Raw genomic sequence first — 57,671 nt, 5'->3', positions numbered from 1 at the left:
GCGCCTATCCCCCGCCCGGATCGCAGGGACCGCAACCCAATTGCGTCGCATGGGCGACCACCTATGCCGCGCGCACATTCCTCAATTTCCGCGACAAGGATGTGCAGCCCGACGAACCGGCCGACCAGATGAGCCCGGCCTATGTCTATAACCGGCTGCGCCCGGCGGGGTCGCCCTGCACCGGCACGATCAGCATCGTCGCGGCGCTGACCCTGCTGAAGAATGAAGGCGCGGTAACGCTGGCCGATTTTCCCGACGACATGCGCAATTGCGCGATTCCGGCCCCGGATGCGCTGAAGGCGAAGGCGAGCGCCTATCGCCTGCTCGACTGGCGGGCGGTCGACCGGGAGGTGAAGGACGACTGGCGCACGCCCATCGTGCTGGACGATGTGAAGGGTGCGCTGGCGCGCGGCGCGCCGGTGATCTTCGCCATGCCCGCCCCCACCGATTTCAAGGCGTTTCGCGGCGACGGCATCTATCGGCGCGCCGAAAAGCCCGGCAAGGCGGGTTATCATGCGCTGGCCATCGTGGGATATGACGAGGACCGGCAGGCGCTGCGCATCATGAACAGCTGGGGACCGATCTGGGGCGACAAGGGCTATGCCTGGATCGATTATGCGACGTTCCAGCTGCTGGCGGGCGAAGCCTATTCGCTGGAAGCGCCGGTTGCCCCGCCCGCGCCCGACGCGCCCCCCGCCCCGCAACGCAGCCCCGCGCAGATGCTGGCGCAGCAGGTCGCCGCCATGCCATGCGGCATGGTATCGGTGCAGGGCGGGCGCGTGACCGGCTTTTCAGGCGACCTGAACGCGATCGCCGCGCTGGAGGACGCCACCGGAAAGGCCGATCCCACGCTGAAATTTGCCGTGCGGCATTTGCCATGGCCGCAATGCGAGGCGGCGCTGACGCTGGCGGGGCCACTGGCGCGCGACGGGGCCGGCATCGCGGTGCTGACGCCGGACGGCGAGGCGCGGGGCGGCGACCCGGTGGTGATGGCCGAAAATGACATTTTCGGCGTCAGCGCGACGACGACGGCGGCGCGCCCCTATATCAGCATCATCTACCTGCAGGCCGACGGCAGCGCGGTGGAGCTGCATCGCGGCCATCCCGAACCGGATCGCAAGGGCGTGCGGCGGGTGACCATCGGCCTCAGTGAAACGGCGCAGCGTTATCAGGTCGCGCCGCCATTCGGGCCGGAAATGATCGTCGCGCTGGCGTCGGCAAAGCCGCTGTTCGGCGACGATGAAGTGGTGAACGGGACCGAACGTCAGTTCCTGACCCGGCTGCGCGCGAAGCTGGCAGCGCGGCAGGGCGATGGTCTGGCGGCGGCGTTCGTGCGGTTGCAGACGAGCAATTAGGGCATTTTGAAGTCATCGGGAGCATGATCCGATTGAGGCGGATCATGCTCCAGTCGATCAGGTAGCGCCGAACCCGCCGCCGCCCGGCGTTGCGATGATGAAGGCGTCGCCCACCGCCAGCTGCACGGTGGCGGTGGGGCCGAGCGGTTCGATGCGACCGTCGGCGCGCTCCACATGGTTGCGGCCGGGCGCGCCGGGCGCCCCGCCGTCAAGGCCGAAGGGCGGCACGATGCGGCGGTTGGACAGGATGCCCGCCGTCATATCCTCCAGAAAGCGGATGCGGCGCAGGCCGCCATTGCCGCCATGGTGACGCCCCTGCCCGCCGGACCCGGCGCGCACCGAAAATTCCTCCAGCAACACCGGGAATCGGGTTTCGAGGATTTCGGGATCGGTCAGGCGGCTGTTGGTCATGTGCGTCTGCACCACATCCGCGCCGTCGAAATCGGGACCGGCGCCGGAGCCGCCCGCAATCGTTTCATAATATTGGTGGCGATCATTGCCGAAGGTGAAATTGTTCATCGTCCCCTGCGCGCCCGCCATCGCGCCCAATGCGCCGAACAGGGCGTCGGTCACCACCTGACTGGTTTCGACATTGCCCGCGACCACAGCGGCGGGGAAGCGAGGGCGCAGCATCGATCCGTCGGGGACGATGATGTCGATGGGTTTGAGGCAGCCGTCGTTCATCGGCACGGCTTCGTCGATCAGGGTGCGCACGACATAGAGGACGGCGGCGCGCACGACCGATGCGGGCGCGTTGAAATTATTGGGCAATTGGGCGGCGGTGCCGGTGAAGTCGATGGTCGCCTTGCGCGCGGCACGATCGACATGGACGGCAAGCTGGACCGTATCGCCGCTGTCCATCGCATAGCTGAACCGGCCGTCGGACAGATGATCGATCAGGCGGCGGACGGCGGCTTCGGCCTGATCCTGCACATGGCCCATATAGGCGGAGATGGTGTCGACGCCGTAACTGTCGCTGATGCGGCGCAGTTCGCTGGCCCCCTTGGCGCAGGCGGCGATCTGGGCGGAAAGGTCGGCGATATTCTGGTCGATGTTGCGGGCGGGCCATGGGCCGGACGCCAGCAGATCGCGGATCGCGGCTTCGCGCAAGTCGCCCCGATCGACCAGCAGCAGATTGTCGAGGACGATGCCTTCTTCTTCGACCGATATGCTGCCCGGCGGCATGGAGCCGGGGGTGATGCCGCCAATGTCGGCATGATGGCCGCGCGCGGCGACGTAGAAGGCGGGCGTTGCGCCATCGCCCACGAATACGGGCATGACGACGGTGACGTCGGGCAGGTGCGTGCCGCCATCATAGGGGGCGTTGAGCGCATAGACATCGCCCGACAACATGCCGCGCCCGTCGATCGGCTGACCATCGGGGCCGGTGCCGCGACGGCGCATGATGGTGCGGATGCTGTCGCCCATGCTGCCCAGATGCACCGGCATATGCGGCGCGTTGGCGACCAGATTGCCCGATGCGTCGAACAGGGCGCAGGAAAAATCGAGCCGTTCGCGAATATTGACCGAGGAGGCGCTGTGCTGAAGCGCGGCGCCCATTTCCTCCGCTATCGCCATGAACAGGCCGCCCATCACCTCCAGCCGGACGGGATCGACGGTGGTGGCGTCGTCGCTGTCGGGGCGGGCGCGGGGGATGTGGCGGGTGAGGATGAGGGTGCCGTGCGCGTCGAGCTGCGCCCGCCAGCCCGGTTCGACCGCCGTGGTGGAGACGGGATCGATGATGAGCGCGGGGCCATCCACCGCGCTGTCGGCCGACAGGGTGGCGCGGTCGTGGACCGGGGCGGGTGCGCCTGCATAATCGACATGGGCGATGGGCGGGGCCGCATGGGTAGCGATGGCGACGATGCCGTCCATGGCCTCCTGCGTGGAGGCGATCGCCTCTACCCGCGCCATGTCGATCAGGATCGTGCCCTTGCCCGCAAAGCCGAAGCGGGCCTGATGCTGGGCGAGGAAATCGTCACGCATCGTGCCTGTGTCGGATAGCGGGACGTCGAACACGCTGTCGGTGCCGTCATAGCGCAGGCGCAGCAGGGTTTCGATGCGGTCGGCCTGCGGCAGGTCGGCGCGGGCGTCGTCGGCAAGGGTGGCGAGGGCGGCGTCGAGCGCCGCGTCGCCGAGCGGCAGCGCTAGCGTGCGTTCGCGCACGGCGCGACGATCGGCCAGACCCATGCCATAGGCGGACAGCACGCCGCCCAGCGGGTGGATCATCACCCGGTCCATGCCCAGCGCGTCAGCGACCAGACAGGCATGCTGCCCCCCCGCCCCGCCGAAACTGGCAAGCGTGTAGCGCGACACATCATGGCCGCGCGCGACGGAGATGCGCTTGATCGCATTGGCCATGCTGGCAACGGCGACGGCGATGAAGCCCTGCGCCGCTTCGCGCGGTGTCATGGCGCGGCCGGTTTCCGCCTGCACCTGCGCGCAGATGGCGGCGAAGCGATCCGCCACGGCATCTGTATCGAGCGGCTGGTCGCCATTGGGGCCGAACAGGCTGGGGAAATGGGCGGGCTGAACCTTGCCCAGCATGACGTTGCAGTCGGTGATGGTGAGCGGACCGCCCCGGCGATAGCAGGCGGGGCCGGGGACTGCGCCTGCGCTTTCCGGGCCGACGCGGAAACGGCCGTCCACGAAGGAACAGATGGAGCCGCCGCCCGCCGCGATGGTGTGGATGCGCATCATCGGTGCGCGCAGGCGGACGCCCGCGACACGCGCTTCATTGTCGCGTTCGTAAGCGCCCGCATAATGGGACACGTCGGTGGAGGTGCCGCCCATGTCGAAGCCGATGACTTCGCGGAAGCCCGCCTGCTCCGCCGTGCGGGCGAGGCCAACGATGCCGCCCGCCGGGCCGGACAGGACCGCATCCTTGCCCCGGAACAGCGCGCCTTCGGTCAGGCCGCCGCTCGATTGCATGAACAGCATGTCGCTATCCGTCCCCAGCGCATCGCGCAGGCCGTCGACATAGGCGCGCAGCACGGGGGAGAGATAGGCGTCGGCGAGCGTCGTGTCGCCGCGCCCGATCAGCTTGATGAGCGGGGCGACGTCATGGCTGGCGCTGATCTGGGTAAAGCCGATGTCGGCGGCGATGCAGGCCAGCGCCTGTTCATGCGCGGGGTGGAGATAGCCGTGCATCAGCACGATGGCGACGGCGCGCAGGCCGCGATCATAAGCCGATTGCAGCGCGGCGCGGGCGGCATCTTCATCGAGCGGGGTGCGCACCGTGCCGTCGGCCATCAGCCGTTCGTCGATTTCGATCACATCGGCATGGAGCGGATCGGGCAGGACGATCCGGCGCGCGAACAGGTCGGGCCGTTCCTGCGTGCCGATGCGGATGGCGTCGCGATAGCCGCGCGTGATGGCGAGCAGCACCGGTTCGCCCTTGCGTTCCAACAGGGCGTTGGTGGCGATGGTGGTGCCGATGCGCAGGGTACAGGGCGGGATCGGCCCGTCAGCCGCGCCCGTCAGGCGGCGCACCGCCTCCACCGCCGCGTCGGCATAGCGTTCCGGGTCGCTGGACAGCAGCTTTGCCGTGTGGAGTTGCCCATCGGGCGCGCGGGCCACAACGTCCGTGAAGGTGCCGCCGCGATCAATCCAGAATTGCCATGTCATGGCGGGCGTGATGGCGGGCCGACCGGGGGATGGCAAGGGGGTGGGTGACGCGCCCCTGTCCCTTGGGTCAGGGGTTGATCGAGATTATGGACAGCTTGACCATCTGAACATATCAGGAACGAATGGCGATATTGTCCACCCGTCAGAAGTTAGAGATATTGGCCGATGCCGCCAAATATGATGCGTCCTGCGCATCGTCCGGCACGGCCAAGCGCGACAGCCGTGACGGCAAGGGCATCGGTTCGACCGAAGGGATGGGGATTTGCCATGCCTATGCGCCCGATGGGCGATGCATATCGCTGCTCAAGATATTGCTGACCAACAGCTGCATCTTCGACTGTCATTATTGCATCAATCGCCGGTCGAGCGATGTGCGGCGCGCGCGCTTCACCGCGAAGGAGGTGGTGGACCTGACGCTCAGCTTCTATCGCCGCAATTATATCGAGGGGCTGTTCCTGTCTTCGGGGATCATCGCATCGTCCGACTATACGATGGAGCAGCTGGTCGAGGTTGCCCGGTCGCTGCGCGATGATCATGATTTTCGCGGTTATATCCACCTCAAGACCATTCCCGATGCCGACCCGGAATTGCTGCGGCTGGCGGGCCTGTATGCCGACCGGCTGTCCATCAATGTCGAATTGCCGACCGAAAGCGGATTGCAGCGGCTGGCCCCCGAAAAGGATGGCAAGCGGATCGAAGGGGCGATGGGGCAGCTGAGAAACGGCATAGAGGACGGCCATGACGCCCGCCGCAAATATAAGAGCGCGCCGCGTTTTGCGCCTGCGGGCCAGTCGACGCAGATGATCGTGGGCGCGGATGCGGCGGACGACCGGGCGATCATCGCGCGGGCCAGCAGCCTGTATGACCGGCATAAGCTGCGCCGCGTCTATTATAGCGCCTTTTCCCCCATACCCTCTCCCAGCGCCGTTCTGCCACTGAAACGCCCGCCCTTGATGCGGGAACATCGGCTGTACCAGTCGGACTGGATGATCCGTTTCTATGGCTATGATGCGGGGGAGATTGCGGCGGCGACCGATGCGGCGACGGGGTGCCTGCCGCTCGACATCGATCCCAAGCTCGCCTGGGCGCTCAACCATCGCGCCGCTTTTCCCGTCGATGTAAACCGCGCGCCGCGCGAGGCGCTGCTGCGCGTACCGGGGCTGGGCGTGAAGGCGGTGGACCGCATTGTGATGAGCCGCCGCCATCGCCGGTTGCGGCTGGAGGATGTCGCGCGGCTGACGACATCGATCAAAAAGTTGAGACCGTTCCTGATCGCGGCGGACTGGCGACCGGTGGCGCTGATCGACCGGGACGACCTGCGCGCGCGAGTCGCGCCGCCCGCCAAACAGCTGGATTTGTTCGGTTGATCGCAATTTCGGGTTGATTGCGGGACGAACACATGAAAGATTTGCGTCAGGGTCTAGCACTGAATGAAGTAGGGAGATCGAGGCGTTGGCGACAACACTCGGCAATCGCACATATCGTCGCAAAGCATTTGCCAAGCGCATCAGCAGCCATCTGGCCGCTGCGCTGGTCACTTTCTGTCTGCTTCAGATCGCCATCGTCGCCAAATCGGGCGGATCGCTCATCCTGCATCTGGGCGTCATCATCGCCATTGGCGGCTATGCCGTGGCGGCGCGCGGGCTGGAGAGGCGCTGGCAGATGCTGGAACAGGGCGGGCTGCCCGAAAGCGGGCTGGCGCTGCGGTTCCGGCGCGATCTGGCGCAATTATGGGCGGCCAGCATTTTTGGCGCTCTGCTGTGGATACCGGTCGCCATCATCTACCGCTTCTTCTTCGGCTGACTGCCTGGCGCGGTCGGCGCCGGAGCCAAATGCAGCGCGCATCGTTGTCCCCTCGCAATCGAGGAGGATCATCCATGGCCGACGCCAGCATTTTCAATCGCCTGAAACAGGATCACGACAAGCATCGCGCGCTGTTCGACCAGATGGCACAGGCAGACCGCGACAAGGACGAGGCGCTGCTGGAAAAGCTGTTCGACCAGTTCAAGGTCGAAGTGTCAGCGCATGCTGCGGCGGAAGAGGAATCGCTCTACGCCACGATGCTGGCGCAGCCGGACCTGCGCGAGGATGCGCAGCACAGCGTGTCGGAACACAAGGAAATCGACGATTATCTGGAAGAGCTGGACGACCTGAAGTTCAATGGGGACGCATGGCGCCGGAAATTCGCCGAGATGAAGAAGCGCTACCTCCACCATATCGAGGAGGAGGAAGAGGAAATGTTCCCCAACGCGGCCGACGAACTGTCGAAGGCGGAAGAAGAACGGCTGGGCAAGCTGTTCGCCGAGCGCAAGCCCGCCGAACTGGAGCGGGCGCAGGCCGAGGATTGAGGCCCGCATGTACGGCCGTTCGTTTCAAGCGTGTCGAAATGCGCCCGGCACCGGGCTATCCGTTTTTCGACTGCGTTCGAAACGATCGGGCGGCGACGTAGTTGGGCGCGATGTATCGTGTCGCGCTGACCACGCCCGATGATTTCGATGGCTGGCGCGCGGCGGCGCGGCGGCTGGCCATGCATGGGATCGATCCGGCCGATGTCGTGTGGCAGGTGGAGGATGATGGCGGCGACCTGTTCGGCGGGGGGGAGAATTTGCCCCCCGACCGGAAGGACGCCGCCTTTTCCGTGCCCCGCGCCTTTGTCGATCTGGCGGAAAAGGCGATATTGCATCGCGATCCGGAGCGGTTTGCGCTGCTCTATGCGCTGCTCTGCCGGGTGCGCGCGCGCGCCGGAGCGATGGAGGACAAGGCCGATCCGCTGCTGCGCCGGGTGGATGTGCTGGCCAAGGCGGTGCGGCGCGACATGCACAAGATGCGCGCCTTCGTACGGTTTCGGGAGATGGCGGACGGGGACGGCGAACGCTTTGTGGCGTGGTTCGAGCCGGAACATCATATCGTGCGCGCCAATGCCGGTTTCTTCATGCGCCGCTTTGCATCGATGCGCTGGTCGATCCTGACCCCCGACATCAGCATCCATTGGGATGGCGAAGCACTGACGCAGGGGCCGGGCGCGCAGCGGGGCGATGCGCCCGATGGCGACCCGGTCGAGGATGTTTGGAAGGGCTATTATGCCGCCATTTTCAACCCGGCCCGGCTGAAAACCGGGGCGATGATGTCCGAAATGCCGAAAAAATATTGGCGCAACCTGCCCGAAGCCGCGCTGATCCCCGATCTGATCGCGGGCGCGCAGGCGCGCGAAGCGGCGATGATCGCCACGGCACCCTTGCCGGTGAAAGCGGCGGCGAAGCGGCCCGGCAATGCCGCGGCGGCATGGGCGGCGTTGCGGGACGAGGCGATGCGCTGCACCCGATGCCCGTTGCACCGCGACGCGACGCAGACGGTGTTCGGCGAAGGGCCGATCGACGCGCCATTGGTCTTCATCGGCGAACAGCCGGGCGATCAGGAGGATATGGCGGGACGCCCCTTTGTCGGCCCGGCGGGGCAATTGTTCGACCGGGCGCTGGCGCAGGCAGGCGTGGACCGGTCGCGTGCCTATGTCACCAATGCGGTGAAGCATTTCAAATTCGAACGGCGGGGCAAGCGGCGGTTGCACCAGTCGCCCGATGCGGGCGAGATAGAGGCGTGCCGGTGGTGGCTGGGGCAGGAAATAGACCTGATCCGCCCGCGCATCATCGTGGCGATGGGCGCGAGCGCCGCACGCGGCATGTTGGGCAAAGCGGTGACGATCGGGCGGGTGCGGGGCGCCCCCATCGCGCTGGCCAATGGCGCGGAAGCATGGGTGACGGTGCATCCCAGTTACCTGCTGCGCCTGCCCGACGAGGAACGACGGATCGAGGAACAGGCGCGGTTCGTGGAGGATCTGCGCGTCGTGGGCGAGCGGTTGCGGGCGCTGGCCGGAGGATAGTGGGCGCTGGTTGATCGTGGCTGTCGACGATGCGATAACTTAGTCATGCCGTCGGCCATGATCCTGACCCTGCTTTACGGACCGGTGATCGTCGCTGTGCCCGTGGCCTCCTCACCTGCGGCATGATGATGCTGGGGCGCAGGGTCGCGGGCATCATCGGCATGAGGGCGGCGGTTGGCCTGGTGGCGGTCATTGCAGCGATCCCCATCATGTTATTCCTGATGGTGACGATGTCCTGTCTGACCACGCCGGGGCCGCTTGTCGGGGATCAGCTCAAGGATATCCTGTTACTGGGAACCATTGCGCTGAGCGCCGCAACCGGTGTTGGCGGCGCGGTGTTTTTCCGCTGGCACGACCAGCCGGCGAAATATCCCGCCACCGCCTGAAGGGGCAATGCGGCCGTTTCGCTTCGGGAAATGTGGGACGGCCGCAGTCCAATAGCCGCCCCACATCCCAGCTCCCCACGCGGGGGAGGTAAGCCGCGAAGACGGGGCGGATCGCATCGACCCGTCCCATCCCCATCACATCAGAATTTCGCGACGACGCCCGCCATCGGGCGGATAGAGCGGAAATTGCCCAGCGTATCGGCCTGGAACCGCAGGCGCACATTGCTGCTTTGCGCGGAGCCGCCCATGTCGGCGGTCGACAGTTCGAAGCCCGCACCATAGGTGGTGCCGTGGAAATCAGGGCTGTCCGGGCCGAGCGCGTCGAAATTGACCCACTTGTAACCGACCTTGCCGAAGATCAGACTGTCCTTGCCCGCCTTCACCCCGGCGCGGCCCGCCACGCCATATTCCCAGTCGATGTCGCCCGACACGCCCTAGGACGCCGAACCTTCGACGCCCACGACCAGCGGGCCTGCGACATTGTAGTTCACGCCAGCGACGCCTTCGACCATGCGGCCCTTGTAACCGACGGGGGGAATGCCTTCCTTGCCGACTTCGCTGTCGAAATTATGGACGCCGCCCATCACGCCGACATAGGGTTCGATGCGGCGGGTGGATGTGCCCGCTTCATCCTGCGCCGAAGCGGCGGCAGGAAGCAGGAATGCGGCGGCAGCTGCCGAAAAAAGCAGTGTCTTCATGGGGATGACCCTTTGTCTGTTGTAGATTTTCATGGGGCGGTGTGGACCCGCCGGGCCGAAGCGCGCGCTTAAAGCGGCCGGCATCGGCGAAAGGGATAATGGTCGGCCCGTGGCGAAGGTTTCCTGCGCCGGAACGGAAAGAATGGAAAATGACGATTATGTGACGGAAAGAACACGCTTTCTGTCAATGGGATGAACGGAACGGGACTTTTCTGAACCTGCGATAAATGCTGGCACGAAAAGGGTAATCCATTCACAACCAATTCAAGCGGGCCGCGTTACATCCGGCATCAGATAGAATGAGGAGAAAGGCGATGACGGGCATCCGACATCGGTTTCTGGCCGCAATCGGGCTGGCGGGCGCATTGGCGCTGGGCGGCTGTTATGATGACGGCTATTATGGCGGAATGAGCGTTGGCACCGGCTATTATGGCGGCGGTGGCTATTATGGTGACGGCTATTATGGGCCGACCGGCTATTATCAGCCCGGCGTCTATGGCGGCTGGTACGATGATTTCTACTATCCGGGCACCGGCTATTATGTTTACGACCGGGGCGGCCGCCGCCATCGCTGGAATGACGGGCAGCGCCGATATTGGGAAGGCCGCCGGGCCGAACGCCGCGACGATGATCGCTGGCGCGGTCGGGATAGGGATCGCGACGGCAACTGGCGCGATCGGGACGGCAGGCCGGGCAATGGCAACTGGACGCGTCCGACGCGGCCGCCACAGGCGACGACGCCGGGCACGGGCGGCCGGGATCGCAACTGGGGCCGCGACCGCACGCCGGGTGCGGGCGGCGACCGCAACCGGTGGCGCGGCAATTATGGTCGCGGCGACAGCGCGCGTCCTACGCCGCAGCCGGGCGCAGGCCAGCCGCAGATGCGACCCCAGCCCCGCCCCAACCCACCGCAGATGAGCCAGCCGCGCCCGCAGCGTAGCTGGAACCCCGGCGCCGGTCCCAGCCGGAGCGGCGGTGGACGGCCCGCACGGACGCAGCAGAACTGATGCGGGTTGGGATGAAGGCCGCGATGTTGCTGCCCCTCCTCCTCGTCGCCGCGTGCGACGGGCGGGAGGAGAGCGCGATCGATAATCTGGCCAATGGCGCGAATGCCGCGCAGGTGGAAAATAACGTCCGCGCCGAAGCAATGGCGTTGATGGAGCCGCTCAATCCCCCTGCCCCCGGCACGCCGGGCGGGTTGCCAGTCGATCCCGAACCCATCGTGGAAGGATCGATCACGCCCGACAGCCCGCAGGGCGCGGCGCAGGTCGTGCAGGGCTATTATGGCCTGCTGGAGGAAAAGCGGTTCGTCGATGCGCAGGATCTGTGGGCGCCCGAAGGCGCGATCGGATCGCAGGACGACGCACATTTCGCCGCGCGCTTCCGGGGGTTCAGCGAGATCCACGCCAACATCGGCGCGCCGTCGGATGCGGAAGGTGCAGCGGGATCGAGCTATGTCACGGTGCCGGTGCAGGTATATGGCCGCATCGCCGCGAACGGCAAGCCGTGGCATGTGCTGCGTCAGGTCGTGCTGCGCCGGGTGAACGACGTACCAGGATCGAGCGCGGAGGACCGGCGCTGGCACATCGAATCGATTGGCGCATATGTGCCGCCCGCCGATGCGACCGGGGCCGATAATGGCGCGGAACCGGCCAAAGCGATTTCGATGACAGACGGAATGGCCAACAGGCGTCATTAGAGCAGGCTGCGGTAAATCCGACGGATGATGCGTGCTCCAGTTATTTGCTATCGCGTCTTTATCTGCGCAAAATCGGTTCCCGCTTTTGCGCACGATGCTTTGATGCAGCAACCGCAGATATGACAAGGGCGCCCGGTCGAAACAGACCGGGCGCCCTTCATCGTCAGCTATGCAATCGCGATCAGGCGACGGTCGCCTTGACGATCTTGCCCGGCGTGCGCGGCGGCTCACCCTTGGGCAGGGCGTCGACATATTCCATGCCCGACGTCACTTCGCCCCAGACGGTATACTGACCGTCGAGGAAAGTGGCATCGTCGAAGCAGATGAAGAACTGGCTGTTGGCGCTGTTCGGGTTGGACGAACGGGCCATCGAGCATACGCCGCGCACATGCGGTTCGCGGCTGAATTCAGCCTTGAGGTCGGGCTTGTTGGGGTGGCCGCCCATGCCGGTGCCGGTCGGGTCACCGCCCTGCGCCATGAAGCCCGCGATCACGCGGTGGAACACGACGCCGTCATAAAAGCCTTCCTTGGCGTTCTCGACGATGCGCGCGACATGGCCGGGGGCCAGGTCCGGGCGCAGCTTGATCACGACGTCGCCGCCGCTGTCGAGGGTGAAGGTCAGGGTTTCGTCGGCCATGAAGCGTCCTTTTCAATTCGGCAATGATGATGCCCCCATATAGAGCCTATATGAGGGGATGGAAGTTTCTTGTGGAGAAGGCCACGCTCCGCCGCGCAACCCATTGCAATTCCGCCGAGCATAAGCGAAAGCAGCCAAATGTTACAGGAACCGGACAGTAGGGGGCGCCATGAGCGAGCGCGGCGATATGGCCGAACCCCTGTTGCATGGGGACGAGGCTGACGAGGAAACGGTCATCGAACAGGCTGAAACGAGCCTGGACGAGGATGACCGGCTGAAGCCCGAATTCCTGTCCGCCGTACTGGACGCGGTGGAGGAAGGCGACAGCGAAACCGCGCGCGAACTGGTGTCGCCGCTGCACCCCGCCGACATCGCCGACCTTCTGGAACTGACGCCATCGGACCAGCGTGCCGATGTCGCCGCCGCGCTGGGCGACATCGTCGGCGCGGAGGTTCTGTCCGAACTGAACGACTATGTCCGCGACGACCTGATCGGTGCGCTGGCGCCGGAACAGGTGGCAGAGTTCGCCGCCGAACTGGACACCGACGACGCGGTCGCCATCATCGAGGATATGGAGGCGGCCGACCAGCAGGCCGTCCTCGACGCGATGGAGCCGGAAGACCGCGCCGCCATCGAAAGCGCGCTGTCCTATCCCGAAGAGTCCGCCGGTCGCCTGATGCAGCGCGATCTGGTCGCGGTGCCCGAACATATGACCGTGGGGCAGGTCATCGATTTCCTGCGCGACGACAGCGACCTGACCCGCGATTTCTGGGAAATCTTCGTCGTGGACGAAGGGCATAAGCCGATCGGCACATGCCAGCTGAGCTGGGTGCTGACATGCCCGCGCGGCGTCGCCATGGCGGACCTGATGAAGCGCGAACAGACGTTGATCCCGGTCGACATGGATCAGGAAGAAGTCGCGTTGCGTTTCCAGAAATATGCGCTGATTTCCGCCGCCGTCGTGGATGGCGCGGGCCGTCTGGTCGGCATGATCACGGTCGACGACGTCGTCCACATCATTTCCGAAGAAGCGGGCGAGGACATATTGCGCCTGTCGGGTGCGGGCGAAGGCGACATCAACGAACCGGTGATGGACAGTTACCGCGCGCGCGTGCGCTGGCTGCTCACCAACCTCGTCACCGCGCTGGTCGCGTCGACCATCATCGGCATATTCGAAGGCACGATCCAGAAGATGGTGGCGCTGGCCACGCTGATGCCGATCGTCGCGGGCGTAGGCGGCAATGCGGGCAGCCAGACGATGGCGGTCACCGTGCGCGCGCTGGCCACCAACCAGATTACCGGGTCCAATGCGCGGCGCACCATCGTGCGCGAAATCCGCGTTGCGTTGCTGAACGGCTGTACCGTCGCGCTGGTGCTGGGGCTGGGCGTCGCGCTGGTGTTCCAGAATATGGCGCTGGGCGGTGTGATCGCGGCGGCGATGATGACCAATATCGTGACGGCGGGGCTGGCAGGCGCAGCGGTGCCGCTGGCGTTCGACCGGCTGAACCTCGACCCGGCGGTGGCGTCTTCCATCTTTGTCACGATGATTACCGATTCGATGGGTTTTCTCGCTTTTCTGGGCCTGGCCACGGCGGCGGGATTGACCGGCTGATCGCAGCGCCCATCTTAAGCCCCATGCCGTTGCACATGACCAAGATCGCCTTTGGCGCCGAAAGCCCCGCCACTTTGCGCGCCTGGCTGGAAAGCCATGCGGGTGAAGCGCGCACCAGCACCCGTTACCTGCCCAAGCGGGTGGAGGAAATGGCGGGCGGATCGCTATACTGGATTCACGGCCATATGCTGGTCGGCCGCAGCCCGATCATCGGGTTCGAGGAAACCGGACAGGGGCGATACTGGATCAGGCTGGAGCCGAAGCTCATTCCGGTGCGGGCCAAGCCCAAGCGCGCGCATCAGGGATGGCGCTATCTGGAGGACGCCGATGCGCCCGCCGATCTGGACGGTGGAGAGGCCGACGATCTGGACGCCATGCCGCCCGCGCTGATGAGCGAACTGACGAAATTGGGGCTGGTTTAACGGGGCAATTCGTGACGTCTTTACTTCCGTTCGGTTCGAGCGAAGTCAAGAAACCGCAAGCGTTGCGCTAGCCGCTTATCGACTTCGCTCGAAGCGAACGGATAGAAAAATTTCTTCCCCTTAACCGCTGTTGCGCAATGCCGTGGCGATCGCGTTGATCGACAGTTCGATGCCTTCCTTGATCCGCGCATCATCCTCACCCGCACGATGGCGCTTCAGGAGTTCGACCTGAAGCAGGTTGAGCGGTTCGATATAGGGCAGGCGCAGCCGGATCGAGGTTTCGAGCGCCGGGCTTTTTTCCAGCAGGCGCGACTGGCCGGTGGCGGCGAGCAGGCCGTCATGCGCCTGTTGCCAGCCATCGCGGATGCGGCCGAAAATCGTCTCGCCCCGTTCCTGATCCTCCACCAGCGGCAGGTAACGCGCGGCGATGCCAAGGTCCGATTTCGCCAGCACCATTTCCAGATTGGCGAGCGCGGATTTGAGGAAGGACCAGTGCTGACCCATATCGGCCAGCAGCGCCTTGTCCTCAAACGCGGTCAGCGCCTGCCCCACGCCATACCAGCCCGGCAGCATCACGCGCGCCTGCGCCCAGCTGAACACCCATGGGATGGCGCGCAGGTCTTCTATCGCCGTGCTTTTGGTACGGCTGGCCGGGCGGGAGCCGATCTTGAGGCCCGAAATTTCCTGAATGGGCGTCAACTGACGGAAAAATTCCTTGAACCCGTCGGTGCCGTAGACGAGGTCGCGATAGGCGGCGAAGGCGTTTTTCGACAGTTCGTCCATCGCCGCGCTGAAACGGGCGGCATCGCGATCCGAAATGCCATCGGGTTCCAGACTGGCGAGCAGGGTCGCGCTGGTCATCGCTTCCAGATTGGTCATGGCAGCGTCGCGCGTGCCGAATTTGGCGGCGATCACCTCCCCCTGTTCGGTGATGCGGATGCGCCCCTGAACGCTGCCGCGCGGCTGGGCCTGTATCGCCTTGAACGCGGAGCCGCCGCCACGACCGACCGCGCCGCCGCGCCCGTGGAACAGCTGCATCGCCGCGCCTGCATCGGCAAAGACCGGCTCCAGCGCCTGACTGGCCTTGTACAGGCTCCAGGTCGAGGTGATGTAGCCGCCATCCTTGTTGCTGTCGCTGTAGCCGATCATCACTTCCTGATGGCCGCGCGCCTTCACCACGCCCGCAATTTCGGGCAGGCCGAAATAGGCGGTCATGATCGACGGCGCGGCTTCAAGATCGGCGATGGTTTCGAACAGCGGGATCGCCATGACGGCGGCCTGCGGCGGGGCGCCGTCGGCCGCCGCGTGCCACAGGCCCGCTTCCTTCAGCAGGATGTTGACTTCCAGCAGGTCCGAAACGCTTTCGGCCTTGGAAATGATATAATGGGTGATGCTGTTCGGGCCATAGGTGCGATGCGCCTGCGCGGCGGCGTGGACGATCGCCAGTTCCGACGTGGTTTCTTCGCCATAGGCCGAAAAGCGCCCGCCCAGCGGCCGGTTGTTGGCCAGTTCGCGGCGCAGCAGGGCGATCCGGGCATATTCGTCGAGTGCGAGATAATCCGCCTCCACCCCCGCGACCTTCAGCAGCTCGGCGACGACCCGTTCATGCACGGCGCTGTTCTGGCGCATGTCGAGCGTGGCGAGGTGGAAGCCGAAGGTTTCGACCGCGCGGATCAGGCGGCCCAATGCGCCGCCGGTCGCCAGCGCGCCGTCGCCCTCGCTCGCCAGACCCTGCGCCACGGTGACGAGGTCGCGGCGGAAATCGGCGGGGCTGGCATAGGCTTCGCCCCGAAGCGCGGAGGCGCGCGGCGGCGCTTTGCCGACCAGCGCGACATAGGTGGCGGCGAGCCGGGCATAGAGGCCCGACAGAGCGCGGCGATAGGGTTCGTCCTGACGGCTGGGCGACGCATCCCCGCTGGCGTCGGCGAGGTCGATCACCGCCTGGGGCACATGGGCGAGTTCGGTCGAGAGCGAAAGTTCCGCGCCCAGCCCGTGGATGCCATCCATGTAGAAAGCGAGCGCCGCTTCGCAGCCCCGGCCGATGGCGGAGCGCAGCTGGTCCGCCTGAACGAAGGGATTGCCGTCGCGGTCGCCGCCGATCCAGTTGCCCACGCGCAGGAAGCTGTGCGGGCGGGCGCCCAGCACCCGTTCCCACCGGGCATAGAGCGCGGGGAGGACGGGCAGGAAAATGTCACGGAAATAGGTCAGGACATTGTCGATTTCGTCCTGCACGAACAATTTTTCGCGGCGCAGCGGGCGCGTCTGCCACAACAGGGCGATCTGCCGGAAAATCGCTTCGTCCAGATTTTCGCCATCTTCCGTTTCGGTCCGCCCGGCATCCTTCAGATGCATCAGGTCGGCGATTCGGTTCTTGTGATCGATCATGCTCTTGCGCCGCACCTCCGTCGGGTGGGCGGTGAGGACGGGGACGATCAGCGCGTTGGACAACAGGTCGAGGATGGCGGCGCGGTCGACGCCCTGCCCCTCCAGCCGTTCCACGGCGGACGCGACGTCGGCGCCCGGTTCAGCGGCGACGCCCTGCCGATCTTCCGCCAGATTGGCGAGCATCGAGAAGAGCATGAAACCACGGGTGAAATCGAGCGTGTCGTCCAGATTGAGCGCGTCGAGGCCCGTGTCGGTCAGGTCCGCGCCCTGCACGCCGCGCGCCCGGTCGACCGATGTGGAGCGGATATATTCGGTCTGTTTGTAGAGCTTTTCCCCGCCATAGGCGCGGATGACGTCCCCCAATAGCCGCCCCAGATAGCGGATGTCGGGATTCTGCGTGATCGCAGGGACTGCGGGCGTGGTTGTGGTGCTGCTCTCCATAATGTGGATATGCTGCATTGCGGCATGACGATGGTCAAGGCGTCTGCGCGGATAAATATCGGCGGCGCGGGCCGGTCAATCCGATTGGCGTCGCAGATAGGCGATGATGTCGGCCCGATCGAGCGGATCGGCCAGCCCCATGAACTGCATATTGGTGCCGGGCACCACCTGTCGCGGATTGGCGATCCATGCGTCGAGCGTGGGCGCATCCCAGCGCCCGCCCGCCTGCACCAGCGCGGCGGTATAGCCAAAGCGGCTGCTATTCTGCCCCATCCGCTGGCCGAACACGCCGTAGAGATTGGGGCCGCCGAAATCAGGCGCGCCCTTGCCCGCCTTGTGACACCCTGCGCAGATGCCGAATTTGCGCGCGCCGATGTCGGCGTCGGCGACTTTCAGCAGCGCCTCGAGCGATGGATCGGGACCGGCTGCACGCAGCCTTTCCTCGCGCCGGTCGTCGGCGCAGGCGGACAGGCAAAGCAGCGCAAACAGCACGGAAACAAGCGGACGGGATCGCATGTCGTGCGCCCTATCCCTTTTGATCATCGCATGGACAGCGGACCGATTGTCCAAGGGATGCGCATCGCGCCCTTGCGCTCCCCCGCATGCTTGGGCCAAAGGGCGTCAGTGACCGCCAGCATCAGCATAGGAACCGACCATCACGGCAAGGACGTGCTGGTCGATGTGGAGGAATTGCTCGCCACCCGTCTGCTCGTTCAGGGCAATTCGGGGTCGGGCAAGTCGCATCTGCTGCGCCGGCTGCTGGAAGAGAGCGCGCCGATGGTGCAGCAGGTGGTGATCGATCCCGAAGGCGATTTCGTCACGCTGGCCGACCAATATGGCCATGTGGTGATCGACGCGGGCGACTATAATGAGCGCGAGATCGTGAAGATGGCGACGCGCATCCGCGAACATCGCGCGTCGGTCGTCCTCAGCCTCGAATCGTTGGAGCTGGAGGCGCAGATGAAATGCGCCGCCACATTCCTGTCCACATTGTTCGATGCGCCGCGCGACCATTGGTATCCCGCGCTGGTGGTGGTGGACGAAGCGCAGATGTTCGCGCCTGTCGCGGCGGGCGATGTGTCGGACGAGGCGCGGCGCCTGTCGCTGGCCGCCATGACCAACCTGATGTGCCGGGGGCGCAAGCGCGGGCTGGCGGGCGTCATCGCGACGCAGCGTCTGGCAAAGCTGGCCAAGAATGTCGCGGCCGAAGCATCCAATTTCCTGATGGGCCGCACCTTCCTGGACATCGACATGGCGCGCGCGGCCGACCTGCTCGGCATGGAGCGGCGGCAGGCGGAGCAGATTCGCGATCTGGAGCGCGGGCGCTTTCTGGGACTTGGCCCCGCCATCGCGCGGCGGCCTGTCGCGGTGAAGATCGGCACGGTCAAGACCGGGTCGCGTGGCGGCACGCACAAGCTGATGCCCCCGCCGGTCACGACGGGCGGCGATTTTCAGGAAATGCTGTTCGCCAAGGTCGAGGAAGAGGCGTTGCCGCCGCCCCCGCCCCGCGCCGAACCCCCGCCCCGCCCGGCCGAAGAGATCATGCGCGCGCTGGCCGACACGCCCGCCGCCAAACCCGCCGCGCCGGAACTGGATTTCGGCGAGAATGAGCCGGTGGTCATCGCCGTGCTGGAGGATATTGTCGCCGACCTTGGCGACGCTGCGCCCAGCGTGTCGGCGCTGTATCAGGATTTCGGCGTGCGGTGCCGGATGAAGGGCCTGAAGCGGTCGCCGCTGGACCTGCCTGCATTTCGCAAGCGCTTCGCCATGGCGCAGGCGGGGATGGCCGATGCCGACGACCCGCGCTGGCAGGACGCGATCCGCGCGGCGGAACCGGTGCCTGAGGATATGCTGGCCCCTTTCCTGCTGATCGCGCGGGCGGCGCTGGACGGACAGCCATGCCCTGACGATACGGCGCTGGGCCGCGCCTATGGCACCAGTTCGCCGGGGCGCGTGCGGCGGCTGATCGACTATATGGAAAAGCTGGGCGTGATCGTGGCGCGGGTCGATTTTTCGGGCAAGCGGTCGATCGGCGTGCCGGGCCTTGGCCTGTCCACGGCGGCGGCGGACTGATGACGACGCCTGCCATCCTTTTCGTCTGTCTTGGCAATATCTGCCGGTCGCCGCTGGCCGAAGCGGCGTTGCGGGCACAGGCGCAGGCGGCGGGTATCGACATACTGGTGGATTCGGCGGGGACCGGCGACTGGCATGTCGGCGATGCGCCCGACCGGCGCGCGCAGGCAGTGGCGCGCAGGCATGGCATCGACATCAGCGGCTATGCCGGGCGTCAGGTGAGCGCGCAGGATTTCCGGCGCTTCACCCATATTTTCGCGCTGGATAGCGACAATCTCAAAAATCTGCGGCGCATCCGGCCATCGGACGGGACGGCGACGCTGCGCCTGTTGATGGACATGGTGCCGGGGCGCGAGGGCAGCGGCGTCACCGATCCCTATTATGGCGACGATGCCGGGTTCGACATCACATGGGACGATGTCAGCCGCGCAGCGACAGCGATCCTGAAAGCAATTTAGGCCGATTCCCGCACGATCAGTTCGGGCGCGATGCGGACGGACTGCGTATCTTCGCCCGCCATGCGGCGAAACAGCAGGTCGGCAAGATGCTGCGCACCCGCCCCTATATCCTGCCGAACGGTGGTCAGCGCCGGGCGGGCCATCTGCGCCAGCGCGATGTCGTCGAAACCGATGACGGCCATGTCCTGCGGCACGCGCAGCCCCTGTTCCTGCGCGGTGGTCATCAGGCTGATCGCCATCACGTCCGACGCCGCGAATATGCCGTCCGGGCGGTTGCCCGCCGCGAAAAAGGCGCGGGCGGCATGCAGGCTGGCGTCGGGCGTGACCGGGCCGGGGGCGATCGCCATCGCGGCGCGCTGCGTTGGCGGGAGGGCCGCCGCGAAGCCCGCATGGCGCGCGGCAAATTCGGGCACGCCGATGTCGCCGAAAAAGGCGAAGTTGGCGCAGCCCCGCGCCAGCAGATGCGCCGCCGCCAGCCGACCGCCCGCGACATTATCCGTACCCACGGTGAGCGGGCCTTGGGTGAGCGGGTCGGCGCCCGAAGCGTCCTCCCCCCACACGACCAGCGGCCGGTAATGAGCGGCCGCGCGGGTCAGCGCCGCGCCCTGATCCGACTGGCCGATGATGATGACGCCGTCGGTGCGGCCGGTGCGGATGAAGCTGTCCAGCCAGTCATCCCGGTCGGGCAGCACGCGCGACAGCAGCAGGTCATACCCCCGGTCGGTCAGCGCATCGGCCAGATGGCCCAGCATCGTGAGGAAGAAGGGATCGGACAGTTGCTGGCCGCGTGCATGGCCAAGCGGCATCAGCACGGCGATCGCCCCGGTGCGGCCAAGGCGCAGATTCTGCGCGGCGACGTTCAGGCGGAAACCATGGCGGTCCGCCAGCGCCTGAATCCGTTCGCGCGTCCCCTGATTGAGCGCACCCTTTCCGGTCAGCGCGCGCGATACGGTGGATACCGATACGCCCGCAATGCGCGCCAGATCGGCGATGCTCTTGAGCTGGCCCTGTCCCTCATCTCCCATGACGGCAGATTATGCCAAATCGGACCGATCCACAACGGGCGGCCGATTGATGCGGATCAACATCGTCGTCGCCCCCGCGCAGATCATCATGCACCCCGCCATGATCAGCAGCGCGCGCGGATCGCCGCCCAGCACAGGGCGATAGATGACCGGCACGATCAGCGTTTCCAATAGCATCGGCAACACGATGAACATGTTGAATATGCCCATGTAGATGCCGGTCCGTTGGGGCGGGATCGCATCGGCCAGCATGACGTAGGGATTGCCCATCATGCTGGCCCAGCCGATGCCGATGCCGGTCATCAGCACCAACAGCGTGGCGGTATCGCGCGCCTGCGGGATGGCGATCATCGCCGCGCCGGACAATGCGACCGACAGGGCGTGAAGGTTGCGCACGCCGATGCGGCGGCTGACGGGCATCATGGCGAAGGCGGCGAGGCAGGCGATGGCGTTGTAGAGCGCGCCCGCCTGCCCCGCGAGCAGCACCGCCTGACGAAAGCCGGGACTGGCGGGATCGGCCGTGCCGAACAGGGAGCGGGCAAGCGCGAAGGCGATATATTGCCAATAGGCGAACATGGCGAACCACTGAAACGCCATCGACGGGATCAATTGCCGCATGGGCAGCGGCATGGCGCGCACGGCCGCCGGAAAATCGCTGATCGCGGTGCGGATGGACAGCGGCCGCGCCTGCATCCGGGCGACGTCCGCCGCGGGCAGCGGCCGTTCGCGCACGCGCAGCACCGACCAGAGGATGGTGGAAAGGGACACCACCGCCCCGATCAGAAAGGCGATGCGGGTGATGTCGGGAATGCCGTTCGCATCGACCAGATCCGCGTCCGCCCCCCACCAGACGAGCAGCGAGGGCGCAAGATAGGACAACGTCTGGGCAAGCCCGGTAAAGGCGCTCTGCGTCAGAAAGCCGACGGCGCGCTGGCTTTCGTCCAGCTGATCGCTGACATAGGCGCGATAGGGTTCCATCGTGATGTTGTTCGCCGCGTCGAGCATCCAGAGCAGGCTGGCGGCGAACCACAGCGTCGGGCTGTAGGGCATGGCGAGCAGGCCGATGCTGCACAATATCGCGCCCAGCAGGAAATAGGGGGTGCGGCGACCCCATTGGCTGACGGTCCGGTCGCTCATCGCGCCGACGATCGGCTGGACCAGCAGGCCCGTGACCGGTCCCGCCAGCCAGAGCAGCGGCAGGCTGGCTTCATCCGCGCCCAGATAGCGATAGATCGGCCCCATATTCGCCTGTTGCAGACCGAAGGAAAACTGGATGCCCAGGAAACCGAGATTCATTTCGACTATGCGCGACAATTTCATGATCGGCCGGGCGGCGGCGGCATCCTGCATCGTCATCCCCTCTTTTGCGCGCTCTTTTACGCCCGCTTTTACGCAATGCCGGATCGTCATGCCGACCGCCGACCGGGCCAGCCGCGTGCGTCATGCTGTAATCCATATCGCGGGCCAAAGCATCATCCCCCATGCCATCTTGACGCGGACGGCAAGGTCTGTAGCTTCCTCCCACCCTGTTCTCAGCCGGTTGGAGCGCGTTCCATGCGCATGGCCCTGTTGCTGATTGTCGCGGTGCCAGATGCCGGATCGCCCCCGTCCGGCCGCCCGCCTTCACGCCTTTCGCCTGCCCGTCATTCCCTGCGGAGCGGCCGATGACAGTCATAACAGGGGGAGAGGATCATCCATGCAGATTGTCTATATCGCCATAGGATGCGGCCTGCTGGCCATCATCTATGGCCTGATCACCAGCCGTCAGGTGTTGAACCAGTCCCCCGGCAACGACGCCATGCAGGCGATCGCCGGCGCGATACAGGAAGGGGCGAAGGCCTATCTGGGACGCCAATATACCACCATCGCCATCGTCGGCATCGTCGTGGCGGTGCTGGTCGCGCTGTTCCTGGGCCTGACGTCCGCCGTCGGTTTTCTGGTCGGCGCGATCCTGTCGGGCGCGGCGGGTTTCATCGGCATGAACATATCGGTGCGCGCCAATGTCCGCACCGCCGAAGCATCGCGCGGAACATTGCAGAGCGGCCTGACGGTCGCATTCAGGGCAGGCGCGATCACCGGCATGCTGGTGGCGGGCCTCGCCCTGCTCGCGATCAGCCTGTTCTTCTGGTATCTGACCGGGCCTGCGGGTCACGCGCCTGACGACAGGCTGGTGATCGACAGCCTCGTCGCGCTGGCGTTCGGCGCGTCGCTGATCTCCATCTTTGCGCGGCTGGGCGGCGGCATCTTCACCAAGGCGGCCGATGTCGGCGCGGATCTGGTGGGCAAGGTCGAGGCGGGCATTCCAGAGGACGACCCGCGCAACCCCGCCGTCATCGCCGACAATGTGGGCGACAATGTGGGCGATTGCGCGGGCATGGCGGCCGACCTGTTCGAAACCTACGTCGTGACCGTGGGCGCGACCATGGTGCTGACGGCGCTGTTAGTCACCGGCGTGGACAATGCGTTCCTGATGAAGCTGATGGCATTGCCGCTGATCGTGGGCGGGGTGTGCATCGTGACGTCGATCATCGGCACCTATATGGTGCGACTGGGCGCCAGCCAGTCGATCATGGGCGCGCTCTACAAGGGGTTCTGGACCACGGCGATCCTGTCCATCCCGGCCATCTATGCCGCCACATCCTATACGCTGGGCGACCTGAACGCCGTGTTCGGCGCCGATCTGGACGGAGTGGGCGGCTATACCGGCATCAACCTGTTCTGGTCGATGCTGGTCGGGCTGGCGGTCACCGGCCTGCTGGTGGTCATCACCGAATATTATACCGGGACGGGATACCGCCCCGTCCGATCCATCGCGCGGGCGTCGGAAACCGGCCATGGCACCAACGTCATTCAGGGGCTGGCGATCAGTCTGGAATCGACCGCGCTGCCCACGCTGGTGATCGTCATCGGCATCATCGTCGCCTATCAGCTGGCGGGGTTGATGGGCATCGCCTTTGCCGCGACCGCCATGCTGGCGCTGGCGGGCATGGTGGTGGCGCTCGACGCCTATGGCCCGGTCACCGACAATGCGGGTGGCATCGCCGAAATGGCGCATCTGGACGACAGCGTCCGGGTGAAGACCGACGCGCTGGACGCGGTGGGCAACACGACCAAGGCAGTGACGAAAGGCTATGCCATCGGCAGCGCGGGTCTAGCCGCGCTGGTGCTGTTCGGCACCTTCACGCAGGATCTGGACTATTACGGGTCCGCGCTGGGCCTGACCCAGCCGGTCGATTTCAGTCTGGAAAATCCCGATGTCATCGTCGGCCTGCTGCTGGGCGCGTTGCTGCCCTATCTGTTCGGGGCGATGGGCATGACCGCCGTGGGCCGCGCGGCGGGCGATGTGGTGAAGGACGTGCGCGACCAGTTCGCCACCAACAAGGGCATCATGGAAGGGACGTCACGCCCCAATTATGCCCGCACCGTCGATCTGGTCACCCGCGCCGCAATCAAGGAAATGATCGTGCCCAGCCTGCTCCCCGTACTCGCGCCGGTGGTCGTTTACTTCGCGATCGCCGCCGTGGCGGGGACCGATAACGGCTTTGCGGCGCTGGGCGCATTGCTGCTGGGCGTCATCGTGTCCGGCCTGTTCGTCGCCCTGTCCATGACCAGCGGCGGCGGCGCATGGGACAATGCCAAGAAATATATCGAGGATGGCCATCATGGCGGCAAGGGCAGCGAAGCGCACAAGGCCGCGGTGACGGGCGACACGGTGGGCGATCCGTACAAGGACACCGCCGGTCCGGCCGTCAACCCGATGATCAAGATCACCAACATCGTCGCGCTGCTGTTGCTGGCCGCGCTGGCGCATGGCGGATGATGCGATGATCGATGACGGGGCGGTGCAGGGGTGCGCCGCCCCGTCCCTATACCGACCACCCCCACACCCACCGCTTCCTTACCCACCGCAATGTTAACCCTTTTTTCAGGACCGGCGCGCAGTCTGTCGGTCGTGGTCGGCTGAACCAGGGGGCAGGCTGCGCCGCGCATAAATTTTGACCATGCTGCAAGGACATGGCCAAAATCACAAAGCGGATGCCCCAATGATGCACGCCATTTTGAACGATGAACCCGGACGCATCGCCGCCCTGCGGCGCTATGATATTCTGGATACGCCGTCCGAAGACGCCTTCGACAAGGTGACGCACTTGATCCGCGCGCTGTTCGGCGTGCCGATATCCGCCGTATCGCTGATCGATACCGGCCGTCAGTGGTTCAAGTCGATAGAGGGGCTGGACGCCAGCGAAACGCCGCGCAGCATGGCCTTTTGCGATCATGCCATCCGGCGGGACGAGCCGTTGATCATCACCGACGCGCTGGGCGACCCGCGATTTAGCGATAACCCGCTGGTGACCGGAGAGCCGCATATCCGCAGCTATGCCGGGGTGCCGCTGCGCACGCCCGACGGCTATAATATCGGGTCGCTATGCGCCATCGACACCCGCGCGCGCGACTTTGCGCCCGAACATCTGGAAACGCTGAAGGCGCTGGCCCCCATCGTCGTGGAGCAGATGGAACTGCGCATGCTGGCCGAACGCGATTCGCTGAGCGGATCGATGACCCGGCGCGCCTTCGTCGCGGAAATGGACAAGCGGATCGCCCTGCATATCCGGCATCAGCGCCCGGCCGCGCTGGTGCTGCTGGACATCGATCATTTCAAGCAGATCAACGACAGTCACGGTCACCCCGTGGGCGACCGGGTGATCGAAGCGGTCGCCCGCTGTTGCGCCACGCTGTCACGGCCCAGCGATTCGGTCGGGCGGATCGGCGGGGAGGAATTTGCGCTGCTGTTGCCCGAAACCGGGGAGGCGGATGCGCTGGCGGCGGCAGAACGTTTTCGCCTGGCGATCGCCGATCTGGTGATCCCGCATGATCCGCCGCTGCGCGTGACCGCCAGTTTCGGCGTGGCGGCGATCGGCGGCGGCCGGATGACCAGCAAGGACTGGCTGTCGGCGGCCGATGCCGCGCTTTATGATGCAAAGCGCGGCGGGCGGAACCGGGCGGTGCTGGCGCCGCTGACCGAAACATGCATGGCATGACGGCAATCGGGCAGACACGCCCTGTCATCAAAGTGCAATATCTTTGTCACGTTAGAGTCATGCATGCGTCATAATGGCACCTCACCGCCAGTCACGGCGGTGGAGATGATGTCCGATGCGCCCGATCCATGGCCTGTTGCTGATGGCCGCCATGATGTTGCCTGCCACCGCGCGGGCCAGCGAAGACGAACAATTGTGGACCACCTCCAGCGCCACGGTGAAGCTGGACGACCATTGGCGCCTGTCGCAGGAACTGGTGGCGCGGTTCAGCGACGATCGCCATGGCCTGTATGAAATCGAATCCAACACGCTGATCGGCTATAAATTGTCGAAGGCGGTGACGCTGTGGGCCGGATATACCCACGACCCGCAATATGCCGGCGGCGATTTCACCGTCATGGAACATCGCGGGCGACAGCAGGTAACGTTCGACAATATCGCCCGGATCGGCCCGGCGACGCTGAGCGCCCGCATGCGGGTGGAGGAACGCTGGCGCGAAGGCATCGACGGCACGGCATGGCGGCTGCGCCCCTATGTCAAGCTGGTCATGCCTTTTCATGAAGGGGGCAAGACCGCCCTGATCCTGAGCCATGAGAGCTTTTTCGACCTCAATAAAACCAATTTCCAGCGGGTGCAGGGGGAGGAACGGATGCGCAACCTGATCGCCGTCACCACCCCGCTGGCCAGGAATGTGAATGCGGAAATCGGCTATCTGCACCAGCATGGCTTTCGCCCCGGCGCCGACGACAGCAACGATCATGTCGCGTCCGTCGCGCTGGCGTTCAGTTTCTGACCGGCCACCCGTTCAACCCATAATGAACAGGGTTTGCGTAAAACCGCGTCAATCCGGATCGGGTTGGATTGGCCTTGTCGCCTGACTTCTGGTGCCTTGCCCCGAAAGGGAGAGCATCGACATGGCGACCCAGGACGGCGGCAACCGGCTCTATTACGGCGACAATCTGGACATATTGCGCGATCATGTGGCCGACGGCAGCATAGACCTCGTCTATCTGGACCCGCCGTTCAATTCCAATGCCAGCTACAATATCCTGTTCCGATCGCCCGCCGGGACCGGCGCGGACGCCAGCATAGAGGCGTTCGACGATACATGGAGCTGGGGCCCGGCCGCGGCGGGCGCGATGATGGACATTACCGCAGGCGGCAATCACAAGCTGCATGTCCTGATGCAGGCGATGCGCACGGCGATCGGCGAAAATGCGATGATGGCCTATCTCGCCATGATGGCGGTGCGGTTGCAGGAACTGCACCGCGTGCTGAAACCCGCCGGCAGCCTCTACCTCCACTGTGACCCGACCGCGAGCCATTATCTGAAACTGGTTCTCGACGCGGTGTTCGGGGCGGAGAATTTCCGGAATGAGATCATATGGAAGCGTACCAGCGGGCATAGCAGCGCCCATCGCTGGGGTCCGACACATGATTGCCTGTTATTTTACGCCAAGGGCAAAGATCCGATCTGGAACCAAGTCGTTCAGGCACATGAAGAACAGCATATCGCATCCAAATATGGAGCCTCTGATGAACATGGAAACTTTACCGCCGCCGACCTGACAGGTGCCGGCATAAGATCGGGAGACTCCGGCCAACCTTGGCGCGGCTTTAATCCCACCATCTTGGGGCGACATTGGGCAGTACCCCGCAAAATACCGGCCAGCCTGATCGACATCGAGCGGTGGTCAAAATATTCCACGCAGGAAAAGCTGGACCTGCTGGATAAAGCGAAGCTCATATACTGGCCCAAAAAGGAGGGTGGTTTTCCGCGGTTCAAACGCCATCTGACTTCCGGCATTCCAATTCAATCCGTGATTACCGACATCCCGCCGCTCAATTCTCAGGCACAGGAACGCCTGGGCTATCCCACTCAGAAACCCCGCGCCTTGCTCGAACGCATCATTTCCGCCTCCTCGAACCCCGGCGACATCATCCTCGACCCCTTTTGCGGGTGCGGGACGGCGGTGGATGCAGCGCAGAAGCTGGGACGGCGCTGGGTGGGGATCGACATCACGCATCTTGCCATCGGCCTGATCGAAAAGCGCCTGCGCGAAGGCTATGGCAGCGACGCCCGGTTCGAAACCATCGGCAGCCCCCGCGACCTCGCCTCCGCCCAAAGGCTGGCGCAGGATGATCCACATCAGTTCCAGCACTGGATCACGCTGCGGCTGGGCGGATGGCCGTGGATGGGCGGCAAGAAGGGCGGCGACAAGGGCGTGGACGGCTATTTCTATTATGTCGGCGCGGGCGGGCAGACCGAGACCGGGGTGATTTCGGTAAAGGCCGGGCATAATGTCAATCCGGCGATGGTCCGCGACCTTGGCCGGGTGATGCAGCGCGACGGTCATCGTCTGGGCCTGTTCGTGTGCGCAACGCCGCCCACGCGCGGCATGGATCAGGAAGCCGACAGCCATGGTCTGGTCCAGACCGAATTTGGCCGCTTTCCCGCGCTTCAGATCTTCACGCTGGCCGAACTGTTCACCGACCGCCATCCCCGCCTGCCCACGCTGGTCAGCCCCAATCGCAAGGCGCCGCGGGTCGAAACCCGCCGGTCGCATCAGCCCGGCGCACAGGCCGCGCTGGACCTTTGACAAGCGCTGCTTGCCGCCTTCACCGGCGGGGCCTATAGCCCGCGCCATGACTGCCGAACCCTTTGCCAGCAAACTGGCCGCGCTGGAATCGCGCGGTCGGCTGCGTCGACTGATCCCCCGCGCCGGGCGCGATTTCGCGTCCAACGATTATCTGGCGCTGGCGGGCGATCCGATGATCGCGCAGGCAGTGGCGGACGCGGTCGGGCGCGGCGTGCCGGTGGGTTCGGGCGGGTCGCGGCTGCTGCGCGGCAATGCGCCCGAACATGAAGGGCTGGAGGCGAAGGCCGCCGATTTCTTTCGCACACAGGCGTCACTGTTCGTCGCTAACGGCTTTGTCGGCAATCTGGCGCTGTTCGCGACGCTGCCCCAGCGCGGCGACCTGATCGTCGCGGATGAACTGATCCATGCCAGCGCCCATGACGGCATGCGCATGAGCAAGGCGGCAGCCGTCTTTGCCCGCCATAATGACGTGCAGAACTTTGCCGACCTGATCGCCGCCTTTCGCGCGGAAGGGGGCAAGGGGCGCATCTGGATCGCGGTCGAGACGCTGTATTCGATGGATGGCGACATGGCGCCGCTGTCCGACCTCGCAAAGCTGGCCGCCACCCATGGCGCGATGCTGTTGCTGGACGAAGCGCATGGCACCGGCGTGTTCGGGCCGGGCGGGCGCGGCCTGTCGGCGGGTCTCGACGGGCTGCACAATGTCATCACGCTGCACACCTGCGGCAAGGCGATGGGGGTGGAAGGCGCGCTGATCTGTGGCCCGCGCATTCATATCGATTATCTGATCAACCGCGCCCGCGCCTTCATCTATTCGACCGCGCCTTCGCCGCTGATGGCGGTGGCGGCATCGGCGGCGCTGGACCGGATCGAGCAGGCGGGCGACCTGCGCGACCGGCTGAAGACGTTGCAACAGGATGCGGCCGAAGCGATCTGCGCGCCGCTGGGCCTGCCATCGCCGCGCAGCCAGATCGTGCCGGTGCTGCTGGGCGATGACCTGCGCGCCATGGCGGTGGCCGCGACATTGCAGCAGGCCGGGTTCGACGTGCGCGGCATCCGCCCGCCGACCGTGCCGCCGGGCACCAGCCGCCTGCGCATATCGCTGACGCTCAATGTGGGGCGCGCCGATGTCGCCGCTCTGGGCAATGTGTTGCGGACGGCGATGAAGTGACTACGCTGATCGTCACCGGCACGGACACCGGCATCGGCAAGACCGTGTTCGCCGCGGGGCTGGCCGGGGCATTGGGCGCCTATTACTGGAAGCCGATACAGGCGGGTGTCGATCCGGAGGGCGACAAGGAAACCGTGGCCGCCCTGTCCGGCCTGCCCGCCGGGCGTATCCTGCCCGAAGCGTTCCGGCTGGCAACGCCTGCATCCCCGCATCTGGCGGCGCGGATCGACGGCGTGCGCATTTCGCTCGACCGGCTGACGCTGCCGCAGGTGGACGGGCCGCTGGTGGTGGAGGGCGCGGGCGGCGTGCTGGTCCCCATATCCGAAAATCTGCTGATGGCCGACCTGTTCGCATATTGGAACAGGCCGGTCATCCTGTGCGCGCGCACGGAGCTGGGCACGATCAACCACAGCCTGCTGAGCATCGAGGCGCTGCGTGCGCGCGGCGCGACGGTGGTCGGCATCGCCTTCATCGGCGACGCGCACGAGGAAAATGAGCGCATCATCCCGCAGATTGCGGGCGTCCCTTCGCTCGGCCGGTTGCCGATCATCGATCCGGTGGACGCACCATCGCTGGCAAAGGCCTTTGCCGCGCACATCCAGTTGCCATAATATTTCAATGGTCGACAATTTTCGACCAACGACATGGACATGGCTGTTGCACAGGCGTTCAAGTCCCGGTCACGCCGGGCAAACTGTCGCCCGCCCATATTGTCATAAGCAAGGGACGCTTTGATGAAATATATCCTTCTGGGTGCCGCCGCGACCGCGCTGGCACTGGGCGCAACCGTCGCCCATGCCGATCAGGCCGCCAAGACCCCGGCCGCCGCCGCGACCACCGCCAAGCCGACCTATGGCAGCTATGGCTTCGACGCCAGCGGCATGGACACATCGGTCAAGCCCGGCGACGATTTCTACGATTATGCCAACGGCACCTGGGCGAAGAACACGCCGATCCCGGCCGACAAGTCCAACTATGGCGCGTTCAACACGCTGGACGACCTGTCGCGCACCCGCACCAAGGGCATATTGGACGGCGCGCAGGGCGACACGAGCAGCAAGATCGGCAATGCCTATGCCGCCTATATGGACGGCGCCACGGTCGAGGCGAAGGGCATGACCCCGATCAAGCCATGGCTGGACGAGATCAAGGGCATCACCGACCTTGCTTCCTATGCCAAGGTCGCGGCCAAGGCCGCCCGTTCGGGCATTCGTGGTCCGTTCCGCTTCTATGTGGGGCAGGATGACAAGGATCCCGAAACCTATATCCTGTCGATGATGCAGGGGGGCCTCGGCCTGCCCGACCGCGACTATTATCTGGATCAGGGCGAAAAGATGGCGGCGATCCGCACCGCCTATGTCGCGCATCTGGAAAAGATGCTGACGCTGGCGGGGGAAAGCGATGCCAAGGCGCGCGCAGCCGCATTGATGGCGTTCGAAACGGACATCGCCAAGGTCCACTGGACGCAGGTCGACAGCCGCGACGCCGACAAGACATATAACAAGATGACCATGGCGCAGTTGCAGCAGGCCGCGCCCGGCTTCGACTTCGCGGCCTTCTATGCCGCCAACAATCTGAAGCCCGCCGAATTGCTGGTGGCGCAGCCCAGCGCCGTGACCGGCGAAGCCGCGCTGATCGCCAAGGCGCCGGTGCAGGTGCTGAAGGACGCGCTGCTGCTGTCCAGCCTGCATGCCTATGCCGATTATCTGCCCGACACCGTCGCCAATGCCGACTTCGCTTTTTACGGCACCACCCTGTCGGGCACGCCGGAACGCGAGGAACGGTGGAAGCGCGGCGTCACCTTCCTCAAGGAATCGCTGGGTGAGGAAGTCGGCAAGGCCTATGTCGCGCAATATTTCCCGCCCGAAACCAAGGCGGCGATGGACGTGCTGGTCAAGAATGTCCTTGCCGCCATGGGCCGCCGCATTGACGCGCTGCCGTGGATGAGCGACACGGCCAAGGCGCGCGCGCACAAGAAACTGGCCGCCTTCACCCCCAAGATCGGCTATCCCGACAAATGGCGTGACTATACCGGCCTCGACATCAAGCGCGACGATTTGCTGGGCAATGCGATGCGCGCCAATGCGTTCGATTTCGACTATAATATCGGGAAGCTGGGCAAGCCCATCTATCGGTGGGAATGGGGCATGACCCCGATGGAAATCAACGCCTACGCTAATTTCGGCATGGTGGAGATCGTCTTCCCCGCCGCGATCCTGCAACCGCCCTTCTTCGATCCGCATGCCGACCCGGCGGTCAATTATGGCGGCATCGGCGCGGTGATCGGCCATGAACTGAGCCATCATTTCGACGATCAGGGCGCGAAATATGACGAAACCGGCAAGCTCAACCAGTGGTGGACCGATCAGGACGTCGCCAATTTCAAGGCGCTGACGGGCAAGCTGGGCGCGCAATATGACGCCTATGAACCCTTCCCCGGCGCGCATGTGAAGGGCGCCTTCACCATGGGTGAAAATATCGGCGATCTGGGCGGGCTTGCCGTCGCGCTCGACGCCTATCATGCGTCGCTGGGCGGCAAGAAGGCCCCTGTGATCGACGGCATGACCGGCGACCAGCGCTTCTTCCTGGGCTGGGCGCAGGTGTGGCGACGCAATTATCGCGAGGCGAACCTGCGCCAGCGGCTCGTCACCGATCCGCATGCGCCGTCGCAATATCGCACCGACATCGTGCGCAATTTCGATGCCTGGTATGATGCGTTCAAGCCCGCGCCGGGCGGCAAAATCTATCTGGCGCCCAAGGATCGCGTGAAGATCTGGTAACCGCGCAATACCGGTCCGGCCTCGCTTACGAGTCCGGACCGGCGTTCATTCCGCAACTGCGAAGAAACGCTGCGGCAGACCGCGCCTGTTGCGGGACGAAGCGTTTTGACAAGTCGCGTTACCCCTTGAATCGCACGGTCCGCCGTTGCGCCCTTTCCCGCCCGGAACGATTTCAACAGCTTGGTCGTCTGTTTATTCAGCATATCGATCAAGAGGAGAAAAAAGTTGAAGGGTCTCAACACCACCGCTTTCCTGAAAACCGGCATGGCGTCGATCGCTCTGTTGGCTGCCTATCCCGCGCTTGCTCAGGATGCCGCTGCACCCGCCGCTCCCGCGCCTGCCGCTCCGGCTGCGCCCGCCGCTGGCGCCAGCAATTTCAGCGATGCCGACATCAAGGCCTTTGCCGCCGCGGCCGTCGAAGTGACGAAGATTCAGGCGGACACGTCGATCGCCGATGCCGACAAGCAGCCCAAGATGCTGGCGGCGCTTCAGGCTTCGGGCATGCCGCCTGAAAAGTTCAACCAGATCGGTCAGGCCGCCGCCGCCGATCCGGCGCTCCAGCAGCGCATTCAGGCAGCGGCGCCGCCGGCGCCTGCGGCACCCGCCGCTCCAACCACGCCCGCCACGCCGGGTCAGCCGCCGCAATAAGCGACAAAAGAATGAGGGGCCGGTCATTGACCGGCCCTTTTTTCATGCGCGCCTGACGCCGAGCACGTCTGGTTGGCGCGATTGTTCCCGAATATTGGAAAAATATCGGGGGGTGACGCGAGCTGTTTGCCCCGTCTATTCTGCCGCGATGCAGCAACAGGCCCTGTCCATCGCACTGATCGGCATTCTGGGGATCGGTGCGCAGTGGATCGCCTGGCGCACCGGATGGCCCGCCATTGCGCTGATGCTGGCGGCCGGAGTTCTGGGCGGCCCGGTTCTTGGCCTGCTCCATCCCCATGAAGTGTTCGGCGAACTGCTGGAACCGATGGTGTCGGTCGCGGTTGCGCTGATCCTGTTCGAAGGCGGCCTCAGCCTCAATTTCCGCGAATTGCGCAAGACCGACGGCGCGGTCACCCGGCTCGTCCTGCTGGGATCGCCCATCGGCTGGGTGCTGGGATCGCTGGCGCTCTATTATATCGCCGGGCTGGTCTGGCCAGTCGCCATCCTGTTCGCCGGGATACTGGTCGTCACCGGACCGACCGTGGTGCTGCCGCTGCTGCGCCAATCCAACGTCGCCGCCCGCCCCCGCGCCATCCTGAAATGGGAAGCGATCGTCAACGATCCGGTCGGCGCATTGCTGGGCGTCGTCACCTATGAATATCTGCGGCGCGCGGGCGAAGGCGGAACGCTGGCATCGGTCATCGTGTCGCTGATCGCGGCCGCCATCGTTGCGGGCCTGATGGGATGGATCGCCGCACGCATCATCGGCTGGCTGTTCCCGCGCGGCTATGTGCCCGAATATCTCAAAGCCCCCGTCCTGCTGGTCGCGGTCATCAGCGTGTTCGTGGGGTCGAACATGATCCAGCAGGAAACCGGGCTTCTCGCCGTCACGGTGATGGGCATCGCGCTCGCCAACATGCGGCTCGATTCTCTGCGCGATATTCAGCCGTTCAAGGAAAATGTTACCGTCCTGCTGATTTCGGGCGTGTTCGTGATCCTGTCCGCCTCGCTCGACCTCAATGTCCTGCGCCAGTTCGAATGGCGTTTCCTCGGCTTCTTGCTGGCGCTGCTGTTCCTCGTCCGCCCGGCGACGGTGCTGCTCAGCCTCGCCTTCACACGCGTGCCCTGGAACGAAAGGTTGCTGGTCGCATGGATCGCGCCGCGCGGGATCGTGGCCGTCGCCATTTCCGGCCTGTTCGCGCTGCGGCTCGATCGGCTGGGCTATAGCGACGGGTCGATCCTCGTCACCCTGTCCTTTGCCGTGGTGGTGGCGACCATCGTCGCCCATGGCTTTTCGATCAAGGCGGTCGCCCGCCTGCTGAAAGTCACCGGCGCGTCGGAGCGCGGATTGCTGATCGTCGGGGCGACCCCCTTCAGCCTGGGTCTGGCCGGACAGCTGCGCCAGCTGGAAGTGCCGGTGACCATCGCCGATAACAGCTGGCAGAGGCTGGCCCCCGCGCGGCATCAGGGCATCCCCACCTATCATGGCGAGATCCTGTCGGAGGCGACCGAAGAGCGGCTGGACCTGACCCAGTTTCAGGTGCTGGCCGCCACCACCGACAACGAAGCCTATAATGCGCTGGTCTGCAACGAGTTCGCGCCGGAAATCGGGCGCGACAATGTGCATCAGCTGGGCGACGCCAGCGACGATGACGACCCGCGCACCCTGCCCGAATCGCTGCGGGGGCGCGCATTGTTCGCGTCCGGCCATGGCGTGGAGGATATCATGCAGCGCGAGGAGCAGGGCTGGACCTTCCGCAAGACGAAGATCAGCGAGCAGTTCGATTTCGACGCCGCCCGCGCTGCATTGCCGGAGGATGGCGACATGCTGTTGCTGCTGCGGAAAAATGGCGCGCTGCGCTTCTTCACCCATGCGTCACGCCCGACGCCCCAGTCGGGCGACACGATATTATCCTATGTGCCGCCATCGCAGAAAAGGCCGAAAGGAGAGGAAGAATGACAAGATTTGCCCCGGCCATCGTCACGATCAGCATCGCGCTTGCCGCCTGTCAGCCGCCCGCCGACAAGGATGCGACCGCCGCAGGCCATGAGGCGGAAAATCTTCTGACCGCCAATGTCGCGGAAAATGCGGGCGAACCGCAACGATCCATCCTGCGCCCCGAAGTCGTGCCGGAGGTCGAGGAACCCAAGATCGAACCGGCCGACGCGCTGATCGGTTTCGGCGCGTCGGCCATGGCATTGGACGATGCGGCAAAGACGGCGCTCGACGCGCTGATCGACACCCCGGCGATGAAGGAAGGCGGGCCGATCACCCTGCGCGGCCACAGCGATTCGCGCGGCAATGACGGCGACAACAGGGTCGCATCGCGCATCCGGGCGGAAAAGGTGCGCGACTATCTGGTCGGTAAGGGCGTGGACAAGGCGCGGATCAGCATCGTGGCGCTCGGCGAAAGCCGCCCCATCGCCCCCAATGCGACCGAAGATGGCAAGGATGACCCCGAAGGCCGGGCGAAAAACCGGCGGGTGGAGGCGCATGTCGCCCTACCCACCATCGTCGTGCCGCCGCCGGTAGTCGCCAATCAGAGCGAGGCTGCGAAAAAGAACGAGGCCGCAAAGCAATAGAAATCCCGGCCAGCCAGGCGTAAGGCCGCGCCATGACCTCTCCCGTCTGGCACCCCTTCACCCAGCATGGCCTGAACGAACCGATCCCGCAGGTGGTGCGCGCGCAGGGCGCGACGCTGCATCTGGCGGATGGCGGCACGCTGATCGACGCGATTTCCAGCTGGTGGGTGACGACCCACGGCCATTGCCATCCACGCATCGCCGCCGCCATCGCCGATCAGGCGGGCAGGCTCGACCAGCTGATCTTCGCCGCCTACACCCATGCACCGGCCGAAGCGGTCGCGCGCGGCCTGATCGACATGGCGCCGCGAACGAACGGGCAGCCGGAACTCGCCCATGTCTTCTATTCCGACAGCGGGTCGACGGCGGTCGAGGTCGCGCTGAAAATGGCGCTCGGCTACTGGCACAATCTGGCGCTGGACGGCCTGGCGCAGGCGCGCAGCCGCATCCTCGTGCTCGAACATAGCTATCATGGCGACACGATCGGCGCGATGTCGATCGGGGAGCGCGGCGTCTATAATGCCGCGTGGCAACCCCTGCTGTTCGATGTCGACACCATCCCCTTCCCCGCGCCGGGCAGGGAGCAGGCCTGCCTCGACGCGCTGGAGGCCGCCTGCGCGCAGCATCCCGCCGCCTTCATCGTCGAACCGCTGATATTGGGCGCGGGCGGGATGCTGATCTATCCCGCGCATGTCCTGACGGACATGGCCGCCATCTGTCGCCGCCACGGCGTGCTGTTCATCGCGGATGAGGTGATGACCGCATGGGGGCGCACCGGCACGCTGTTCGCCTGTCAGCAGGCGGGCGTGGTGCCCGACATCATGGCCGTGGCGAAGGGGATTACCGGCGGCGCGATCCCGCTGGCCGCGACGATCGCCACCGCGCCGATATTCGACGCGCACCTGTCCACCGACCGGGCGCGGCTTTTCTACCATTCGTCCAGCTATACCGCCAACGCCATCGCCTGCGCCGCCGCCGCCGCGAATATCGCCATCTGGCGCGAGGAGGATGTGCTGGGCCGCATCGCCGTGCTGGCCGATGGCATCGCCGTGCGCCTCGCCCAGTTGGCGCTACATCCCGCCTTTTCCAACCCGCGTCAGCTGGGCACGATCGCCGCGATCGACCTGGATGCGCCGGACGCGGGCTACCTGTCCGATCTCGCCCCGCGGCTGCGCGCTTTCTTCCTGGAACAGGGTATCTTGCTAAGGCCGCTGGGCAACACCATCTATCTCATGCCGCCCTATTGCCTTGATACAGATCAGCTCGATCGGCTCTTTGCGGCACTCACCGCAGCCGGTGATCGCTTCGGCGTGCAACCCTGACTTTCATTTTCTGCATTTTGGCGCTATGGCGGCGCGATTTTTCGAATTCGGGATATTATGGCTAAAGAAGAACTGTTGGAAATGCGCGGACAGGTTGTGGAGCTTCTCCCCAACGCCATGTTCCGCGTGCGGCTTGAAAATGACCACGAAATCCTCGGCCACACCGCCGGCAAGATGCGCAAGAACCGCATCCGCGTGCTGGTGGGCGACGAAGTGCTTGTCGAGCTGACCCCCTACGACCTGACCAAGGGTCGGATCACCTACCGCTTCAAATAAGCCGCAGGACTGATGCGGCTTATTCTAGCTTCGGCTTCCCCCAGACGGCGCGACCTTCTGGGCCAGATCGGTGTCGCCCCCGATGCGGTCGACCCGGCGGACATCGACGAAACACCCCATAAGGCCGAACGGCCCGCCGATTATGCCGCGCGCGTCGCGGCGGAAAAGGGCGCGGTGGTGGCGACGCGCCATCCCGGCGCGCTGATCCTGTCGGGCGACACGGTGGTGGCGGTCGGCCGCCGCATATTGCCCAAGACGGAAAGCGAGGATGAGGCGCGTGCCTGCCTGTCCCTGCTGTCCGGGCGGCGGCATCAGGTGTTCAGCGCCATCACACTGGTCAATGGCGAAGGCCGTGCATGGCACCGGCTGTCGACCAATATCGTCACCTTCAAACGGCTGGAGCAGGCGGAGATCGACGCCTATATTGCCGGCGACGAATGGCGCGGCAAGGCAGGCGGCTATGCCGTACAGGGCCGCGCCGCGGGCCTCATCCGCACCATACAGGGCAGCCACAGCGCGATCATGGGCCTGCCGCTTTACGAAACCCGCACGCTGCTCAAGGCTGCGGGCTACCCGATCGATTAGGAACGCACATGGCCGAATGGCTTTATGAAGAAGGTATCGGCGAAGCCCGCGCGGCGCTGATCGAACATGGCAAGCTGGTGGAGGCACTGATCGAGCGAGAGGGCGACCATGCCCGCGCCGGATCGGTGATGCAGGGCCGCCTGATCGCCACGATCATCCCGCGCAAACGCGGCATCGTGCGCCTGATGTCGGGCGAAGAAGTGCTGCTGGAGCCGATCCCACCGAAGCTGGCCGAAGGCGCGAATGTGCTGGTGGAAATCCTGCGCGAAGCCATCGCCGAGGAAGGCCGCCCCAAACGGGCCAAGGGCCGCGTGCCGTTGCCCGGCATCAAGCCGCATGCCGGACCCAGCCTGCTGCAACGCATCCGCGCCACCGACATCCCCGTCATCCCCTGCCCCGCGCATGATGAAGACCGGCTGGAAGCGCATGGCTGGAGCGAGTTGATGGAAGAGGCGATGAGCGGCGAAGTCGGCAGCGAAGCGGCCGCGCTGCGCCTGTTCCTGACGCCTGCCATGCTGTTGATCGACGTGGATGGATCGCTGCCGCCAGCCCAGCTTGGCCCCAAGGGCGCAAAGATCGCCGCGCAGACGATCCGCCGCATGGGCCTGTCCGGCTCCATCGGCATCGATCTGCCGACGATGAACAACAAGGATGAGCGGATCATCGCCGCCGCACAGATCGACAAATATCTGCCGCTGCCGTTCGAACGCACGGCGGTGAACGGCTTCGGCTTCCTTCAGATCATTCGTCGCCGCGAACGCGCGAACCTGATGGAATTGCTGCGCGAAGACCCGGTGCGGACGGCCGCGATGGCGCTGCTGCGGCGGGCCGAACGCCACGGACAGGGCGGCCCCGCCACCCTGACCGCGCCGCCCGCGATCATCGACCTGCTGCACAAGCGGATCGACTGGATCGAATTGCTGGCCAAACGGCGCGGCGGCGCGATCAGCCTGAAGGTGGACGCGGCATTGGGTCTGGCGGGCGGCCATGTCGCCTAAACCCGCGATCTGCCCCGTCTGCCGCCAGCCGGCGCAGGCGGAAACGCGCCCATTTTGCAGCACCGGCTGCCGCGACCGCGACCTGTTGCAATGGCTGGGCGAAGGCTATCGCGTGCCCGGCCCGCCCGCCGACGAAGCCATGCAAAAAAATGAAAATTATGGGCTGGACAGGCAGGCGGATTGACGCTTATAGGCACGCCTCCATCGGGCGGACGCCTCCGCCCAAACACAGTGCCCGGGTAGCTCAGTTGGTAGAGCATGCGATTGAAAATCGCAGTGTCGGCGGTTCGACTCCGTCCCCGGGCACCACTTTCCACATATTCATGAATGTGATGCGGGACAGTTTTTGTCCGCGAACATAGCTGGCGCCTGACCGACGCAGCGCCGCAGGGCAACCATCGGTCCCAGATAGCATGACATCTTCCATGTCCTGACGGATCGGTCGCATCGCTGCCACCGCTATGGGACTTTGCATCCCCATAGTCGGGATAGCTCTTTCGCGCCGAAGAACATCCCTAAGACGGCATCAACCTTCTTCCTGAACCCGGACGTAATCGCGCCCCGTGTAACAGCTTCGCGGGGCCGAAGGATGTACGATGCGTCTGTCGCGCAAGCTGTTTGTCGTTACCAGTTTCATTATTGCCATGTCGGGATCGCCAGCCTTTGCGCAGGCGATACAGGCGCCATTCCTGTCGCTGGGGCACAATATGGACGCGCCGCGTGGCATGCGGGAAATGTGCGAATCCGAACCCTCCGCCTTTTGCGGAGACATGTCGGGTCGCGCGGAGCCGTCGCAGATCATCAGAACCAATGCGTGGAGCGATTACGCGACATCGGCGCTGGCGCATGGTGACGCGTTCCCGGCAGCCCGTCCGGCGACTCTTTGCGACATCGCAGCCGCCTTCTATGCCGCGCCATCGGCGCCGGTGATGGCAGGACGCGATGACCGGATCGAGATAACAGGCCATGATCTGGAAATGCCCCCGGCCATCTCTTTCTATGATCCCTTCGCATCGCAGGTTTCGACCATGCTGAACAAGGCGGCGGAACAGGCCGCGCAATCGGGGTGCGGCGACGCCCGGCCACTGCTGCGCGCGGTTCCCGCCCTTGCCAGCATGATGGTGCAGCAGGAAGCCGATGCTCCGTCGGCAATGACCGCGACGCTGCAACCCGCGGTGCATGTCCGCATCATGGCGGCGCCCATGACGGCGGTCGACCAGAAGACCGCCATGAAGCTGATCAAGACGATCAACGGCTTTGTGAATCGCCGGGTCGCGCAGCGCACGGACTGGGAAAATTACAGCCGTGGCGAATTGTGGCGCCGCAGCGGCGTCGGCAAAGGCGCGCAGGGCGACTGCGAAGATATTGCGATCGAGAAGCGCCACCAGTTGATAGCGCAGAAATTCCCCGCGGACCGGCTGGCATTCGCGGTCGTGTATCAGCCTCAGGTCGGCCTGCACACCATATTGGTCGCGCGCCTGCCCGACGGGGACTATGTGCTGGACAGCCTGTCGCCCTATGTCGACCGGTGGGACAAAACCCATTATAGCTGGCTGTCGCTTCAGGATTTCCAGATACCGGGGCAATGGCATGCGCCGGGCGCCGCGACGGGATACCAGGTCGCGTCGCAGGACATGGTGCCCAACGCCTGACGCGCTGGCCTGATGCCTGTGCCCCCATGCCTGACCCGTCCGCAACAGGGCCGACTTAGCCCCGCCAGTGTCAGGCCGCAGCGCTGGCCCGGCTCATGGACTTTCCGCGACGCTTGCGGGAAGACACCATCAGGGGCAGCGCCCGCGTCAGGAATTTGCGCAGGGCCTTTGGCTCCGATGTGGCATGGAGCGGCACCTGACCGCGCGCCGCAATCAGCGCATCGGCAAAGCCCTGCGCATCGCGCGCTTCCTGCACCAGACCACGCTGTCGGAAGGCGGATGTGATTTCGGACTGGTGATCGTCATAATGTTCGGCCAGTTCGAACAGCCTGGGCACGACGATCACGCGGCATCCATGTTGCAGGGCGGTGATCAACGATCCCGTACCGCCATGACACACGACGATGTCCGCCCGATCCAGCATCCCATGCATGTCGTCGAAGGACAGGGTTTCGACCACCTCCTCCAACCCATCGGGCATCCGGGCGCCCTTGCCGATCTGCGCCACTACCCGTTCGGGGATAAGGCCGTCACGCTTGGCCTGCGCCACCATGGCAATCATCCGGTCGAACGGCAATGTGGCGCCGACGGTCACGAACATCATCGCCTCTTTGGGCGCGCGCGGCTTGTCGATGATCCGCAGCGGATCAAAGACCCTGGTCTTGCGAAATGCCTGCGCCAGAGCGGGCGACTGAGCGATGCGACAATGCGCGATCGGGGCCGCGATGCGGGCGAAGGCAGATGGATGGTCGAAGCGGGCGAAGGAATCGATCATGACGATGCGCGCGCCGGTCAGCCTGCCGAACAGGGTCGCGAAATAGACCGATCCCGCGCCGGTGGTGATGACCACATCCGGTCGTTCCTTCATGATGATCCTGAAGGACCGCCAGCAACTCAGCACCCCCAGCCATGCCATCCGGATCGGCCGCCCCAGCCGCGCCTGACCCAGCGCCACATGAGGAACATAATAGGTGCGCGCCCTGCCGCCGATGCTTTGGCCCAGCGCGGTATCTTCCGTCACGAAGAAGTGATCATGGCACGACCAGACCGATTCCAGGTCCAGCAGTTGCCGGACATGGCCGCCCCCTGACCCTGCTAGGCAAATACGCATAAATCCCCCGCGCCATTTCGCCAGCCGCCCCCCATCAGGCAACTCTTTCATCCTGTACGTCGATTTGTGCGATGCAGCAAGCGGCGACGACCATAATGCAGACGGTGATATTGGCGATTCACTTGGTCGGCATGGTCGCCGACTGGCATTGTCGGCAGCGGGACTTGTCATGCTTTGGACATTTTACTTTTTGCTAAGTCCTGTCGACTAGGAAGGGAGGGCACAACAGGAAGTCGATGTTCATGGCCCAGTTACAGCATGCCCATGCCGCCTATATGCCGGGCAACGCAGTCGCAGCATTTTCTGATCCCGTCGATCAGGCTGCCGGGGTGCTGGCGCCGATCTTGCCGGAATGGACATTATATGGCGACGCCATGTCCATCGCGGACGACGGCATTCGCCAACTATCGCGGATGACCGGCATGGGCGCGATTGCCGCAACCGGGTTCGCCATGGTTGCGATACTCTTTAAACTGATCTGATCGCCCTTCCTGCAAAAGAGGGGAAGATCATCGCAAACTGTCAGGACCGGCATTGCCGTTCAGAATGCGTTGCGGTGCACCAAAACCTTGAACGTCTGCAATATGATCATCAATTCTCCGACCAGCGACCAGTCTTTCAGATATTCGAGGTCGGCCGTCAGCCTGTTTTCCAGATCTTCTTCCCGGTCGGTCGCGCCACGAAAACCGCGAATCTGGGCCAGGCCGGTCATACCCGGCTTCAACGCATGGCGCCGCCAATAATCATGGCTGACTTCCCAGAATAACTTGCTGGCCGCCTTCGATCCCAGAGCATGGGGACGCGGGCCGACGATCGACATGTCGCCCATCAGCACGTTGAACAGTTGCGGCAATTCGTCGATGCTGGTCCTGCGGATGAAACGCCCCACGCGGGTAATCCGGTCGTCCGAACGACTGGCCGATATGGTGCCGTCGCTATCGGCCTGCTCCACCCGCATGCTGCGAAATTTCGCAATTTTGAACAGTCGGTTGCCCAGGCCGATACGGTCCTGAAGGAACAATATCGGTCCCCTGCTGTCCAGCTTGATGGCGATCGCGACGCATATCAGCAGTGGAGCGAGGAAAAGGACCGCAGGAATGGTCAATGCCAGATCGAACATGCGCTTCTGCATGCGGCTCGACACGCTAAGCGGGCCTTTGGACACGATGTGCGTGTCGTGGCTCAGGCATTCGCCCAGCCCGATGGCGCCCGATTTGCGGCCGTCCGTCAGCATGATTTCGCCCTGCACCGCCGCCCCCTGCAATATGATCGTCCAGGCATGACGCCGTTCGGGCGGACAGGCGATAACGACGCGATCGAAACTGCGCATCCATCGCCCCAGCCGGTTGAGCATCTGCGGATCATGCAGATTGGGCTGCAGATTATGCATGGCGGCGTCGGCGATATTGGTGATCGCATGATCGCCCAATATCACGCCGTCGGTAATGATCAGATCGTCGGTCAACTGACCGCCGGTGCGTCGCTTTGCATAGCGGCTGAACGGCCGACGCAGCGCCGCCAGCAAAGCGGCGCTGATCGCGATGGCAAGGCCAAAGGAGAAGCGGGAAATGGAATCGCTGATCTGCGCGAAATATAATACGCACTGTATGGCCAGCATCGCGAGAAGGAGGTTGAGCGCAGCCTGCGCCGCGGCAGGAAAAGGCCGTTCGAGGGAACGGCGCGAATAGGCATTGCCGTTTATCGCGACACCGACATAGATCGGGATGACCATCGCCATCAGGTTGATTTTGTCGAGCGCCATCCACTGTTTTCCGAACAGGGTGGACACCGTCAGGAAAACGCTGCCGATAATGGTGCAGTCCAGCAGCATGAGCTTGAGATAGAGCCGCAGACGAACATCGCGCTTGGCTTCCGGCAAAGGAACCGTGATTTCGGTATCAGCCTTGGAAAACCGGTTCAGAAGATACACTAAATCACCTTTGAAGCTACGCTGGCTGCGACCCCGGTGGCTTGCCTGGCTTTTCAGTCGCCTCTCCTGTTTTTTTCGATAAGGCTCATAATTCACGGTAAAAGCAATATTAATATTATTGCTTTTGCATTAATGTGATGAAATTTCGTGATTTTCTTCGATCAGCACGGGAATTTCCGGTCTCGTTTACCGTGATCCGCAGGGCGAAAATCGCCGCATCGCACAAATATCGTGCAGCGCAGCAGCGATTCGAATCGCGAGACGGGCTTTTAGCGGCACATGGGAAGACCGCTATCCCGACCGCTATCGCCCCTGTCAGCCGCGCCTGCGCCGGGGGAACGATGGCCGGATGACCCGGCCCATGGTCGATCGCAGCCGCACCGTCATGAAGATCGCCACCGGCCAGAACAGCGTCAGCATGATGTCCGATGCGGTATCGGGCATCCATGCGTTCCAGTAATGATAATCCATCACCTCGTTCGCGCCTTCGGCCAGAACGACCGCGATCAGGGGGAACGGGTGGCCGAGGGCGCGGCCGGACAGCAGGCTGGCGATCAGCATGACGGCCAGTCCCGCATGAATATGCAGCATGGAATCGGTCATGCCCGACGATCGAAAGATCCAGGTCGCCATGTCGTGATAATAGGCTGACATCAGCAGGCACCGTGACGATGGATGAAGGCGGGTCGCGGGACGATTGGTCGCCCCGCATCATTCCGGCCGACCGCCCCGGCTGTCATCGGGCGACAGGCGTTACGGCGATATGCCCGGCGCGCCATATTCATTGCGCGGTTGCAATGCAGGTCCGGTAAATGGCGGCGAGCTGAGGCAGGATCACCTTGTCGCTATATCCCTGCGCTATACGGTCGCGGGCCGCATCGCCCATGTCACGCCGAAGCGCGCCATCGTCGAGCAACCTGCCCAGCGCTGTCGCCAGCCCCTCCCGATCGCCAGCCGCCACCAGCAAACCGTTGCGGCCATTCTCTATCAATTCGGGAAGGCCGCCCGCATGGCTGGTCACGACCGGCAAACCTTCGGCCATGGCTTCCAGTACGCTCATCGGCAGCCCTTCATTATAGGATGGCAACGTATAGATGTCGGCCTGATCCAGCAGCGCCGCCTTGCCCGCGCCGTCCACCCATCCCGCCAGCGTCACCGCATCGCCAAGGCCCAGCGAATCGACCATCGCCCGCGCGCGCGCGACGTCGCCATTGCCGCCGATCACCAGCCGGGCGTCCGGATGCCGGCGATGCACCTGTGCAAAGGCGGGGATGAGGTCGAACACGCCCTTGCGATCCCCGACCAGCCCCAGGAACAGGATGGTCTTTCCCGTGCGATCGGCGGCGGGCCGTGTCGGCAGCGGAACATAGTTGGGCAATATCACGACCTTTGCGGCCGGAGCGATCTCCCCGATGAAAGCGCGCCAGCTTTCCGACAGCACGAGCACGCAGGTCGCCTTTTCCAGATGACGCCGGATCATGGCTTGCAGGAAAGAGGGTTGCGACCGGTAGAAGGGCTTCATCTCCGAACCGTGCAGATGCAGGATCACCGGTATCCGGAACAGCCGCGCCAGCGACGCGAACAGCCCCTTGCGCCAGAAACTGCCGCGCATGGCGGCATGGCAATGGACCAGCGAAACCCGCCGCGTCGCCAGCGTCGCGACATAACGCATCATCGCCCTGACCAATATGATCTGGCGATGGACGATGCCGCCGTCCGCATAGGACGCGATCAGCTGGATATTCTCCTGAGCGACGAAACCGTCCCGCCGATAGGCCTCCACCACGCTGCGCATCCCGCCGCGTGCAGCGCACCAAATTGTGACATTGATCGGCTCGTTCTTGCGCATTGCATCCTAACCGGGCAAAGGATCGTTGTGCATCGCACAACGATAGTCATGGTCGCTTGCGGGGGCGAGGGCAAGTCTGTTTACTTTTCCGATTACTTGATGACATCTTGAATGCGCCGTTTGTACGGCATCTGGAAGGGGGCGTCCGTCTATATGATGCATCATTGCCGATCGGGCGGGACGTAAGCCGCCATGGGTATTTCGCACCGCATGATGAAGGGCAGCGTCTGGCTGGCGGGCGCGCGGATCGTCGTCAACATTCTGGCCTCGCTCAGCCTTTTCATCATGGCATGGAGCCTGACGCCCGCCGATTTCGGCCTCGTGGCGCTGGGCACCACATTCATGCTGATCGTGACGTCGGTGACCGAATTGTCGCTCAATCAGGCGCTGGTCCGACATGACAATCCCGACGACGACCGACTGAACGCCGCTTTTTCGCTCAACGCGCTGCGCGGCCTGATGATCTGGCTGCTTTTCATTCTGTGCGCCTATCCGATCGCGCTTTTCTACGACGATATGCGCCTTGTCAGCGTCATGATCGCGCTGGGTTTCAGCGTCTTCATCGGCAGCCTGGGCAATCCGCGCCGGGTGATATTGCAGCGCGATCTGGTCTTCCATCAGGAATTTCTGATCCTGGTGGCCCAGAAAATGGCCGGTTTCATCGTCGGCGTCGGCATGGCGACCCTGTTCCGGACATATTGGGCGCTGGTGTTCAGCATGCTGGTTTCGCAATCGACCATCGTCATCCTGTCCTACGCCCTCATGCCATACCGGCCGCGCCTGTCCTTCCGGCATATGCGCGAACTGCTGTCCTTTTCGCTATGGCTGTCGGCCAGTCAGATCGTGAATACGCTGAACTGGCGCTTTGACTTTCTGCTGGTGGGCAAGATGCTGGGCGCGGTCCCGCTCGGCCATTATTCGGTGGGCGGCAATCTGGCGATGATGCCGACGCGAGAGGCCACGATCCCGCTGACCCAAACGATTTTCCCCGGCTTTTCCGCGATCAAGGATGATCGTCCCCGGCTGGTATCCGCCTATCAAAGGGTGCAGGCGCTGGTATCGGCCATCGCCCTGCCTGCAGGTATCGGCACCGCATTGATCGCGGACCCGCTGGTGCGCGTCATGCTGGGTGAAAAATGGCTGCCCGTCGTGTTCATCGTACAGGCGCTGTCCTGCGTCTATGGATTGCAGACGCTGGGTTCCATCGTCCAGCCGCTGGGCATGGCGATGGATCGAACCCGCACCCTGTTCATGCGCGATCTCCAGATGCTGCTGCTGCGCGTGCCGTTGCTGGCGGCGGCGGCCTATGCCTATGGGCTGACGGGTCTGGTGATCGCCCGGGTCGTCACCGGCCTGTTGAGCGCCTTCGTCAACATGGTGCTGGTACGGCGTTTCATCGACCTGCCCGTCCGGCACCAGATCGGCGCTAATATGCGATCCCTGATCGGCGTGCTGGTCATGAGCGGGTGCCTGCTCGCGCTCCAGTACGCCTGGCCGGTCAGCGAAGGCAAGGTCGCGCTGATCATCTACATCATCGTCAACATGATGGTTGGCGGGCTGGTTTATGGTGGAACGATGTTCGGCCTGTGGGCACTGGCCAGCCGTCCCGGCGGGCCGGAATGGGAAATATTGCAGATGTTGAACAAGGTGCTGGCAGGGCGCGGCGTCAAAGCCTCCGTGCCGGTCGGCTGACGCAGTTGAGGAGTTGAAATGCCCGGCGAAACCAATCTGGAACTGATCGCACGGCTGCAAGGCCAGATTCACGACTGCATCGGCCGCTATATCGGCGACGCACCGATCGCTGTGGTGGACTTCCCCGACATCCGCAATTGCGGCGATTCGGCGATCTGGGTCGGCGAAATGGCCTATCTGCGTGATCGCTTCGGCAAGCGGCCCGATTTTGCCGCACGCTATCACGACTATTCGCCCGAACGTCTGAAGCGCGCCGCGCCCGAAGGCCCGATCTTCATTCACGGCGGTGGAAATTTCGGTGATGTCTGGCCGGGCCATCAGGATTTTCGCGAATCGGTGCTGGACAGTTTCCCCGACCGTCAGGTCATCCAGTTTCCCCAGTCGATCAAATATCATTCGGATGCCAGGGCGGATCAGACGGCCCGTGCCATCGAACGGCATAAGGGCTTCATCCTGCTGGTGCGCGATCAGGAATCGCTTGAATTTGCGCAGGCCCGTTTTCAGTGCGAAACCTATCTCTGCCCCGATATGGCATTCTGTATCGGGCCGCTGGCCCGCAGGTCGCCCATCGACACGCCGGTTCTGGCGATGTTGCGTGCCGACGCGGAAAAGGCCGGGGAGCAGGATCTGAGCGCCTATCCCGCGCTTCCGGTGGAAGACTGGATTACCGAAGACGCATCGCAGGTGAAGCGTGCCAAGATTTTGGGCGCCCTGTCGGCATATGCGGCCTTCAGTCCGGGCGATGCCCTGTTCCGAAAGCTCGACGCCGCAGCCAATACGCGGCTCGACCGCGGCGTCAGGCAGATTTCGCGCGCGCAGGCGATCGTGACCGACCGGCTGCATGTGCACATCATATCGTTGCTGCTGGGCATTCCCCATGCGGTGCTGGACAATAGTTATGGAAAGATCAGGCGGTTCATGAACGCCTTCTCCGGCACCACCGATCTTGCCTATCGTCCATCATCCTTCGACGATGCGATGGCGTGGGCGACCGACGTCGCCCGGCCTCGTCAGGCCGCCTGACCTTGGGTCATGGCAGGTTCCACGCAGGGCGCGGATCGGCGACCCTGCGCACGATCAGGCTGTCGACCTTGACCGTGAAGGCACCTGCCATCGCCTTGGCGAAATAGATTTCCAGGGTGAAGACCATCTGGTTGCCCCCTGCGGCGGGGATGCGCATCGGTTTGCTGGTGATCCAATAGGCGCCGCGCCCCGGCGCCGCCTTCGTGAATTCGCTGCTGCTTTCATTATGGGCGAAGCCGGGTGCCACCACCGTCGTCCCATTGTTGCGGATCGTCATGGCCGATCGGATGACGGATGCCGACGCCGCATCCGGCGTCGTCACACGCGCATAGATTTGCACCCAGTCTCCTTCCGTCAGCGTCGATGTGAGCGGCACCTGCGCAGGCGTCGTGACGAGCGTGAACTGGTGATAGGGGGTGGACATATTATCGTTGATCGGTGTGATCGTCATGGACAGTCGTTTGAAATCACCGGCATCCTCGATAGCGGCGATGGCCGTGGAACTGCCGCGCGTGGCGGCCAGCGAAAAGCCGGTGGGAACGGCCCCGCTTACCCCCGCGCCCTTGCCCCCGTTCGCGCCTCCGGTCATCAGCGCCGTGACTTCAGGCAACAGATTGGCGGTCCGTGCATCCTGATTGAACTGTGAACCGGCGGAGATAGCGCCGGTCAGGATCGGCCGCAGATGATCGCGCCAGATGACCCATGCGCCTACGACATTGGGATGCACGCCGGATGTCCCTTCCTGAAAATATTCGGGGCGGACATCGTCGGGGTCGTCCGGCGACACCAGAGCCGCATAGGGGTCCATGACACCCGCCACACCCATGCGTCCGGACTGCGCCCTGATCCAGACATTCACATCACGCAACACCTGATGGCGCGGATTGCCATTCGCCCAGTCGCCGCGCGGATACAGGGTGGACAGGATCACCCACACGCCCCGCGACGTGAACTGGTCGATCAGCCGGTCCAGCTTCCCCGTGACATAAGCGGCGCTTGCGCCCCCTGTCGCGGTGGATGCGCCCGGTTCACCATTATTGTCGCCCGACGAGATGCTGTTCGTCCCGGCATTCAGCCACACGATCTGCGGCTGACGCGACAGTGCATAGCGGGAACGATTGAGCATCCCGTCCGCGAAATTGGGCGATTTCCAGTCCAGATGATCGCCACCGATCCCCTGATTCGCGCCATTGATGCGAAACTGATTGGCGACGGGCTGGTTCGCATCATACCACCAGTCGAAATTGAAACGCGGGTCGGCTGCCCATGCGGTTTCCAACAGGCCGGATGGACGATTACCGAAATGCGGGCCGGCGCTCGCCATGCCCCATGTATTGAACTGGCTGAAACTGTCGCCAAAGGCCATCAGACGCGCCCCGGCGGGCAATGGCAGGCTGGGCAAGGCGATGACCGCTTCGGGCCGTTGCGGCAAGGCGCTGCCGCCTCCGTTCGCCGATCGCGTCAGGAACCGTGACGGCCGTGCATCCGCCGGTGCCCCCCATGACAATGCCAATATCAGCAATGGCGCGAAGAAGGATGCGATCTTCATATCAGGGCACTCGCGACAGGGTGACATTGCAGGCGGTGGTCCCGGCGACGGTCGCCCGGACAACCGCCTGCGCGCCCAGCGCCACGCCGGTGCCGCCGCTACTGTCGGATGCCGTCCTGCTGACGATCGGCTGGAACGTCACGCCGTCGGGGCCGCGCACTTCCAGCGCGACCGTGCCATAGGCAGAGCAGCTTTGCGCAAAGATATAGTCGCCGCCATAGAGCATGGTTGCCGCCGCCGGGTTATTGGCCGTCACCAGCGCGAATTTTTCCTGCAATCCCGCAACCGGCAAGGGATGCGACGGATCGACCGCCACGAATGGGCCATCGATGGAGCCATAGCCGATCGCCTGACCTGACGCGCTGCCGGACGGCAGGGTGACGACCTGCGCCGACGCCTGATGTGGCAGCGCAAAGGCGAAAGCAGCGGCCGCCATCGCCATGCCCAAAGCGGGCATTTGCATGGGAATGGCGGTGAACATCGTACGAAACAGGCACATGACAAACCTCCTTCAGATCTAATGTTCCCTTTGTGTTCCAATCCCGGATCTGTAGGACAGCGAAATCTTCCGATGACTGCGGCGCTTCCGTCGGCGTTGATCGACACGCCATCGCCTACAGGGAAGGCCTTATCTCACAGCTTGCATTCGGTGAAAGTGCAGGGCATGAATTTTTCGTTGCGCTGCAACATGTCGGGGGACGAACAGCCATGGCGAAGACTTTATCGGACAATCCTGTCCTCGACATCGTCATCCTCACATGCAGACCGCCACGCAATGATTTCCGACGACATCTTGCCGTCGAACTCAGCGCGCTGGGACACAGGGTTCATTATATTTTCCTGAAACGTCGGCCGGACTGGACCGACATGGCATCGGGCCGGATCGAGAATATGTCTTTGCCCGGCTTATTCGCGCGTTTTCGCCGACATGTGCGCACGCATCCGCATGCCGTCATTCTCAATTCCACCAATCTTGCTTTCCCGGTCATCACGCCGCTGCTGCGATTGACCGGTGGCGGCTTCTGGTGTTTCGACATGCATGACGACCTGCTCTACGCCAGTCGCGGATGGCGGCGGCGGCGGGGTGCGATCGGCCAGGCTCTGATGCTGTCGCAATCCGACATGATCGTGCATGCCGCCGATACGCTGAAGCGGCTTTTCCCCCGGTCCATCCATCTGGGCAACGGATCGCACCTGACCCCGCTTCCCAAGCGACGCGTCAGTCCGAACGATATTCTGATCCTTGCCAGCATCGATCATCGGTTCGACTTCGATTTCGTGCATGCAGCGGCCGCCGCCTGCCCGGATCGGCGCTTCCATGTGCATGGCTGGGTGTCTCAGGGGGATGCCGCGATACAGGCGCAGCTGGACCGCCTGATCGCCGGCAATCCCAATATCTCCTATCATGGTCCCTATTCCGACGACGATCTGCCCGGCCTGCTGTCGGATTATATCGTCGCCTTCGCGCCCTACCGCACACATTGCGTCACGACGGAATTTATCGACCCGCTGCGTTTCTATCATTGCCTCGCATCGAATGTCGCTCTGGTCAGCACCCCCATTCCGCAGGCATTGGCGCTGGGCGAACAGATCGAACTGGTCGATACCCCGGACGGCCTTGCCGCCGCGCTGGACCGGGCGCTTTCCCATCCGGTGCGCCCTGCGACCAGCTGGGCCGATGTCGCGCGCCGTTTCGAAACGATCCTGTCGCAACGAACCGTTTAGATGTTTAGTCCCGGCATGTGATGACGCGGCTTGACGATAAAGATGTCTGGTTTCGATCTCCAGATTTGCTCGATGGCCTCATATGGGGATTTGAATCTGAAGGCCTTGATTTGCTTGGCAAAGATGTGCCGGAACATCAGCCCAGAGCCGCGCTCGAACTGGACGAACTGCACGCCATTATCAGTCAGCACGATGTGGATTTCATCGGGCGCCGTTCGGATCAGCGACTTGAGGAAGCCGGCAGCCGCCATCTTGGTGGCCCTGTGATAAATGCGGGCGACGACCAGCTTTGATGTGCAGTCCGCAACGACATGGAGAAAAGCCTTGCCGCTCTCGTGGCGCAGGTCGGCGATAACGATGTGGAAACAGCCGATCTCGTGGCTTTTGAACTTCTTGGGCTCCTCCTGGCCTGCCTTGGGCAGGCGGCCGATCCCCTGCCGCCGCAGGCAACGGTGCAAAGAATAGCGGGTCAGATGCGGGGTCACATCCTTCGACGCAATGTAGGCGTCGTCCAGCGGAAGCCGTGCTCGCACGCGCAATGCCACAATGGCAGCGTCCTCCATTGGCGATAGGACGGTGCTACGACGTTCCCTTGGCCCATCGGCAGGGCTTCGACCGACCGCCGCTTGCGCCACTTCAAGACGGTCTTTTTGGTTGATCCCGTATCGTTTCGCGAGGTGCGTGACCCAAGCTTGCGATCGCTGTAGCTCGCCTTGAATGGCGTGCGTGGTCTTGGCGCTGCCGTGGAGAACCTGACCCAATAACGCCCTCTGCTATGATGAAGCTAAATCGACACCGTCATATGCTGGGACTAAACAGCCAGGCGAAGATCTTCGGAATTTTAGCAGAGTCACATATTCGGCTGTTGATCGCTATATTCCCAGGGGTGAAAATCTGCTGCATTCAATGATGATCTAGCAGTTTCCCCACCTCCGCCTTGAAACTGGGGTAGAGGACATCGTTGGCGTGGCCGCTGATATGATCGCCATCGAAGAAGATGGGGCGCCCGTCGACGAGCGCGGAACATGTCTTGCCGGGGCACAGTATGGGGAAAGGATCCCATATGCGCAATCCGGGCACCCGGGCGGTCAGGGTCTGCATCGCCTGATAAACCGGCTGCCGCATGTCTGTCAGTTCCGATCGGGGCATCGTCTCTCCGCCTTCGCAAATGGGGTTGCTGCGATTGAACCAGTCGGAGCAGCGAAAGGGCGGGCTGCGGAACAGGGGCTTGGGCGCTTCGAGAATCAATCTGGCGCCGGTGCCGCGGGCGAGTGTCATCAGACTATGTTCCGCCTCCATGGTTCCGGCGGCCAGTTTGTCCCGGTCACCCCCGGACCAGTCATGCGCGGGTAATCGGTCGAATTCCTCGGTCAGCCTGTACAGACGCAGACCCGCCAGAAACAGCACATCGCCCTGACGCAGATTATGCTTCAGGTCCGCTTCTATGGCATCGACAAAGGGTTGGCACGGGCTGGCTTCCTCCATCGGCCGGATCAGTTTCAGATAACCGCAATTGGGGCGCGAATATTGGCGAACTTCCACGCCCAGATCGGCGGCGAGCTGACGATATATCGGTGCATAGGCCACATTATGCGAATCGCCGACCGCGAACAGGCGGCCCCGATATTCGGCCCTGCATCCCTGCGGGCGCCAGATGAGCAGATGTCCGCCGCCCATCGGCTGCGTCGCCTGCTGTAGCGGGCAGTGATCGAAGGCAGGGTCGGGTTTACGCGCGCTTTCGGAATACCATGCGCGGTGGTCGCGTGTCGTGCTGAGGCTGAGCCTGTCATGATGGCGGAACAGGATGATGCCCGCAAAGGCCGATGCGCCGATGATGGCGACCGATCCGGTAACGACGGCCAGCTTGGGCAAGGCTGCGACGCCTTTATGATGGCGTAGCGGGCGTTCGACCAGCCGATAGGACAGGATCGCGAACAGCGCGACGAGCAGCAGGGCGGCGAGGCAGGTTGCGATGCTGTCCAGCCCCACGGTCCAGCGGAACAGCACGAAAATCGGCCAGTGCCACAGGTAAAGGGAATAGGAGATCAGGCCGATCGTCACCGGAATGCGCGCGCCCAGCAGGGTCGCCATGCGTGAATCCGGAAGGGCGCATATGATCACGATCGTGCCGACCGCCGCCAGCACGGGCAGCAGGGCAAGAGGAAAGGGGAAAAATGTGGTTTCGGGGATGACGAGGGATATGGCCAGCAGAGCCAGCGTAACGATGGTCAATGCCCCTTTGCGCCGATGATCCATGCCCGCAACCGGCGTCTTCCAGCCGGCCATGGTCAGGTTGAGCAACATGCCCACGCCCAATTCCCAGAAACGGGCCGGTATCAGATAAAAGGCGTAGCGATGTTCATAGGCCGCCAGCGCAGCGCATGCCGCCAGCGATGCGGCCGACAGAAAGGCCAGCATCCATTCCACCTGACGCCGCGACAGTCGTTTTCGGCTCGCCGTCTGATGCCAGAACATCAGAAACGGGAAGATGAAGTAGAATTGTTCCTCCACACCCAGCGACCAGCTGTGCGTGAACGGATTGAACTGTGATCGCGGTGAGAAATATGTGTCGGCATTCAGAGCCAGCGCTATGTTGCTCGCCCCGAAAAACGCATATTTGGCGACTTTCTGGAACGTGTCGCTGAGCCAGGCGGACGGGATGAACAATTGGGTCGCCAATATCGTGACGAGCAGCATGACGACCAGCGCCGGCATGATCCGCAAAAGGCGGCGCGCATAGAAGTGAAGAAGAAAGGACCCTAAAGACGGGAAATGACGGCCGTTCAGCGACTGCGTGACGACGAAGCCCGATATGACGAAGAAAATATCCACGCCGACAAAGCCGCCGGGCAGGATCGCCTCATTAAGATGATAGGCGATGACGGAAAGCACGGCGATGGCACGCAGGCCGTCTATGCCCGCTATATAGCCCGACCGGTTTTGCCCATTATCTGAATTCCCCACATGCCGACCCTAATCGCTATTCCGCATGGAGGCAATGATTCTGTGGCGGTGCAGCAAAAATGTAGCGGCCGACCGGAATGGCTTTGAATCCGAAAGATAAAGCTGATGATTTCGTCCATAATTATTTGTCATTCGGCGACGGGTGGTTGCCATGATTTGGCAAAGCACATATGGAAATGATGCAACGCACAATTCTGGCGAAGGTATCTGACGCGGCATGACGACCTTGCTGACCTTCATCATTCCCGTCCGGCATCAGGATAATGCCAGGGACTGGAACAAATTATGCGACAATCTGCGCCAGACCATGGCGTCGATCAGCGGTCAGCAACATGCCGGTTGGCGCGCGGTCGTCGTCGCCAATGAAGGGGCGCAATTGCCGCCCATGCCCGATGGTTTCAGCGTGGAGCATGTGAATTTCCCGCCCAATGACCTGCACGAAATAACCGCCGCCAACAAACAATCCGTCTATGACGCGTTTCGGTTCGACAAGGGGCGGCGCGTCCTGCGCGGCATGCTCAGCGCGCGCGATACGAAATTCTTCATGATCGTCGACGACGATGATTTCGTTTCCGCGCATCTGACCGGCTATGTCGCGCGTCATTGCGACATGAACGGGTGGAAGGTCGAGAAGGGCTTTGTGTGGGGCGATGGCGGGCGGCTGCTCTACAAACATAATGATTTCGCCAATTTCTGTGGCACGTCCCTGCTGGTCCGCGCGGATCTCTATGATCTGCCCGACCGGTTCGAGGATGCCGACGAAGATTATATCAAGACCATGCTGGGCAGCCATGTGCAGATCGGGCGCATATTGGCGCAGCGCGGCACGCCATTGGCGCCCCTGCCCTTTCGCGGCGCCGTTTACAGGATTGGCCATCGCGGCGCGCACAGCAAATCGCCGGGGCTGGCCGGCATGTATTTCTTCAACTGGGGCAGCGTGCGGCAGCCCCATCGGATATTGATCAATCTGAAACGGCTTCGTTATCTGGACAGGCGCCGCAGGGCCGAATTTTTCGGAGCCTAGGGCGGGGCATTTGGGGGGACAATTGGAACGATATGGCGGGCCTTTGCCTGACTGCCGATGTGCGGCGCTTGCGGCGCGCGCGAACCCGGTCGTGGTCATGATACAGTCGGAGCACCAGCGGTGAAGCTGTATTTCTTCCGCGGACATCGTCCCAATTTCGGCGACGAACTCAACTGCTGGCTGCTGCCGAAGGTTTTCCCCGACTTCTTCGATGAAGATCCGTCGGACCTGTTCCTGGGCATAGGGTCGATCATTTTCGACAGCCATCCCAGGGAAAGCCGGAAAATCGTGTTCGGTTCGGGCTATGGCGGCTATACGGCTGTGCCTGCATTCGACGATCGCTGGACATTCTATTCGGTGCGCGGCCCCCGGACGGCGAAGGCATGCGGCCTGTCGCCCGACATGGTTGCGGCGGACGCCGCCGTGCTCATCCATCGCTATCGCAATCCCGCGCCGGTCAAGACGATCAGGCGATCCTTCATGCCGCATTGGGAAAGCGTCGGGCGTGGCCATTGGGAACTGGCCTGTCGGCTGGCGGGCATTCATTTCCTCGACCCGTCGGCCCCGGTCGAACAGGTCATCGCCGAAATGGAAGCCAGCGACGTGGTCATCACCGAAGCCATGCACGGGGCCATCGTGTCCGATGCGCTGCGCGTTCCATGGGTGCCGATCACGCCCTTCCATGCGGCGCATCGTTTCAAATGGCACGACTGGGCCGAAGCGCTGGACATGACGTTGCAGGACAATCGTCTGGCGCCGTCGTCCGCGCTGGAGGCTGCCGTTGCGCGCGATGCGGATTATCGGGGGCGGTGGCATCAGCCGTCCGGCATCGACCGGATCGTCGGCAGAGTGGTCGATGTCGCACATGTGGTCCGCGCCGCTGCGACGCTGCGCAAGGCGGCGGCTATCGCTCCGACGTTGAGCAGTGACGAAGCGATCACCCGCGCGGTCGAGCGGCTGGAGGCGGATGCACGCAGAATCCGCCAGGACTTCGGACGATAGCAGGCGTCAGGCGATGAAAATCAGTTTCACCCTATGCACCAAAAATGGCGGCGAAAGGCTGGGCATCTGCCTTGATCATATCGAGGCGATGGAGGCCGATGCGGACCTTGAACTGTTTCTGGTCGACAATGGGTCGACCGACGGGACATCCTATCAGCGGCTGTTGCGTTTCGCCGAACGCACCCGCTTTCGTTGTCAGGTGTTGCAGACCTTGGTTCCCGGCAATTCGGCGGGGCGCAATGTCGCGGTGGAGCGGGCCAGCGGGGACATCCACATCTTCATCGATGACGATTGCTATGTGGCCCCGGATTTCCTGCGCGAATGGACGCGGATATTCACCGATCGTCCCGACCTGGGCTTCGCGTCGGGCATGGTCACGCGATACGACCTGCGATATTCCGACCTGGGGTGCGTGGAACATCCGCATGAAAGGCGGATCGAACCCTATGGTTTCGTGCCGCGCGGCTTCATACAGGGGTCCAACATGGCCTTTCGCCGTCAATGTCTGGCGGACGCAGGACGGTTCGACATCAGGCTGGGTGCAGGCACGCCCTTTGCCGGGGAAGAATGGGACATGTGCCTGCGCGCGTCGCGCAAAGGCTGGGCCGGGGGTTATTTCCCGCAGCCCAGGGTTGCACACGACCATCGCCGGGTCGAATCGGAATCGCATGCACGCATGCTTTATTATGATTTCGGCGGAGGGCTGGTCTATGCCAAGAACAGCTTCGTGAAATCATGGGTCAGAACCCTTCACGAATTCGGTCATGAAATGAAGAAATTGTGGCGAGCAAATGAGAAAGAGCGATTTTTTACCTTCGCTCGTGGTTATCTACGCTATTTCTTCATTTGGTGGCCGGTTCGGCGTTAAAAACAGGTCGGATTCTTCTGGCCGGATCGCCACGCATGAAGACTATATTTGTTAATGAGCAGACGTAATTTCAGGCAGATGAAGACGGCGTAAGGGGATTTATGGCGCAAGGTGGAACATCGACGCTCCCTGTGGACGACAGCGTACCGCGCTCGCCTGCCGCCGTACGGATGCAAAGCGTCGTCTTCGCCAGAGGTCTGGCCGCGCTTTTCGTGCTTTTCCATCATGCGGGGCGCCTTGCTGCACAGCCTCGGTTCTTCGATGCGCAAGCTTTCGGCGGCATTTATGAGCGCATCAACGGGATCAATTATTTCTTTGTAGTCAGTGGCTTTTTTATAGGCTGGGTGAACTGGGACAGTATTGGAAAAGGTTACCAGGGCCGTAAATTCTTTTCCAAAAGGATGGCACGGATATATCCGATATATTGGATAATTTTGATACCGCATATAATAATATACACGACAATAGCTTCCGCCGGACATCCATATCAAAAAAATATATACGATATAATATTATCAATATTTCTGATACCGCATGAAAATCAGCCTATATATGGCGTCGCCTGGACATTGGTTCATGAGCTTC

At 63.6% G+C, this 57,671-nt stretch carries 49 protein-coding genes, 1 tRNA gene and 2 pseudogenes (2 of these 52 cut by a window edge); 37 read left to right on the top strand and 15 right to left on the bottom strand.

Annotated elements, in window-relative coordinates; genetic code table 11:
* Window positions 1-1,355: the 3' portion of a C1 family peptidase gene (locus tag ACOJSJ_RS05030; RefSeq protein ID WP_420143890.1), read on the top strand. Its footprint begins 220 nt before the window's first position; the window shows 1,355 of its 1,575 coding nt (coding positions 221-1,575); its start codon lies off the left edge, out of view; it ends in the stop codon at window positions 1,353-1,355.
* A 57-nt stretch (window positions 1,356-1,412) separates the two neighbouring features.
* Here the strand turns inward: ACOJSJ_RS05030 and ACOJSJ_RS05025 are convergent, their stop codons facing one another.
* Complete coding sequence (locus ACOJSJ_RS05025) at window positions 1,413-4,982, bottom strand: hydantoinase B/oxoprolinase family protein (RefSeq protein WP_420143889.1); 3,570 nt, start codon at window positions 4,980-4,982, stop codon at window positions 1,413-1,415.
* 122 nt (window positions 4,983-5,104) lie between these two features.
* Here ACOJSJ_RS05025 and ACOJSJ_RS05020 point away from each other — a divergent pair, with 122 nt between their 5' ends.
* The 5 genes from ACOJSJ_RS05020 to ACOJSJ_RS05000 all read left to right on the top strand — a co-directional run bounded on the left by ACOJSJ_RS05020 (window position 5,105) and on the right by ACOJSJ_RS05000 (window position 9,245).
* Window positions 5,105-6,349, top strand: coding sequence for a putative DNA modification/repair radical SAM protein (locus ACOJSJ_RS05020; protein WP_420143888.1), 1,245 nt, complete (start codon window positions 5,105-5,107; stop codon window positions 6,347-6,349).
* A gap of 85 nt (window positions 6,350-6,434) precedes the next feature.
* Window positions 6,435-6,785, top strand: a complete 351-nt coding sequence (locus ACOJSJ_RS05015; RefSeq protein ID WP_420143887.1) for a hypothetical protein — start codon at window positions 6,435-6,437, stop codon at window positions 6,783-6,785.
* A 74-nt stretch (window positions 6,786-6,859) separates the two neighbouring features.
* Entirely contained in the window at window positions 6,860-7,330 is a 471-nt protein-coding gene (locus tag ACOJSJ_RS05010; protein ID WP_420143886.1) for a hemerythrin domain-containing protein, read from the top strand.
* 110 nt (window positions 7,331-7,440) lie between these two features.
* Window positions 7,441-8,859, top strand: coding sequence for a UdgX family uracil-DNA binding protein (locus tag ACOJSJ_RS05005; RefSeq protein ID WP_420143898.1), 1,419 nt, complete (start codon window positions 7,441-7,443; stop codon window positions 8,857-8,859).
* 122 nt (window positions 8,860-8,981) lie between these two features.
* Window positions 8,982-9,245: a hypothetical protein gene (locus ACOJSJ_RS05000; RefSeq protein WP_420143885.1), complete on the top strand. Its 264-nt coding sequence runs from the start codon at window positions 8,982-8,984 to the stop codon at window positions 9,243-9,245.
* A gap of 140 nt (window positions 9,246-9,385) precedes the next feature.
* Here ACOJSJ_RS05000 and ACOJSJ_RS04995 read toward each other — a convergent pair.
* A pseudogene (locus ACOJSJ_RS04995) lies at window positions 9,386-9,943 on the bottom strand (outer membrane protein).
* 314 nt (window positions 9,944-10,257) lie between these two features.
* On the opposite strand from ACOJSJ_RS04995, the gene ACOJSJ_RS04990 reads away from it, so the two are divergent.
* On the top strand, window positions 10,258-10,950 hold the full coding sequence (locus ACOJSJ_RS04990; protein WP_420143884.1) for a peptidase: 693 nt from the start codon (window positions 10,258-10,260) through the stop codon (window positions 10,948-10,950).
* Entirely contained in the window at window positions 10,950-11,642 is a 693-nt protein-coding gene (locus ACOJSJ_RS04985; protein ID WP_420143883.1) for a hypothetical protein, read from the top strand. Before ACOJSJ_RS04990 ends, ACOJSJ_RS04985 begins: the two co-directional genes overlap by 1 nt.
* Window positions 11,643-11,823: 181 nt before the next feature.
* Here the strand turns inward: ACOJSJ_RS04985 and ACOJSJ_RS04980 are convergent, their stop codons facing one another.
* Entirely contained in the window at window positions 11,824-12,279 is a 456-nt protein-coding gene (locus tag ACOJSJ_RS04980; protein WP_420143882.1) for a peptidylprolyl isomerase, read from the bottom strand.
* 169 nt (window positions 12,280-12,448) lie between these two features.
* Between ACOJSJ_RS04980 and mgtE the strand changes: the two genes are divergently transcribed.
* Window positions 12,449-13,891, top strand: a complete 1,443-nt coding sequence (gene mgtE / locus ACOJSJ_RS04975) for a magnesium transporter (RefSeq protein ID WP_420143881.1) — start codon at window positions 12,449-12,451, stop codon at window positions 13,889-13,891.
* 23 nt (window positions 13,892-13,914) lie between these two features.
* Window positions 13,915-14,313 carry a DUF1489 family protein gene (locus tag ACOJSJ_RS04970; protein ID WP_420143880.1) on the top strand — a complete coding sequence of 133 codons (399 nt, stop codon included), beginning with the start codon at window positions 13,915-13,917 and terminating at the stop codon, window positions 14,311-14,313.
* Window positions 14,314-14,433: 120 nt separating this feature from the next.
* Here ACOJSJ_RS04970 and ppc read toward each other — a convergent pair whose 3' ends face one another.
* Both ppc and ACOJSJ_RS04960 read right to left on the bottom strand, forming a co-directional pair.
* The gene (gene ppc / locus ACOJSJ_RS04965; protein WP_420143879.1) at window positions 14,434-17,139 is read right to left on the bottom strand and encodes a phosphoenolpyruvate carboxylase; all 2,706 of its coding nucleotides are present in this window, start codon (window positions 17,137-17,139) and stop codon (window positions 14,434-14,436) included.
* Window positions 17,140-17,214: 75 nt separating this feature from the next.
* The gene (locus ACOJSJ_RS04960) at window positions 17,215-17,655 is read right to left on the bottom strand and encodes a c-type cytochrome (RefSeq protein WP_420143878.1); all 441 of its coding nucleotides are present in this window, start codon (window positions 17,653-17,655) and stop codon (window positions 17,215-17,217) included.
* 108 nt (window positions 17,656-17,763) lie between these two features.
* On the opposite strand from ACOJSJ_RS04960, the gene ACOJSJ_RS04955 reads away from it, so the two are divergent.
* Entirely contained in the window at window positions 17,764-19,212 is a 1,449-nt protein-coding gene (locus ACOJSJ_RS04955; protein WP_420143877.1) for a helicase HerA domain-containing protein, read from the top strand.
* Window positions 19,212-19,670 (top strand): low molecular weight protein-tyrosine-phosphatase, encoded by a 459-nt coding sequence (locus ACOJSJ_RS04950; protein ID WP_420143876.1) that lies wholly within the window; start codon window positions 19,212-19,214, stop codon window positions 19,668-19,670. The genes ACOJSJ_RS04955 and ACOJSJ_RS04950 overlap by 1 nt, the downstream gene beginning before the upstream one ends.
* Here ACOJSJ_RS04950 and ACOJSJ_RS04945 read toward each other — a convergent pair.
* Together ACOJSJ_RS04945 and ACOJSJ_RS04940 are read right to left on the bottom strand one after the other, a co-directional pair.
* Window positions 19,667-20,695 carry a LacI family DNA-binding transcriptional regulator gene (locus ACOJSJ_RS04945; RefSeq protein ID WP_420143875.1) on the bottom strand — a complete coding sequence of 343 codons (1,029 nt, stop codon included), beginning with the start codon at window positions 20,693-20,695 and terminating at the stop codon, window positions 19,667-19,669. The two genes, ACOJSJ_RS04950 and ACOJSJ_RS04945, sit on opposite strands and share 4 nt — an antisense overlap.
* A gap of 9 nt (window positions 20,696-20,704) precedes the next feature.
* Window positions 20,705-22,045 carry an MFS transporter gene (locus ACOJSJ_RS04940; RefSeq protein WP_420143874.1) on the bottom strand — a complete coding sequence of 447 codons (1,341 nt, stop codon included), beginning with the start codon at window positions 22,043-22,045 and terminating at the stop codon, window positions 20,705-20,707.
* A 346-nt stretch (window positions 22,046-22,391) separates the two neighbouring features.
* On the opposite strand from ACOJSJ_RS04940, the gene ACOJSJ_RS04935 reads away from it, so the two are divergent.
* From ACOJSJ_RS04935 to ACOJSJ_RS04855, 17 genes are all read left to right on the top strand, one after another.
* Entirely contained in the window at window positions 22,392-24,515 is a 2,124-nt protein-coding gene (locus tag ACOJSJ_RS04935; RefSeq protein ID WP_420143873.1) for a sodium-translocating pyrophosphatase, read from the top strand.
* 223 nt (window positions 24,516-24,738) lie between these two features.
* Window positions 24,739-25,734, top strand: coding sequence for a sensor domain-containing diguanylate cyclase (locus ACOJSJ_RS04930; protein WP_420143872.1), 996 nt, complete (start codon window positions 24,739-24,741; stop codon window positions 25,732-25,734).
* A gap of 115 nt (window positions 25,735-25,849) precedes the next feature.
* A complete protein-coding gene (locus tag ACOJSJ_RS04925) occupies window positions 25,850-26,527 on the top strand; it encodes a DUF2490 domain-containing protein (protein WP_420143871.1) in 678 nt (225 codons plus the stop codon).
* Between the two features lie 121 nt (window positions 26,528-26,648).
* Window positions 26,649-28,334 (top strand): site-specific DNA-methyltransferase, encoded by a 1,686-nt coding sequence (locus ACOJSJ_RS04920; RefSeq protein WP_420143870.1) that lies wholly within the window; start codon window positions 26,649-26,651, stop codon window positions 28,332-28,334.
* Between the two features lie 46 nt (window positions 28,335-28,380).
* On the top strand, window positions 28,381-29,505 hold the full coding sequence (locus ACOJSJ_RS04915) for an 8-amino-7-oxononanoate synthase (RefSeq protein ID WP_420143869.1): 1,125 nt from the start codon (window positions 28,381-28,383) through the stop codon (window positions 29,503-29,505).
* Window positions 29,502-30,116 (top strand): dethiobiotin synthase, encoded by a 615-nt coding sequence (gene bioD / locus ACOJSJ_RS04910; RefSeq protein ID WP_420143868.1) that lies wholly within the window; start codon window positions 29,502-29,504, stop codon window positions 30,114-30,116. The genes ACOJSJ_RS04915 and bioD overlap by 4 nt, the downstream gene beginning before the upstream one ends.
* A 123-nt stretch (window positions 30,117-30,239) precedes the next feature.
* Complete coding sequence (locus ACOJSJ_RS04905; RefSeq protein WP_420143867.1) at window positions 30,240-32,285, top strand: M13 family metallopeptidase; 2,046 nt, start codon at window positions 30,240-30,242, stop codon at window positions 32,283-32,285.
* A 225-nt stretch (window positions 32,286-32,510) separates the two neighbouring features.
* Complete coding sequence (locus ACOJSJ_RS04900) at window positions 32,511-32,933, top strand: DUF4168 domain-containing protein (RefSeq protein WP_420143866.1); 423 nt, start codon at window positions 32,511-32,513, stop codon at window positions 32,931-32,933.
* Between the two features lie 148 nt (window positions 32,934-33,081).
* On the top strand, window positions 33,082-34,893 hold the full coding sequence (locus tag ACOJSJ_RS04895) for a cation:proton antiporter (protein WP_420143897.1): 1,812 nt from the start codon (window positions 33,082-33,084) through the stop codon (window positions 34,891-34,893).
* Window positions 34,890-35,516, top strand: coding sequence for an OmpA family protein (locus ACOJSJ_RS04890; protein WP_420143865.1), 627 nt, complete (start codon window positions 34,890-34,892; stop codon window positions 35,514-35,516). Before ACOJSJ_RS04895 ends, ACOJSJ_RS04890 begins: the two co-directional genes overlap by 4 nt.
* A 32-nt stretch (window positions 35,517-35,548) precedes the next feature.
* A complete protein-coding gene (locus ACOJSJ_RS04885) occupies window positions 35,549-36,838 on the top strand; it encodes an adenosylmethionine--8-amino-7-oxononanoate transaminase (protein WP_420143864.1) in 1,290 nt (429 codons plus the stop codon).
* Between the two features lie 57 nt (window positions 36,839-36,895).
* Complete coding sequence (gene infA, locus ACOJSJ_RS04880; RefSeq protein ID WP_003049127.1) at window positions 36,896-37,114, top strand: translation initiation factor IF-1; 219 nt, start codon at window positions 36,896-36,898, stop codon at window positions 37,112-37,114.
* Between the two features lie 12 nt (window positions 37,115-37,126).
* Window positions 37,127-37,699 carry a Maf family protein gene (locus ACOJSJ_RS04875; protein ID WP_420143863.1) on the top strand — a complete coding sequence of 191 codons (573 nt, stop codon included), beginning with the start codon at window positions 37,127-37,129 and terminating at the stop codon, window positions 37,697-37,699.
* 8 nt (window positions 37,700-37,707) lie between these two features.
* Window positions 37,708-38,697 carry a ribonuclease gene (locus ACOJSJ_RS04870; protein WP_420143862.1) on the top strand — a complete coding sequence of 330 codons (990 nt, stop codon included), beginning with the start codon at window positions 37,708-37,710 and terminating at the stop codon, window positions 38,695-38,697.
* Window positions 38,687-38,881: a DNA gyrase inhibitor YacG gene (locus ACOJSJ_RS04865; protein ID WP_420143861.1), complete on the top strand. Its 195-nt coding sequence runs from the start codon at window positions 38,687-38,689 to the stop codon at window positions 38,879-38,881. The genes ACOJSJ_RS04870 and ACOJSJ_RS04865 overlap by 11 nt, the downstream gene beginning before the upstream one ends.
* A 49-nt stretch (window positions 38,882-38,930) precedes the next feature.
* Window positions 38,931-39,006: transfer RNA gene (locus ACOJSJ_RS04860), tRNA-Phe, on the top strand.
* Window positions 39,007-39,293: 287 nt separating this feature from the next.
* On the top strand, window positions 39,294-40,349 hold the full coding sequence (locus ACOJSJ_RS04855) for a transglutaminase-like cysteine peptidase (protein WP_420143860.1): 1,056 nt from the start codon (window positions 39,294-39,296) through the stop codon (window positions 40,347-40,349).
* A gap of 70 nt (window positions 40,350-40,419) precedes the next feature.
* On the opposite strand, the gene welK is transcribed toward ACOJSJ_RS04855, so the two are convergent.
* A complete protein-coding gene (welK, locus tag ACOJSJ_RS04850) occupies window positions 40,420-41,460 on the bottom strand; it encodes a beta-1,4-glucuronosyltransferase WelK (RefSeq protein ID WP_420143859.1) in 1,041 nt (346 codons plus the stop codon).
* A gap of 242 nt (window positions 41,461-41,702) precedes the next feature.
* Here welK and ACOJSJ_RS04845 point away from each other — a divergent pair, with 242 nt between their 5' ends.
* Window positions 41,703-41,942, top strand: a complete 240-nt coding sequence (locus ACOJSJ_RS04845; RefSeq protein ID WP_420143858.1) for a hypothetical protein — start codon at window positions 41,703-41,705, stop codon at window positions 41,940-41,942.
* Window positions 41,943-42,001: 59 nt separating this feature from the next.
* On the opposite strand, the gene ACOJSJ_RS04840 is transcribed toward ACOJSJ_RS04845, so the two are convergent.
* The 3 genes from ACOJSJ_RS04840 to ACOJSJ_RS04830 form a co-directional block, all read right to left on the bottom strand.
* Window positions 42,002-43,390 carry a sugar transferase gene (locus ACOJSJ_RS04840; RefSeq protein WP_420143857.1) on the bottom strand — a complete coding sequence of 463 codons (1,389 nt, stop codon included), beginning with the start codon at window positions 43,388-43,390 and terminating at the stop codon, window positions 42,002-42,004.
* A 315-nt stretch (window positions 43,391-43,705) separates the two neighbouring features.
* A complete protein-coding gene (locus ACOJSJ_RS04835) occupies window positions 43,706-43,981 on the bottom strand; it encodes a hypothetical protein (RefSeq protein WP_420143856.1) in 276 nt (91 codons plus the stop codon).
* 190 nt (window positions 43,982-44,171) lie between these two features.
* Complete coding sequence (locus ACOJSJ_RS04830) at window positions 44,172-45,239, bottom strand: glycosyltransferase family 4 protein (RefSeq protein ID WP_420143855.1); 1,068 nt, start codon at window positions 45,237-45,239, stop codon at window positions 44,172-44,174.
* Between the two features lie 192 nt (window positions 45,240-45,431).
* Here ACOJSJ_RS04830 and ACOJSJ_RS04825 point away from each other — a divergent pair, with 192 nt between their 5' ends.
* Window positions 45,432-46,931: a lipopolysaccharide biosynthesis protein gene (locus ACOJSJ_RS04825; protein ID WP_420143854.1), complete on the top strand. Its 1,500-nt coding sequence runs from the start codon at window positions 45,432-45,434 to the stop codon at window positions 46,929-46,931.
* Window positions 46,932-46,949: 18 nt separating this feature from the next.
* Complete coding sequence (locus tag ACOJSJ_RS04820) at window positions 46,950-47,954, top strand: polysaccharide pyruvyl transferase family protein (RefSeq protein ID WP_420143853.1); 1,005 nt, start codon at window positions 46,950-46,952, stop codon at window positions 47,952-47,954.
* A 7-nt stretch (window positions 47,955-47,961) separates the two neighbouring features.
* Here the strand turns inward: ACOJSJ_RS04820 and ACOJSJ_RS04815 are convergent, their stop codons facing one another.
* Window positions 47,962-49,503, bottom strand: coding sequence for an SGNH/GDSL hydrolase family protein (locus ACOJSJ_RS04815; protein WP_420143852.1), 1,542 nt, complete (start codon window positions 49,501-49,503; stop codon window positions 47,962-47,964).
* Between the two features lies 1 nt (window position 49,504).
* The gene (locus ACOJSJ_RS04810; protein WP_420143851.1) at window positions 49,505-50,002 is read right to left on the bottom strand and encodes a hypothetical protein; all 498 of its coding nucleotides are present in this window, start codon (window positions 50,000-50,002) and stop codon (window positions 49,505-49,507) included.
* A 209-nt stretch (window positions 50,003-50,211) separates the two neighbouring features.
* Here ACOJSJ_RS04810 and ACOJSJ_RS04805 point away from each other — a divergent pair, with 209 nt between their 5' ends.
* A complete protein-coding gene (locus tag ACOJSJ_RS04805) occupies window positions 50,212-51,228 on the top strand; it encodes a hypothetical protein (protein ID WP_420143850.1) in 1,017 nt (338 codons plus the stop codon).
* Here ACOJSJ_RS04805 and ACOJSJ_RS04800 read toward each other — a convergent pair.
* Window positions 51,225-51,989, bottom strand: a pseudogene (locus tag ACOJSJ_RS04800) (IS481 family transposase). The gene ACOJSJ_RS04805 and the pseudogene ACOJSJ_RS04800 sit on opposite strands and share 4 nt — an antisense overlap.
* Before the next feature lie 142 nt (window positions 51,990-52,131).
* A complete protein-coding gene (locus ACOJSJ_RS04795) occupies window positions 52,132-54,192 on the bottom strand; it encodes an acyltransferase family protein (protein ID WP_420143849.1) in 2,061 nt (686 codons plus the stop codon).
* A 217-nt stretch (window positions 54,193-54,409) separates the two neighbouring features.
* Here ACOJSJ_RS04795 and ACOJSJ_RS04790 point away from each other — a divergent pair, with 217 nt between their 5' ends.
* The 4 genes from ACOJSJ_RS04790 to ACOJSJ_RS04775 form a co-directional block, all read left to right on the top strand.
* A complete protein-coding gene (locus ACOJSJ_RS04790) occupies window positions 54,410-55,216 on the top strand; it encodes a hypothetical protein (RefSeq protein ID WP_420143848.1) in 807 nt (268 codons plus the stop codon).
* A 120-nt stretch (window positions 55,217-55,336) separates the two neighbouring features.
* On the top strand, window positions 55,337-56,218 hold the full coding sequence (locus ACOJSJ_RS04785) for a polysaccharide pyruvyl transferase family protein (RefSeq protein WP_420143847.1): 882 nt from the start codon (window positions 55,337-55,339) through the stop codon (window positions 56,216-56,218).
* 13 nt (window positions 56,219-56,231) lie between these two features.
* Window positions 56,232-57,086, top strand: coding sequence for a glycosyltransferase family 2 protein (locus ACOJSJ_RS04780; protein ID WP_420143846.1), 855 nt, complete (start codon window positions 56,232-56,234; stop codon window positions 57,084-57,086).
* 101 nt (window positions 57,087-57,187) lie between these two features.
* On the top strand, window positions 57,188-57,671 hold the 5' end (the start) of the coding sequence (locus ACOJSJ_RS04775) for an acyltransferase family protein (protein WP_420143845.1). 719 nt of this gene lie beyond the right edge of the window; the window shows 484 of its 1,203 coding nt (coding positions 1-484); it begins with the start codon at window positions 57,188-57,190; its stop codon lies off the right edge, out of view.

The sequence above is a fragment of the Sphingobium sp. genome (assembly GCF_048594625.1).
Lineage (GTDB): Bacteria > Pseudomonadota > Alphaproteobacteria > Sphingomonadales > Sphingomonadaceae > Sphingobium.
The sequence above is the reverse complement of the archived record's forward strand: the minus strand, read 5'-3'. Positions and strand labels throughout refer to the sequence as shown.

What these genes read in the sequence shown, in the direction of transcription:
- ACOJSJ_RS05010 (WP_420143886.1), top strand. Translation starts at nt 6,860, where the DNA reads ATGGCCGACGCCAGCATTTTCAATCGCCTGAAACAGGATCACGACAAG.
- mgtE (WP_420143881.1), top strand. Translation starts at nt 12,449, where the DNA reads ATGAGCGAGCGCGGCGATATGGCCGAACCCCTGTTGCATGGGGACGAG.
- ACOJSJ_RS04830 (WP_420143855.1), bottom strand. Translation starts at nt 45,239, where the DNA reads ATGCGCAAGAACGAGCCGATCAATGTCACAATTTGGTGCGCTGCACGC.
- ACOJSJ_RS04935 (WP_420143873.1), top strand. Translation starts at nt 22,392, where the DNA reads ATGCAGATTGTCTATATCGCCATAGGATGCGGCCTGCTGGCCATCATC.
- infA (WP_003049127.1), top strand. Translation starts at nt 36,896, where the DNA reads ATGGCTAAAGAAGAACTGTTGGAAATGCGCGGACAGGTTGTGGAGCTT.
- ACOJSJ_RS04945 (WP_420143875.1), bottom strand. Translation starts at nt 20,695, where the DNA reads ATGGGAGATGAGGGACAGGGCCAGCTCAAGAGCATCGCCGATCTGGCG.
- ACOJSJ_RS04810 (WP_420143851.1), bottom strand. Translation starts at nt 50,002, where the DNA reads ATGTGCCTGTTTCGTACGATGTTCACCGCCATTCCCATGCAAATGCCC.
- ACOJSJ_RS04875 (WP_420143863.1), top strand. Translation starts at nt 37,127, where the DNA reads ATGCGGCTTATTCTAGCTTCGGCTTCCCCCAGACGGCGCGACCTTCTG.
- ACOJSJ_RS05020 (WP_420143888.1), top strand. Translation starts at nt 5,105, where the DNA reads ATGGCGATATTGTCCACCCGTCAGAAGTTAGAGATATTGGCCGATGCC.
- ACOJSJ_RS04885 (WP_420143864.1), top strand. Translation starts at nt 35,549, where the DNA reads ATGACCTCTCCCGTCTGGCACCCCTTCACCCAGCATGGCCTGAACGAA.
- ACOJSJ_RS04890 (WP_420143865.1), top strand. Translation starts at nt 34,890, where the DNA reads ATGACAAGATTTGCCCCGGCCATCGTCACGATCAGCATCGCGCTTGCC.
- ACOJSJ_RS05005 (WP_420143898.1), top strand. Translation starts at nt 7,441, where the DNA reads ATGTATCGTGTCGCGCTGACCACGCCCGATGATTTCGATGGCTGGCGC.
- welK (WP_420143859.1), bottom strand. Translation starts at nt 41,460, where the DNA reads ATGCGTATTTGCCTAGCAGGGTCAGGGGGCGGCCATGTCCGGCAACTG.
- ACOJSJ_RS04950 (WP_420143876.1), top strand. Translation starts at nt 19,212, where the DNA reads ATGACGACGCCTGCCATCCTTTTCGTCTGTCTTGGCAATATCTGCCGG.
- ACOJSJ_RS04815 (WP_420143852.1), bottom strand. Translation starts at nt 49,503, where the DNA reads ATGAAGATCGCATCCTTCTTCGCGCCATTGCTGATATTGGCATTGTCA.
- ACOJSJ_RS04960 (WP_420143878.1), bottom strand. Translation starts at nt 17,655, where the DNA reads ATGCGATCCCGTCCGCTTGTTTCCGTGCTGTTTGCGCTGCTTTGCCTG.
- ACOJSJ_RS04915 (WP_420143869.1), top strand. Translation starts at nt 28,381, where the DNA reads ATGACTGCCGAACCCTTTGCCAGCAAACTGGCCGCGCTGGAATCGCGC.
- ACOJSJ_RS05025 (WP_420143889.1), bottom strand. Translation starts at nt 4,982, where the DNA reads ATGACATGGCAATTCTGGATTGATCGCGGCGGCACCTTCACGGACGTT.
- ACOJSJ_RS04825 (WP_420143854.1), top strand. Translation starts at nt 45,432, where the DNA reads ATGGGTATTTCGCACCGCATGATGAAGGGCAGCGTCTGGCTGGCGGGC.
- ACOJSJ_RS04895 (WP_420143897.1), top strand. Translation starts at nt 33,082, where the DNA reads ATGCAGCAACAGGCCCTGTCCATCGCACTGATCGGCATTCTGGGGATC.
- ACOJSJ_RS04780 (WP_420143846.1), top strand. Translation starts at nt 56,232, where the DNA reads ATGAAAATCAGTTTCACCCTATGCACCAAAAATGGCGGCGAAAGGCTG.
- ACOJSJ_RS04940 (WP_420143874.1), bottom strand. Translation starts at nt 22,045, where the DNA reads ATGCAGGATGCCGCCGCCGCCCGGCCGATCATGAAATTGTCGCGCATA.
- ACOJSJ_RS04930 (WP_420143872.1), top strand. Translation starts at nt 24,739, where the DNA reads ATGATGCACGCCATTTTGAACGATGAACCCGGACGCATCGCCGCCCTG.
- ACOJSJ_RS04870 (WP_420143862.1), top strand. Translation starts at nt 37,708, where the DNA reads ATGGCCGAATGGCTTTATGAAGAAGGTATCGGCGAAGCCCGCGCGGCG.
- ACOJSJ_RS04970 (WP_420143880.1), top strand. Translation starts at nt 13,915, where the DNA reads ATGCCGTTGCACATGACCAAGATCGCCTTTGGCGCCGAAAGCCCCGCC.
- ACOJSJ_RS04820 (WP_420143853.1), top strand. Translation starts at nt 46,950, where the DNA reads ATGCCCGGCGAAACCAATCTGGAACTGATCGCACGGCTGCAAGGCCAG.
- ACOJSJ_RS04855 (WP_420143860.1), top strand. Translation starts at nt 39,294, where the DNA reads ATGCGTCTGTCGCGCAAGCTGTTTGTCGTTACCAGTTTCATTATTGCC.
- ACOJSJ_RS04925 (WP_420143871.1), top strand. Translation starts at nt 25,850, where the DNA reads ATGCGCCCGATCCATGGCCTGTTGCTGATGGCCGCCATGATGTTGCCT.
- ACOJSJ_RS04805 (WP_420143850.1), top strand. Translation starts at nt 50,212, where the DNA reads ATGGCGAAGACTTTATCGGACAATCCTGTCCTCGACATCGTCATCCTC.
- ACOJSJ_RS04990 (WP_420143884.1), top strand. Translation starts at nt 10,258, where the DNA reads ATGACGGGCATCCGACATCGGTTTCTGGCCGCAATCGGGCTGGCGGGC.
- ACOJSJ_RS04980 (WP_420143882.1), bottom strand. Translation starts at nt 12,279, where the DNA reads ATGGCCGACGAAACCCTGACCTTCACCCTCGACAGCGGCGGCGACGTC.
- ACOJSJ_RS04790 (WP_420143848.1), top strand. Translation starts at nt 54,410, where the DNA reads ATGACGACCTTGCTGACCTTCATCATTCCCGTCCGGCATCAGGATAAT.
- ACOJSJ_RS05000 (WP_420143885.1), top strand. Translation starts at nt 8,982, where the DNA reads ATGATGATGCTGGGGCGCAGGGTCGCGGGCATCATCGGCATGAGGGCG.
- ACOJSJ_RS04920 (WP_420143870.1), top strand. Translation starts at nt 26,649, where the DNA reads ATGGCGACCCAGGACGGCGGCAACCGGCTCTATTACGGCGACAATCTG.
- ppc (WP_420143879.1), bottom strand. Translation starts at nt 17,139, where the DNA reads ATGGAGAGCAGCACCACAACCACGCCCGCAGTCCCTGCGATCACGCAG.
- ACOJSJ_RS04905 (WP_420143867.1), top strand. Translation starts at nt 30,240, where the DNA reads ATGAAATATATCCTTCTGGGTGCCGCCGCGACCGCGCTGGCACTGGGC.
- ACOJSJ_RS04845 (WP_420143858.1), top strand. Translation starts at nt 41,703, where the DNA reads ATGGCCCAGTTACAGCATGCCCATGCCGCCTATATGCCGGGCAACGCA.
- ACOJSJ_RS04865 (WP_420143861.1), top strand. Translation starts at nt 38,687, where the DNA reads ATGTCGCCTAAACCCGCGATCTGCCCCGTCTGCCGCCAGCCGGCGCAG.
- ACOJSJ_RS04835 (WP_420143856.1), bottom strand. Translation starts at nt 43,981, where the DNA reads ATGCTGCATATTCATGCGGGACTGGCCGTCATGCTGATCGCCAGCCTG.
- ACOJSJ_RS04985 (WP_420143883.1), top strand. Translation starts at nt 10,950, where the DNA reads ATGCGGGTTGGGATGAAGGCCGCGATGTTGCTGCCCCTCCTCCTCGTC.